General features: G+C 70.7%; 51 protein-coding genes and 1 pseudogene (2 of these 52 only partly in view). 17 read left to right on the plus strand and 35 right to left on the minus strand.

Annotated features, from left to right (window positions below; all coding sequences use genetic code 11):
* Together coaD and Van01_RS21215 are read right to left on the minus strand one after the other, a co-directional pair.
* Positions 1-481: the 5' portion of a pantetheine-phosphate adenylyltransferase gene (gene coaD, locus Van01_RS21210; protein ID WP_204010385.1), read on the minus strand. 5 nt of this gene lie to the left of the window's left edge; 481 of the gene's 486 nt are visible here — the first part of the coding sequence; its start codon is at positions 479-481; its stop codon lies off the left edge, out of view.
* Entirely contained in the window at positions 478-1,011 is a 534-nt protein-coding gene (locus Van01_RS21215) for a DUF6817 domain-containing protein (RefSeq protein ID WP_204010387.1), read from the minus strand. Before Van01_RS21215 ends, coaD begins: the two co-directional genes overlap by 4 nt.
* Before the next feature lie 163 nt (positions 1,012-1,174).
* Between Van01_RS21215 and Van01_RS21220 the strand changes: the two genes are divergently transcribed.
* On the plus strand, positions 1,175-1,729 hold the full coding sequence (locus tag Van01_RS21220) for a hypothetical protein (protein WP_204010389.1): 555 nt from the start codon (positions 1,175-1,177) through the stop codon (positions 1,727-1,729).
* Between the two features lie 42 nt (positions 1,730-1,771).
* Here Van01_RS21220 and Van01_RS21225 read toward each other — a convergent pair whose 3' ends face one another.
* The gene (locus Van01_RS21225) at positions 1,772-2,413 is read right to left on the minus strand and encodes a GNAT family N-acetyltransferase (protein ID WP_204010540.1); all 642 of its coding nucleotides are present in this window, start codon (positions 2,411-2,413) and stop codon (positions 1,772-1,774) included.
* A 121-nt stretch (positions 2,414-2,534) separates the two neighbouring features.
* Positions 2,535-4,142 (minus strand): MFS transporter, encoded by a 1,608-nt coding sequence (locus Van01_RS21230; protein ID WP_204010392.1) that lies wholly within the window; start codon positions 4,140-4,142, stop codon positions 2,535-2,537.
* Between the two features lie 95 nt (positions 4,143-4,237).
* Between Van01_RS21230 and Van01_RS21235 the strand changes: the two genes are divergently transcribed.
* Positions 4,238-4,819 (plus strand): helix-turn-helix domain-containing protein, encoded by a 582-nt coding sequence (locus Van01_RS21235; protein WP_204010395.1) that lies wholly within the window; start codon positions 4,238-4,240, stop codon positions 4,817-4,819.
* Between the two features lie 117 nt (positions 4,820-4,936).
* Positions 4,937-5,818 (plus strand): class I SAM-dependent methyltransferase, encoded by an 882-nt coding sequence (locus tag Van01_RS21240; RefSeq protein ID WP_204010398.1) that lies wholly within the window; start codon positions 4,937-4,939, stop codon positions 5,816-5,818.
* Here Van01_RS21240 and Van01_RS21245 read toward each other — a convergent pair.
* Positions 5,808-5,954 carry a hypothetical protein gene (locus Van01_RS21245; RefSeq protein ID WP_199172089.1) on the minus strand — a complete coding sequence of 49 codons (147 nt, stop codon included), beginning with the start codon at positions 5,952-5,954 and terminating at the stop codon, positions 5,808-5,810. The two genes, Van01_RS21240 and Van01_RS21245, sit on opposite strands and share 11 nt — an antisense overlap.
* 225 nt (positions 5,955-6,179) lie before the next feature.
* Between Van01_RS21245 and Van01_RS21250 the strand changes: the two genes are divergently transcribed.
* Together Van01_RS21250 and Van01_RS33170 are read left to right on the plus strand one after the other, a co-directional pair.
* Positions 6,180-7,403, plus strand: coding sequence for a serine hydrolase domain-containing protein (locus Van01_RS21250; RefSeq protein ID WP_239099210.1), 1,224 nt, complete (start codon positions 6,180-6,182; stop codon positions 7,401-7,403).
* 165 nt (positions 7,404-7,568) lie between these two features.
* Positions 7,569-7,774: pseudogene (locus Van01_RS33170) on the plus strand (acyl-CoA thioesterase); the annotation flags it as partial.
* Positions 7,775-7,803: 29 nt separating this feature from the next.
* Here the strand turns inward: Van01_RS33170 and Van01_RS21255 are convergent.
* From Van01_RS21255 to Van01_RS21315, 12 genes are all read right to left on the minus strand, one after another.
* Positions 7,804-8,811 (minus strand): 1-aminocyclopropane-1-carboxylate deaminase, encoded by a 1,008-nt coding sequence (locus Van01_RS21255; protein WP_204010404.1) that lies wholly within the window; start codon positions 8,809-8,811, stop codon positions 7,804-7,806.
* 135 nt (positions 8,812-8,946) lie between these two features.
* The gene (locus Van01_RS21260; protein WP_239099206.1) at positions 8,947-9,591 is read right to left on the minus strand and encodes a GntR family transcriptional regulator; all 645 of its coding nucleotides are present in this window, start codon (positions 9,589-9,591) and stop codon (positions 8,947-8,949) included.
* Between the two features lie 104 nt (positions 9,592-9,695).
* Complete coding sequence (locus tag Van01_RS21265; RefSeq protein ID WP_204010409.1) at positions 9,696-10,403, minus strand: alpha/beta fold hydrolase; 708 nt, start codon at positions 10,401-10,403, stop codon at positions 9,696-9,698.
* A gap of 188 nt (positions 10,404-10,591) precedes the next feature.
* Positions 10,592-11,170 carry a GNAT family N-acetyltransferase gene (locus Van01_RS21270; RefSeq protein WP_204010412.1) on the minus strand — a complete coding sequence of 193 codons (579 nt, stop codon included), beginning with the start codon at positions 11,168-11,170 and terminating at the stop codon, positions 10,592-10,594.
* A complete protein-coding gene (locus Van01_RS21275) occupies positions 11,167-13,557 on the minus strand; it encodes an ABC transporter ATP-binding protein/permease (protein ID WP_239099207.1) in 2,391 nt (796 codons plus the stop codon). Before Van01_RS21275 ends, Van01_RS21270 begins: the two co-directional genes overlap by 4 nt.
* Entirely contained in the window at positions 13,554-14,498 is a 945-nt protein-coding gene (locus Van01_RS21285; RefSeq protein ID WP_204010415.1) for an ABC transporter permease, read from the minus strand. Before Van01_RS21285 ends, Van01_RS21275 begins: the two co-directional genes overlap by 4 nt.
* Entirely contained in the window at positions 14,495-16,060 is a 1,566-nt protein-coding gene (locus tag Van01_RS21290) for an ABC transporter substrate-binding protein (RefSeq protein ID WP_204010418.1), read from the minus strand. Before Van01_RS21290 ends, Van01_RS21285 begins: the two co-directional genes overlap by 4 nt.
* Before the next feature lie 50 nt (positions 16,061-16,110).
* Positions 16,111-17,358, minus strand: a complete 1,248-nt coding sequence (locus tag Van01_RS21295; protein ID WP_204010421.1) for an MFS transporter — start codon at positions 17,356-17,358, stop codon at positions 16,111-16,113.
* Positions 17,355-18,374 carry an enolase C-terminal domain-like protein gene (locus Van01_RS21300; RefSeq protein WP_204010423.1) on the minus strand — a complete coding sequence of 340 codons (1,020 nt, stop codon included), beginning with the start codon at positions 18,372-18,374 and terminating at the stop codon, positions 17,355-17,357. The genes Van01_RS21295 and Van01_RS21300 overlap by 4 nt, the downstream gene beginning before the upstream one ends.
* Positions 18,371-19,447, minus strand: a complete 1,077-nt coding sequence (locus Van01_RS21305; protein WP_204010425.1) for a PLP-dependent cysteine synthase family protein — start codon at positions 19,445-19,447, stop codon at positions 18,371-18,373. The genes Van01_RS21300 and Van01_RS21305 overlap by 4 nt, the downstream gene beginning before the upstream one ends.
* Positions 19,441-20,283: a Rossmann-like domain-containing protein gene (locus tag Van01_RS21310; RefSeq protein ID WP_239099208.1), complete on the minus strand. Its 843-nt coding sequence runs from the start codon at positions 20,281-20,283 to the stop codon at positions 19,441-19,443. The genes Van01_RS21305 and Van01_RS21310 overlap by 7 nt, the downstream gene beginning before the upstream one ends.
* Positions 20,280-21,554: an ATP-grasp domain-containing protein gene (locus tag Van01_RS21315; RefSeq protein ID WP_204010427.1), complete on the minus strand. Its 1,275-nt coding sequence runs from the start codon at positions 21,552-21,554 to the stop codon at positions 20,280-20,282. The genes Van01_RS21310 and Van01_RS21315 overlap by 4 nt, the downstream gene beginning before the upstream one ends.
* 189 nt (positions 21,555-21,743) lie before the next feature.
* Here Van01_RS21315 and Van01_RS21320 point away from each other — a divergent pair, with 189 nt between their 5' ends.
* Positions 21,744-22,808 (plus strand): extracellular catalytic domain type 1 short-chain-length polyhydroxyalkanoate depolymerase, encoded by a 1,065-nt coding sequence (locus Van01_RS21320; protein WP_204010429.1) that lies wholly within the window; start codon positions 21,744-21,746, stop codon positions 22,806-22,808.
* A 28-nt stretch (positions 22,809-22,836) separates the two neighbouring features.
* On the opposite strand, the gene Van01_RS21325 is transcribed toward Van01_RS21320, so the two are convergent.
* The 3 genes from Van01_RS21325 to Van01_RS21335 all read right to left on the minus strand — a co-directional run bounded on the left by Van01_RS21325 (position 22,837) and on the right by Van01_RS21335 (position 24,242).
* Positions 22,837-23,466: a DinB family protein gene (locus Van01_RS21325; RefSeq protein ID WP_308442416.1), complete on the minus strand. Its 630-nt coding sequence runs from the start codon at positions 23,464-23,466 to the stop codon at positions 22,837-22,839.
* Positions 23,467-23,557: 91 nt separating this feature from the next.
* The gene (locus tag Van01_RS21330; protein ID WP_204010431.1) at positions 23,558-23,914 is read right to left on the minus strand and encodes a hypothetical protein; all 357 of its coding nucleotides are present in this window, start codon (positions 23,912-23,914) and stop codon (positions 23,558-23,560) included.
* Positions 23,915-23,981: 67 nt separating this feature from the next.
* Positions 23,982-24,242: a hypothetical protein gene (locus tag Van01_RS21335; protein WP_204010433.1), complete on the minus strand. Its 261-nt coding sequence runs from the start codon at positions 24,240-24,242 to the stop codon at positions 23,982-23,984.
* A 43-nt stretch (positions 24,243-24,285) separates the two neighbouring features.
* Here Van01_RS21335 and Van01_RS21340 point away from each other — a divergent pair, with 43 nt between their 5' ends.
* From Van01_RS21340 to Van01_RS21350, 3 genes are read left to right on the plus strand one after another with little or no spacing between them, the layout of a single operon-like run.
* Entirely contained in the window at positions 24,286-25,533 is a 1,248-nt protein-coding gene (locus Van01_RS21340) for an FAD-dependent oxidoreductase (RefSeq protein ID WP_204010435.1), read from the plus strand.
* Between the two features lie 8 nt (positions 25,534-25,541).
* Entirely contained in the window at positions 25,542-26,006 is a 465-nt protein-coding gene (locus Van01_RS21345) for a MarR family winged helix-turn-helix transcriptional regulator (protein ID WP_239099209.1), read from the plus strand.
* A 53-nt stretch (positions 26,007-26,059) separates the two neighbouring features.
* On the plus strand, positions 26,060-27,250 hold the full coding sequence (locus Van01_RS21350; protein WP_204010441.1) for a WD40 repeat domain-containing protein: 1,191 nt from the start codon (positions 26,060-26,062) through the stop codon (positions 27,248-27,250).
* 417 nt (positions 27,251-27,667) lie between these two features.
* Here Van01_RS21350 and Van01_RS21355 read toward each other — a convergent pair whose 3' ends face one another.
* From Van01_RS21355 to Van01_RS21365, 3 genes are read right to left on the minus strand one after another with little or no spacing between them, the layout of a single operon-like run.
* Positions 27,668-29,026: an MFS transporter gene (locus tag Van01_RS21355; protein ID WP_204010444.1), complete on the minus strand. Its 1,359-nt coding sequence runs from the start codon at positions 29,024-29,026 to the stop codon at positions 27,668-27,670.
* Positions 29,027-29,035: 9 nt separating this feature from the next.
* Positions 29,036-30,154 (minus strand): Gfo/Idh/MocA family protein, encoded by a 1,119-nt coding sequence (locus tag Van01_RS21360; RefSeq protein WP_204010447.1) that lies wholly within the window; start codon positions 30,152-30,154, stop codon positions 29,036-29,038.
* Complete coding sequence (locus Van01_RS21365) at positions 30,124-30,834, minus strand: ThuA domain-containing protein (protein WP_204010450.1); 711 nt, start codon at positions 30,832-30,834, stop codon at positions 30,124-30,126. Before Van01_RS21365 ends, Van01_RS21360 begins: the two co-directional genes overlap by 31 nt.
* A gap of 206 nt (positions 30,835-31,040) precedes the next feature.
* Between Van01_RS21365 and Van01_RS21370 the strand changes: the two genes are divergently transcribed.
* Positions 31,041-31,994, plus strand: a complete 954-nt coding sequence (locus tag Van01_RS21370) for a LysR family transcriptional regulator (protein WP_204010452.1) — start codon at positions 31,041-31,043, stop codon at positions 31,992-31,994.
* Here the strand turns inward: Van01_RS21370 and Van01_RS21375 are convergent.
* Positions 31,929-32,441 carry a hypothetical protein gene (locus tag Van01_RS21375; protein ID WP_204010454.1) on the minus strand — a complete coding sequence of 171 codons (513 nt, stop codon included), beginning with the start codon at positions 32,439-32,441 and terminating at the stop codon, positions 31,929-31,931. The two genes, Van01_RS21370 and Van01_RS21375, sit on opposite strands and share 66 nt — an antisense overlap.
* Positions 32,442-32,449: 8 nt before the next feature.
* Positions 32,450-33,541, minus strand: a complete 1,092-nt coding sequence (locus tag Van01_RS21380; protein ID WP_204010456.1) for a saccharopine dehydrogenase family protein — start codon at positions 33,539-33,541, stop codon at positions 32,450-32,452.
* Between the two features lie 484 nt (positions 33,542-34,025).
* Here Van01_RS21380 and Van01_RS21385 point away from each other — a divergent pair, with 484 nt between their 5' ends.
* The gene (locus Van01_RS21385) at positions 34,026-35,030 is read left to right on the plus strand and encodes a hypothetical protein (RefSeq protein WP_204010458.1); all 1,005 of its coding nucleotides are present in this window, start codon (positions 34,026-34,028) and stop codon (positions 35,028-35,030) included.
* Here the strand turns inward: Van01_RS21385 and Van01_RS21390 are convergent.
* Positions 34,930-35,775: an SDR family NAD(P)-dependent oxidoreductase gene (locus tag Van01_RS21390; protein WP_204010460.1), complete on the minus strand. Its 846-nt coding sequence runs from the start codon at positions 35,773-35,775 to the stop codon at positions 34,930-34,932. The genes Van01_RS21385 and Van01_RS21390 overlap by 101 nt on opposite strands.
* A gap of 150 nt (positions 35,776-35,925) precedes the next feature.
* On the opposite strand from Van01_RS21390, the gene Van01_RS21395 reads away from it, so the two are divergent.
* Complete coding sequence (locus Van01_RS21395; RefSeq protein WP_204010463.1) at positions 35,926-36,696, plus strand: alpha/beta fold hydrolase; 771 nt, start codon at positions 35,926-35,928, stop codon at positions 36,694-36,696.
* A gap of 64 nt (positions 36,697-36,760) precedes the next feature.
* On the opposite strand, the gene Van01_RS21400 is transcribed toward Van01_RS21395, so the two are convergent.
* Positions 36,761-38,197, minus strand: coding sequence for an MFS transporter (locus tag Van01_RS21400; protein ID WP_204010465.1), 1,437 nt, complete (start codon positions 38,195-38,197; stop codon positions 36,761-36,763).
* Between the two features lie 126 nt (positions 38,198-38,323).
* On the opposite strand from Van01_RS21400, the gene Van01_RS21405 reads away from it, so the two are divergent.
* From Van01_RS21405 to Van01_RS21425, 5 genes are all read left to right on the plus strand, one after another.
* Positions 38,324-38,947 (plus strand): TetR/AcrR family transcriptional regulator C-terminal domain-containing protein, encoded by a 624-nt coding sequence (locus Van01_RS21405; protein WP_204010467.1) that lies wholly within the window; start codon positions 38,324-38,326, stop codon positions 38,945-38,947.
* Between the two features lie 239 nt (positions 38,948-39,186).
* The gene (locus Van01_RS21410; protein WP_204010469.1) at positions 39,187-40,266 is read left to right on the plus strand and encodes a radical SAM protein; all 1,080 of its coding nucleotides are present in this window, start codon (positions 39,187-39,189) and stop codon (positions 40,264-40,266) included.
* A 67-nt stretch (positions 40,267-40,333) separates the two neighbouring features.
* Entirely contained in the window at positions 40,334-41,332 is a 999-nt protein-coding gene (locus Van01_RS21415; protein WP_239099211.1) for a ketoacyl-ACP synthase III family protein, read from the plus strand.
* Positions 41,329-41,577, plus strand: a complete 249-nt coding sequence (locus Van01_RS21420) for an acyl carrier protein (protein WP_204010473.1) — start codon at positions 41,329-41,331, stop codon at positions 41,575-41,577. Before Van01_RS21415 ends, Van01_RS21420 begins: the two co-directional genes overlap by 4 nt.
* The gene (locus Van01_RS21425; protein WP_204010475.1) at positions 41,574-43,154 is read left to right on the plus strand and encodes an AMP-binding protein; all 1,581 of its coding nucleotides are present in this window, start codon (positions 41,574-41,576) and stop codon (positions 43,152-43,154) included. The genes Van01_RS21420 and Van01_RS21425 overlap by 4 nt, the downstream gene beginning before the upstream one ends.
* A gap of 159 nt (positions 43,155-43,313) precedes the next feature.
* On the opposite strand, the gene Van01_RS21430 is transcribed toward Van01_RS21425, so the two are convergent.
* The 8 genes from Van01_RS21430 to Van01_RS21465 all read right to left on the minus strand — a co-directional run.
* A complete protein-coding gene (locus Van01_RS21430; protein WP_204010485.1) occupies positions 43,314-44,429 on the minus strand; it encodes an SDR family oxidoreductase in 1,116 nt (371 codons plus the stop codon).
* Complete coding sequence (pks2, locus tag Van01_RS21435; protein ID WP_275410380.1) at positions 44,426-50,665, minus strand: sulfolipid-1 biosynthesis phthioceranic/hydroxyphthioceranic acid synthase; 6,240 nt, start codon at positions 50,663-50,665, stop codon at positions 44,426-44,428. Before pks2 ends, Van01_RS21430 begins: the two co-directional genes overlap by 4 nt.
* A 31-nt stretch (positions 50,666-50,696) precedes the next feature.
* A complete protein-coding gene (locus Van01_RS21440; protein WP_204010487.1) occupies positions 50,697-51,563 on the minus strand; it encodes an alpha/beta fold hydrolase in 867 nt (288 codons plus the stop codon).
* A gap of 943 nt (positions 51,564-52,506) precedes the next feature.
* Positions 52,507-53,718 (minus strand): class I SAM-dependent methyltransferase, encoded by a 1,212-nt coding sequence (locus tag Van01_RS21445; protein ID WP_204010489.1) that lies wholly within the window; start codon positions 53,716-53,718, stop codon positions 52,507-52,509.
* Between the two features lie 37 nt (positions 53,719-53,755).
* Positions 53,756-54,778: an NAD-dependent epimerase/dehydratase family protein gene (locus Van01_RS21450; RefSeq protein ID WP_204010550.1), complete on the minus strand. Its 1,023-nt coding sequence runs from the start codon at positions 54,776-54,778 to the stop codon at positions 53,756-53,758.
* Complete coding sequence (locus Van01_RS21455; RefSeq protein ID WP_204010490.1) at positions 54,775-55,389, minus strand: dTDP-4-dehydrorhamnose 3,5-epimerase family protein; 615 nt, start codon at positions 55,387-55,389, stop codon at positions 54,775-54,777. The genes Van01_RS21450 and Van01_RS21455 overlap by 4 nt, the downstream gene beginning before the upstream one ends.
* A complete protein-coding gene (locus Van01_RS21460; protein ID WP_204010492.1) occupies positions 55,386-56,498 on the minus strand; it encodes a DegT/DnrJ/EryC1/StrS family aminotransferase in 1,113 nt (370 codons plus the stop codon). Before Van01_RS21460 ends, Van01_RS21455 begins: the two co-directional genes overlap by 4 nt.
* Positions 56,495-57,671 carry the 3' portion of an NDP-hexose 2,3-dehydratase family protein gene (locus tag Van01_RS21465; protein ID WP_204010494.1) on the minus strand. Its footprint extends 143 nt past the window's final position, so the window shows 1,177 of its 1,320 coding nt (coding positions 144-1,320); its start codon lies beyond the right edge, outside the window; the stop codon is at positions 56,495-56,497. Before Van01_RS21465 ends, Van01_RS21460 begins: the two co-directional genes overlap by 4 nt.

Genomic DNA, 57,671 nt, shown 5'->3' on the forward strand with positions numbered 1-57,671 from the left:
GCCGGGTGGACGAGAGCGACGTCCCCACCGTACGCACCGCAGTGGACGACAGCCTGCTCAGTTCCGGCTGCGCGGGCAGGAACACGGTGGGTACACCCAGCGACTGGTTCATCGCGGCGAGCCGGTACTCGGCCTGAAGGTCGCTCGAGTCACGCACGCCGCGCACGATCACTCCTATCCGGTGGCGACGGCAGTAGGTGGCGGTCAGTCCGCGCCAGGCCACGACGGTGACGGAGGTCCATTCGACAGGCAGCGCAGCCCGGACGAGGGCTGCTCGTTCCTGTTCGTCGACGTCCGGGTGTTTGCCGCTGTTGACCGCGACGAGCACGACAACGTCGTCGAAGAGGGCGCGGGCCCTGCCCACCACGTTCAGGTGCCCGGCGGTGAAGGGATCGAAGCTGCCCGGGTAGACGGCTCGTACGGGTACCCGAACGGGGGTTTGCGCCGACGCGGGTGGCCCGGCGGATGGTTCGGCTGTCACGGCCCGAGGACCCGCTGCGCGTCGCGGATGACCTGCTCAGAGGCGAGTGGCGCCCAGGAGGCGAACACTCCTCGAAAGTAGCTGCCGTAGCGGGCCGCCACCGTCGGATCGTGCTCGATGACGTCCAGTTCATTGACGATGCTCAGGTCCATGAGGGACCGGAGCTGAGCCGGCTTCGGCGTTCTCGCCCGCCCTGCGAAACGGTCGAACACCTGGCCGGTCTGCGCCAGCTCCGGCCAGCTGCGTCCGCGGTCGCAGGCACCGTACAGGTAGACGAGCTCCTCGGCGTCAGCCCCGACAAGGTCGCGCAGTACGGCGCGATCGGCCCGATCAAGCAGGGCGAGGTCGAACCCGTCGGTGCCGTAGACGGCATGGGTGAGACCTGCGGCCTGCGTCTCACCACCGCAGCCGAGCACCGCCAGTCGGTCGCTGACCCGACACAGGTGGGCGTACAGGTTGCCCCCGGGGTGCGCGATCTGCTCCGCCCCAAGCCGGCGGAGCCAGCCCCGCACGCCTTCGTCGGTGCCCATGGCCCGACTGTAGGTATCGGCTGTCGAATCCGCTGGCCCCTCGGGTGGGCAATATGTCACAGCGCCATGAGCGCCGGAACCCGGGAAGAGCTTGACGCCCCGAGTCTCATCGAGCATGGTCGATTGGCATCGACTTTCGGATGCTCCGACACGGGGAGGACTGATGAAAGCTTCCGTCACCACCGCCCTGGCTGCGGCCCTGCTGGTGCTGACCACGGCAAGCGCACCCTACGGCCCGCCGGCCGCCGACCAGCCCTGCGCCGGGCAGATCCACCCGAACCCGGGGTTCGAGCGTGGCACCACCGGCTGGGAAGCCGGACCTCGCATCGTGGTGCTCGGCGACGCGGCCCGGCCGGCACACCACGGCCGCGCGTACGCCACCTTCGCCGGGCTGGACGTGACCCGTACCGACCTGCTGCGCAGCACCGTCACGGTGCCGGCCAACTGCGACCTGACGGTGCGCTTCTGGGTCCGGACCACCACCACCGAGACCATGCGTGGCGACTACCTGAACGTCGGGCTGGCGGTCACCGGGATACCGCCGAAGACGAGGTTCTCGCTGGCCTTCGACGGTGGGTCGCAGTGGCGGCAGTACAGCATGTCGTCCGGGACCGCGACGACCGAGCGCACCGCGACGGCCAGCTTCCTCTCCAGCGAGACGGCCGGCAACGGGGTCACCACCTTCGATGTCGACGACGTGACCTTCACGTTGAGCTGACCACCGGTAGGCACCCAGCCGGCCGCCCGCCACCTGTGACGCCTACGGGTGGAGCAGGAGGGCTTCGGCTGCCACCGGTCGGAAGCCGGCCGCCTGGAAGGCACGTATGCTGCCGGCGTTGCCGGCGGCCTGCTGCGCCCAGACAGGCTGGCCGTCGGGCACCAGATGCCGGGCGGCCGTCGCCAGTGCCCGCCCGAGGCCCCGGTGGCGATGCCCCTCGTCGACCTCGACAGCCGTTTCCCAGCGGCCTGCCACACCGCGGCCGAGGATGACCAGCCCACCCTCGGCCGCCCAGACCCGGAGGTCATCACGACGCTTCCGTGCCCTGACCTGACGTGGATGATCCGCGCCCGCAGTTTCTTCCAGCTTCAGTTGGGGCTCACCGGCGAGCGGGCTCGCCACCGTCAAGAGGTCGATCGTGTCCATCGAGCGCCGGGTGCGGTGGAGCAGCGCACTCAGGAAGGCCGGATTCATCGCGGCCGCCAGGGCGTCGCAGTCGAGAGCAGCCAGGGTGCGGCGCACCCACAGCGGGTCCTCGTCGGTGAAGATCACGGAATGGGCGGTGAATGCGACGACTCCGGCGTCGCGGCTGCTTGGCTGTGGCACCACGGTGATACCGCCGTCCGGTGCCGGGAAATGCCCCTGGGCTGCCGCATCGAGGATGTCGGCCAATTCGCTGCCCATGATGATCCTTTCCGACTCCGGCGGTCCCCACGGTCGGTCCCGACAGCTTCCCGAGCATGCCAGCTTCGCGGTGACCATGATGCCCCGTGAACTCACCGCGAGCGCCCGTGCTTCCAGGTGGTCAGCCCGCGATGGTCTCGGTGGCTTCGGTTTCCCCGACCGGCACGGCGGGGCTGCGCTCGGGTCCACGGGCCAGGACGACGAGGAACATGGCGGCCATGACGGCGACGCCCACCAGCATGGCCTGCCGCCACCCGTCGACGAATGCGTGCTGCGCGGCGTGGACCACCTGCGAGCTGTGGGAGCTGGCGTCCCTGGCCGCGTCCAGGGCGTTGGCGATTCCGGCCCGGGCGGTGCCGGCGGTGTCCACGGGGACGCCGTGCAGCTTGTCGTCGATGGAGTTGCGGTAGCCGGCGGACAGCAGCGCGCCGAGCATGGCGACGCCGAGGGCGGTGCCGAACTCGCGGGTGATGTCGTTGAGTGCGGAGGCCACGCCCTGCTTGGCAGCGGGTAGGGCGCTGGTGATCGCCTCGGTGGAGGGTGTCATCGCGAAGCCCATGCCGACGCCCATCGCGAGCATGCCGGGCAGGACGGAGCGGTAGCCGCCGTCCACGGAGACGACCACGGCCATGAGCGTCAGACCGATCCCACCCAGCGCGATGCCGAGAGCCATCGTCGCTCGCGGGCCGATGCGGACGGCCAACCGAGGGGCCAGCGCGGACGTCATCATCATCGCCACCGCCATCGGCATCATCGCGAGTGTGGACAGCAGTCCCGACCAGCCGAGCACGGCCTGGAAGAACGGGAAGAGAACCACGGCGATGCCGGCCTGGACGCCGAAGACCACCAGGAGCGTGAGCGAACCGCCGGCCAGCCCTCGCTCACGGAACAGGCGGACGTCCAGGAGTGCGGCGTCCCGGCGCCGCAGTTCCCAGATCACGAACGTGACAAGTGCCGCGAAACCGACGAGGAGGCTGGCCACCGTGACGGGGTCGCTCCAGCCGCGTTCCGGTCCCTCGTGCAGCACGTAGATGAGCCCGACCACGGCCACGCTGGAGGTCAGCGCGCCGATCAGGTCGAAGGGGTGGCCCGAGTGCTCGCGGGAGTCGGGCACCGACCTCATCGCCATGGCCAGAGCCACGATGACAAGTGACACGGGCAGGACGAACAGCCAGCGCCAGGAGGCCACATCGACGAGCAGGGCGGAGAGGAACATGCCGAGGACGCCACCGCCCCCGGCGATGCCGGTCCACACGCCGATCGCCTTGCCCCGTTCCTCTACCGGAAACGTGGAGGTGATCACGGCGAGGGTGATCGGCATGATCATCGCTGCGCTGACGCCGCTGAGCATGCTTGCCGCGAGCATGGTCTCGGCGTTCGGAGCCAGGCCCGCCGCGACGCTCGCGACACCGAACACGACAAGTCCGGCAATCAGCATGGGCCGGCGGCCCAACCGGTCGCCCAGAGCGCCGAGCGGGAGCAGCAGCGCGGCCAGGGTGAGGGTGTAGCTGTTGATGATCCACAGGACGGTGGTCTGTGCGGCGTCGAAGTCGACAGCGAGGTGGGTCTGGGCCACGTTCAGGCCCGAGACGGAGGCGATGACGGCCATCAGGGCGACGGAGACCGCGATCAGGATCATCCGCAGCTGACGTGCGTAGGGTGCGCCTGCGCCGACCGCGGCGTCGCCCCGCGCCGTGGTGGTCAGCGGTGCCGGCTGGTGAGTACTCATGGATTCCTCTCCGCAAGGGCAGCGGCCCGGCCTGGTTCGGCTGGGTCCGGCACGACGCTAACCACGAGATGCCCGAGGGGCATACGATGTTGCCCATGACGCAAGACGATGATGATCTGGACAGCCTCGTACGCAAACGGATCCGTGCGCTACGGGTCGCCCAGGGGTGGTCCCTGGAAGAACTGGCCACCCGGGCCCGACTCAGTCAGTCCTCGCTGAGCCGCATCGAGAACGGCCAGCGCCGGCTCGCCCTGGACCAGCTCGTCACGCTCGCGCGCGCCCTGGACACCACCCTGGACCAGCTTGTGGAGACCGCCTCCGACGACATCGTCACCAGCCCGATGATCGACAGCGCCCACGGACTGATGCGCTGGCCCATCAAGGCCGACCCGGGCATGACTGTCGTCCGGCAGCGGATGACCCAGCCACCACCGGACAATCCGGCGCGCATGCGCGCCCACCCCGGACGTGAATGGCTCGTGGTCCTGTCCGGCACGGCGGTCCTGATGCTGGGCCATCGCCGCTTCCGCCTGGAGACCAACCAGGCCGCCGAATTCCCGACCATGCTGCCCCACGCCATCGGCGCGGACGGCGGTCCGTGCGAGATCCTGGGCATCTTCGACCGCGACGCCCGCCGTGGACACCAGCAGCGCGAGAGCGAGAACCCGCAACGGTGACGGCCTGGCGCGCCGCCCGACGGCGGTTCTTGCGTGTCAGGCTGCTCTTTCACCAATCGTCTTGCGTAATCGGAAAGCGATCATGCCGCAGCCGCATGATCGTCCTAATGTCGCGGTATGACCCACGCTTTCCACCACGAGTGCCACGACGACGCCGGACAGGCACAGATCCTCGACCTGGACGCGGAAGTCCTCGCGGCGCACCTCACCGAGATCACGGCCTGGCTGCCCCTGCACACCCCCCCGCGCCAGATCGTGGATCTGGGCAGCGGCACCGGAGCGGGAACCTTCGCCCTTCTCGACCGCTTCCCCGAGGCGCACGTGACAGCCGTCGACTCGTCAACCGGACATCTCCAACGCCTGCGGGAAAAGGCGTACGCCCGGGGTGAGACGGAGCGGATCCGGACCGTCCAGGCCAACCTCGACGAGGCCGACTGGCCCGACCTGGGCACCCCGGACCTGGTGTGGGCCTCCGCTTCGATGCACCACCTGGCCCAACCAGAACAGGTCCTGCGCGCGGTCCACGAACTGTTGCCCGAGGGCGGCATGTTCGCCGTCGTGGAACTGGCCGGCTTCCCGCGATTCCTTCCCGAGAACGCTCCGGACGACCGACCCGGCCTGGAAGAGCGCTGCCACGCCGCCGGGGACCGCGTCCACGCCGAGCACCTCCCCCACCGCGGCGCCGACTGGGGGCCGATGCTCACCGCCGCCGGATTCACCGTCGAGGGCGAGCGACAGGTGGACATCAACATCGACGGGGCGGGCGACCAGGCCGTCGGCGCCTACGCCCACGCCAGCCTGCAGCGCATCCGACACAAGGTCGCCGACGCCCTCGCCGCGGAGGACCTCGCCGCCCTCGACCGGCTGATCGACACCGGCAGCCCACACAGCATCCTGCACCGTAGCGATCTCACAGTCCGAACCAGACGCACCGTCTGGGCCGCCCGCCGATCGACCCGTCGAGTCGACGCGCCCCGACCTCATCCGCCTACTCGGTGATCACCGGCCAGGCGTAGGCAAGCAGCGCGCACGCCGCTCCGAGCAGAGCGAGTGAGACACCACGGGTGGGCAACGGCAACGCGGCGAGCACGAGCAGGATGACCGCTACGACATAGAGAAACGCCTGCACCGACATGACAGTCTCCTTAGGTTAGCTGAAGGCGGATCGATCTCTACCCCCACCGTCCCGGTGGCGAAACCCGAGCAGGACCTGGATTCTCTTCGCATCGCGGCCGCTGACGACGGATGACCCGCACTCGTACCGCAGCGGGAGTCGGGTCTCCGGCCTGAGCATGATGCGGCCGGTGCGAGAGCCGGCGAGCATGCAGATATGTCGAGTACTTTCCGGACACTGAAGATCGTGGCCACAAGCGTCGCGCTGGTGAGCACGATCGCTGTCGTACCCGCATCCGCCACAGCGCAGCCGGGTCCTGCCGCCGGTGGGCTGGACCGCGCCGAGTTACGCGCCGCCCTCGCCGCGGTGCCCGAAGCCGGCGTGCCAGGCGTCCTGGTCGCGGTACGCGACGGCCGGCGCGACTGGCGCGACGCCGCCGGCCAGGCGTTCCTGAGCCCTCCCCGGCCCATGCAGCCGCACCTGCGGCACCGGATCGGCAGCATCACCAAGACGTTCGTCGCCACCACCGTGCTCCAACTCGTCGACGAGGGCCGGCTCGGCCTCGACGACCCGATCGGGCAGTGGCTGCCCGACACCGTGCCAGGTGAGCTGGGCACCCAGGTCAGCGTCCGGATGCTGCTGAACCACACGAGCGGCATCGGCAACTACACCAACGCGATGATCAGTTCCTACGCCGCGATCAACCAGATGCAGGTCACCACGTACGCTCCGGCGGACCTGGTCGCCACCGGCCTGGCCATGCCGCCGACGAACGCGCCCGGCGAGGCTTTCAGCTACTCGAACACCAACTACATCCTGGCCGGACTGCTCATCGAGAAGATCACCGGCAACGATGCGGCCGCCGAGGTGCAACGACGCATCCTGCGACCGCTGAGGCTCAGCGCAACATCGTTCCCCGGCGACGATCCGAGGATCCGTGGCCCGCACAGCGGCGCCTACTTCGCCCCGTTCGGCGTGCGCGACCTCAGCGAGTTCAACATGAGCTGGGGGTGGACGGCCGGCGAGATGATCGCCACCACCGCGGATCTGAACACCTTCTTCCGGGCACTGCTCAGCGGCGATCTGCTCAGTCCGGCCACCCTCGACGAGATGCTCACCGGGGTACCCTTCGTGCCGGAGCTGCCCGAAGCCGGCGGCTACGGTCTCGGCATCTACTCGGTGCCCACCCCGTGCGGCGAGTTCTGGGGCCACGACGGCGCGACTTTCGGCCACCTGACGTTCTCGCTGCACAGCCGCGACGGGGCCCGCCAGGTGTCGACCGGGATCAACATCAGCCACTACCAGGTCGGCCTGCCCGACCCGCACCCGATCGACACCGCCTGGAACACGCTGCTGGGCACCGCGATATGCCCGGGCGGCGAGGTGAGCAGCCGCTCGGCGGAGGCCGTGGCGTCGTTGCCCCGCGTGACCCGGATGCCGGGCAACAACGCGGCTGTGCCGGTGCTCTGAGTCCCGTCCGGACGTCGGCCCGTTCCCCCGCCGTGCGCGGGCTGCGGCGGGCCGGCGTCCGGCGGGTCTCCCAGTTCGACGACCATGCCGGTGCCGACGGCCAGAACCGCACGTACCTCGGCCAGCCTGGACAACGACAGCGATCACACCCCTACCCGGCTCACACGGTGGGACCGCGCCGTGGCGCCGGCCGACGTGGCCACCGCCCACCTGGTCATGGTCACCGTCGACGACGAGGGCGTACCCGGCCGGTGCCGCCGCTGCCGCCCCAGACCGACGGCGATCGACGCCGCTACCGCGAGGCACAGATCCGTCGCGAACACCGACTGGCCCTGCGGCCGGCTCTGCTCGACGGGACCGGGGAGCGCTGAAGTGTGCTGCGGTGCCAGGTCGACAGGCACTACTCGAACGCGCTGCTGTAGGCGTTGATGGCGGGCTGGCCGCCGAGGTGGGCGTACAGGACGTTCGAGTCGCGGGGGATGTCCCGCTCGCGGACCAGGTCGATCAGCCCGGCCATCGACTTGCCTTCGTACACCGGGTCGATGATCATGCCTTCGAGCCGGCCGGTGAGCCGGATCGCGTCCAGAGTGGACTGGACGGGGACGCCGTAGCGGTCGCCGGCCCAGCCCGCGAGCACGGTGATCTCGTCGTCGCGCAGCTCACGGCCGAGGCCGATCAGCTCGGCGGTGTTGCGGGCGATCTTCGCCACCTGGGCCCGGGTTTCGTCGATCGTGGCAGAGGCGTCGATGCCGAGCACGCGCCGCGGCCGGTCCTGACCGGCGAAACCGGCGATCATGCCGGCGTGGGTGCTGCCGGTCACGCTGCACACGATGACCGTGTCGAAGAAGACACCGAGTTCCTGCTCCTGGCGCTGCACCTCGTAGGCCCAGTTCGCGAAGCCGAGGCCGCCGAGCGGGTGGTCGGACGCGCCAGCCGGTATCGCATACGGCGTGCCGCCGGCGGCGCGGACGTCCTCGATCGCCAGGTGCCAGCTCTGTTTGAAGCCGATACCGAAGCCCTCCCGCGCCATGCGTACGTCGGCGCCCATGATCCGTGACAGCAGGATGTTGCCGACCTTGTCGTTGGCCGGGTCCGGCCAGTCCACCCAGTTCTCCTGCACCAGGACCGCCTTGAGGCCGGCCCGTGCGGCGACCGCTGCCACCTGGCGGGTGTGGTTCGACTGGACGCCACCGATGCTGACAAGCGTGTCGGCGCCCTGCCTCAGCGCGTCGGGCAGCAGGTACTCCAGCTTGCGGGTCTTGTTGCCGCCGAAGGCCAGGCCGCTGTTGCAGTCCTCCCGCTTCACCCAGACACGGGCGCCACCGAGGTGGTCGCTGAGCCGGTCCAACGGGTGGATCGGGCTGGGGCCGAACAACAGCGGGTATCGCTCGAACGCGTCGAGAGTCACTGCAACTCCTTCGTCGGAGTGGTCAAGGTGGTGGTCGGAGGCAGCGCTGGCGTGCCGGCGCGCCGGACGACAGCGTCAGCCAGCGGAACAGCGAGTCCTCGAGGGCCGTCCGCCGGCCAGGGGGCCCACAGGCGCCTACCGGTCGGGCGCCTCGACATCGAACAGGGGATCCAGGCTCAGCCAGTTCTCCCGGGCGGCGAGCGCGGCCCGCTCCACATCGCGGGCCTCACACAGATCGATGATGCGTTCGTGCAGGGCCACGGAGTCGCGCCCACTGAGCGAGGAGAATCTGAGGCGTTCGAGGCGTCGCAGCATCGGCGTGAACTGCTCCAGCACCGAGCGGATCGCCGAATTGGCGGCGGCGGTCACCGCGACTCCGTGGAATTCGTCGTCCGAGGCAATTGCGGCATCGACATCGCCCGCCTGAAGGGCCGCCGCGAACCGCCGGTTGGCGTCCCGCATGGCCTCGATCTCCGCCGCGGAAAAGTTGGGCACCGCCTCGCGTACGGCCAGCTCGTGCATTGCCGCGGTGACCGACTGCGCCGCCCTCGCGGCCTGGACATCCAGCGGAGTGACCATCGTGTAACGGCCGGGCTTGGTCTGCACGAGGCCGGCCTCCTCCAGCCGCGCCAACGCCTCCCGCACCGGCGTGCGGCTGACACCCAGCCACTGCGCCAGTTCACCGTCGTTGAGTCGTTCCCCCGGCGCCAGTGTGCCGTCGACGATTGCGTCCCGGATCGACCGGTACGCGTTCTCCCGCAGCAGGGCTCGCGGAATCATTCCCACACGCTCGGGGATCGGCATGCAACATACTCCACACTGCATGTGGCCTGGTGTCAACGAGTCACGGGCCACTGCGGAAGTGCTGGTGGCGGTGGGCGGAGTCAGCGAGTGCCGGCGGCGTTCTGCGCGGCGCTGACGATCACGTCGGAGACGACGTCGGGCTGGGTGGCGAACAGGGCGTGGCTGGCCGAGACGTTTGTGATCTTCGCGTTGATGCGCTTGGCCATGTGCTGCAACATCGCCTGGTCGAAGGCCCTGTCCTCGGTGGCGATGACCGCCCAGCTCGGCTTGTCGCGCCAGGCGGCGCGCCGCACCGGCGTCGCGAACGCCGCCATGTTGACGGGCACCTGCGAGTCACGGAGGAAGGCGGCGTCGGCGTCGCTGGCATCCGCGGCGAACCCGGCCTTGAACGTGTCGGCGTTGAGGAAGCCGTAGCCGTCCTCGGCGACGTCGATGACGAAGTCGGGTGTCGCGGCGAACCCGTCGTACTGCTGGGCGGTGGTCTCGCCCGCGTCAGGCGCCAGCGCCGACACGTAGACCAGCCCCGCGACGTTCGGGTGAACCCCCGCCTCGGTGATGACCGTGCCGCCCCAGGAGTGGCCGACGAGAATCGTCGGACCGTCCTGCCGATCCAGCACCCGCACGGTAGCCGCGACGTCGTCGTCGAGCGAGGTGAGCGGGTTCTGCACGATGGTGACCCGGTAGCCCCGGGCCGTCAGGTTGTCGTACACGCCGCGCCAGCCCGAACCATCAGCGAACGCGCCGTGCACGAGCACGACGTTCTGGATCTCTCGATCAGTAGTGCTCATGGACGTCTTCCCTCCGTCGCCGCGCCTGCTTCCGTCGGGCGGGTTCTCGGTGAGCCGGCGATCGCCGCCTCCGATGTGCAATATATTGCATGACGGTGATTCTGAGCAAGGGTTGCGGCACACCTCGGTTCGTCGTGCGGGAAGCCGCCGTCCAGTCCCCGTCCTCGGCGCACAGGCCGGCAGGGCGGCTACCGAGGTCGGCCGGGTAGGGCGATCTCGAAGTGGACGGTCTGATAGCTGTCGTGGTCGCCGTCGCGCGGGTCGTGGACCGGCGTGGCCATGCTCCGCCAGAACGGTTCGGCACCGTCGATGCGCGCGTCGGTGTGCAGGTAGAGCGCCTGGTACCGGGGTTGCCGGGTGACGAACTCGATCGCGAGGCCGACGAGTGCCCGGGCGAGGCCGCAGCGACGGTGTTCGGGCCGGACGTAGACCCGGAACAGCTGCGCGGTGGTGTCGTCCGGGTAGCGCTCGGTGAGGAAGCGCGGGTGGGGTGGGCTCTTGGGCCCCGCGGCGCGCACGGCTGTGGTGCCGACGACGTCGTCGCCCTTGGTCGCGACGAAGAGGGCGTGGTGTTCGGGGGTGAGGTAGGTGCCGTCGAGATCGATGACGTCCCAGTGCCAGTCGGGCCGGTAGCCGTAGCCGAAGTCGCGGTAAAAGGTGTCGAGCATGACGCTGCGCGCTCCGTCGACGTGTCGCTTGTCGGCCGCCTGGACGTCGTACGGGCCGACGCTGTGTCGGTACTGCGGCATGGTTCTTCCTCCGGTCATGGGTTCGACGGTGCGGCGGCGGTCGCCGGATCGGTGTGGAGAAGCGCACTGGTGAGCGGGTGGTGTGCGTGGGTGAGCAGGAGCTCGGCCGGTCCGCGGTCGACCACGGCACCGTTGTCGAGTACGACGATCTGGTCGGCGAGTTGAGCCACCACGTCGCGGTCGTGGCTGATCACGATCAGGGTCAGTGCGAGGCTGCGTCGCAGGTCGTCGAGGAGTGTGAGAATGCCGTGTTGCGTGACGCTGTCGAGCCCGGCCGTCGTCTCGTCGCAGATGAGGACTCTGGGTTCGCTGGCGAGCGCGCGGGCGAGTGCCGCGCGGTGCAGCTCGCCACCGGAGAGCCGGTCGGGACGTTGGGTCACCGTGTGTTCGGCGAGACCTACCCGTTCGAGCAGATGCAGGGCGGTGCGGCGGGCCTGCTCCGGCGTGGCGTTCCGCAGCCGCCGCGCGGGGCCGGCGGTCTGGTCGAGCACCGTCCGGTAGGGGTTGAAGCTGGCGCGGGCGTCCTGGAAGACGTACTGGACTGCGCCGAGTTCGTGCGGCTGACGGCTGTCGAGGTGCGCGGCGAGGTGGTGCCCGTCGAGGGCCACCTGGCCGGTACGGGCGGGGTGCAGGCCGGCGACGCAACGGGCCAGGGTGGTCTTGCCGCTTCCGGACCGGCCGACCACGGCGAGGCACCGTCCGGCGGCGACGGCCAGGTCGATCTCGCGGATCACCTCGCGCCGCCGACCGCCGTCGCGGTGCACGGCGCTCAGACCGGTGACGCGCAGCAGCGGCCTGTCCTCACCGACCGCGGCCACCGGTCGGGCCGGTGGCGGGGCGAGCAGCTCACGGGTGTGCCGCTGTCGTGGTGCGGCGAGGACCTCGGCGGCCCGGCCGTGTTCGACGGCGGCGCCCCGGTGCAGCACGAGAATCTGGTCGGCGACGGCCCGTACGAGGTGCAGGTCGTGGCTGAGCAGGACGACGGCGATGCCCTCGCGGGCCAGTTTCGTCAGTTCCCGGGCGACGTCGTTGCGGGTGAGCGCGTCCTGTCCGGTGGTGGGTTCGTCGGCGATGAGCAGGACGGCGTGGGCCAGCAGGGCGTGCGCGATGACGAGCCGTTGCTGCTGCCCCCCGGAGAGCTGATGGGGGAAGCGGCGCAGGAACCGGCGGTCGGCAGGCAGGCTGACGCGGTCGAGGACGGCCGTCACCGCGCGCCGGTGGGCGATGCGGCTGTCGCCGGGTGCGTGGTGTCGGGCGATCTCGTGGAGCACCGCGCCGATGCGGCGTACCGGATGGAGCGCGGCGGCGGGCTGCTGGGGCACGTAGCCGGCGGTGCCGGGCACGGGCGGGGTCGCGGTCGTCACGGGCCGGCCGGCCAGGGTGACGGTGCCGGTGAGGGTGACCCCGGGGGTGACCTCACCGAGCAGGGCCCGGGCGGTGGTGGTCTTGCCGCTGCCGGATGCGCCGATGACGGCGAGGATCTCGCCGGCCTGCAGGCTGACGGAGACTCCGTCGACAAGGGTCCGGTCGACGGTGGTGGCCGTCAGGTCCTGCACGTGCAGGAGCGGCCCGCTGACGGGTTCCCGGTCTTCGGTGGTGGCCGGCGCGGGTGGTGTTGACGGGCTGGGGACGGCACCGGAGATCAGCATCCGGTCGGTGACCAGGTTGAGACCGACGGCCAGACAGATGATCAGCGCGGCCGGCACGGCGACGGCCCAGGGCTGCAGGAACAGCCCGGTACGGTTGCGGTCCACCATGACTGCCCAGTCCGCGGCATCGGGTGCCACCCCGATGCCCAGGAAGCTGGCGGTGGCCACCAGGTAGACGGCCCCGATGAACCGGACTCCGGCGTCGGCGAGCAGGACCCGGCGGATGCCGGTGCCGACGTAGCCGGGACCGCGCCGCCACCAGGTCTCGCGGTACAGACGCATCGCCTCCATGGCCGGCCCGTGGGCCAGCGGCAACGCGGCGGCCCGGGTGATCCGGGCGATCTCCGGCAGCCCGATGAGCGCGACGATGCCGACCAGGGTGAGGGGCCCGGGTGGCGCGGTGGCGGCCAGCAGGATCAGCAGCAGCAGCGACGGTACGGCAAGCGTCAGGTCGAGGGGACGCATGAGCAGTTCGTCGACCCACCGGCGGCGGGAGGACGCGGCCAGCAGGCCGGCCGGCACGCCGATGAGGTACGCCAGCAGCGTCGCGCCGACGGCAACCAGGACGACCGACCGGCCGCCGAGGAGGACCTGCTGGCCGACGTCGCGGCCGACGAAGTCGGTGCCCAGCACCCCGTCCCCGGAGAACGGGAAGACGCGGTCACCCGGCTCGCTGGCCAGCATCGGGCCGAACACGGCAAGCGCGAGCGGCACCGTGAGCACCGCTGCCCCGGTCAGGGTACGCAGTCGCCTCACCGTACGACCCCGATCCGGGGTGCGAGGCGGAACGCCACCAGGTCGGCGGCCAGGTTCACCAGCACGGTGGTGACGGCCACCAGGACGCACAGCGCCTGCACGGTGGGGATGTCGCGGGTGGCGACGGCGTCGACAAGGGCGGTGCCGAGCCCGGGGATGACGAACACCGCCTCGACGACGATGACGCCGCCGAGCAGCCAGTCGGTGGTGCGGGCGAGTTGCTGCACGACAGGTGCCAGCGCGCCGGGTAGCGCGTGGCGGAGCCAGAGCCGGCTGCCGGTGATGCCGAGCCGTCGGGCGTGGCGTACGTGCTCGCCACGCAGGGCGTCGATCATGCCGGCGCGGGTGAGGCGGCTGATCGTGCAGATCGGCCGGGCGAGCAGCACGAGCAGCGGCAGTACGAGCACGGACGGCTGGGCGAGCAGGTCGGCGCCGAACGCGGTGGGCGGTAGCCAGCCGAGTCGGACGCCGAAGACGGCGATGAGCAGGATCGCCAGGGCGAACTCGGGCACCGCGTACAGCGCGACGGACACCGCGGAGACCGTCCGGTCCAGTCGCCCGCCTTCCCGACGGGCTGCCAACATGCCCAGCGCGACGGCGAGCGGTACCAGCACGAGGAGGGTCACCGCCGCCAACAGCAGGGTCGCCCCGGCACTGTCGGCGAGGCGGTCGACGATCGGCCGCTGCGAGATCAACGAGACGCCGAGGTCGCCGCGGAGCAGGTCGGTCAGCCAGTCGAGGTAACGCTGCCAGGCCGGCCGGTCGAGGTCCAGGTCCGCCCGGATCGCGGCGATGCGGGCCGGGTCGGGCTGGTCGCCGGCGATCACCACGGCGGCATCACCGGGCAGCGCCTCGGTGAGCACGAACACGATGGCGGTGATCCCGGCGACCTGCCCGAGGCCGAGCAGCGACCGCCCGGCGGCGTAGCGGGGCAGACTCACCCCAGCCAGACCTTGTCGAAGCGGGCCCAGTCGAGGGTGTTGGCGGGAGCGTCGGCGGACACCCCACCGACGCCTGGCGCGGTGGCGACGAGGAAGTCCGCGAAGCCCCAGATCAGGAATCCGCCTTCGGCGTGCAGGGTGCGCTGCATGTCGCCGTACGCCTGTCGGCGGGTCGTCTCGTCGGTGCTGGAGATGGCCTTGGCGTAGAGGGCGTCGAACTCGGGGCGGGCCCACCGGGTGGCGTTGGTGGTGGAGTTGGTCAGCAGCCGCTGGGAGATGTGCGTCTCGATGGGCATCGCACCGGAGCGGTACGAGGCCAGCACGCCCGAGTCGAGGATGTCCTTCCAGTAGGTGTCCTTGTTGCCCATCGCGGTCTCGATGACGAGGCCGGCCTGCGCGGCCTGTTCGGTGAAGACGCTGGCGGCCTCGACGAATCCGCTGGCCACCGAGGCGGTGTCCAGGGTGATGCGGAGCCCCTTGGCACCGGCCTTGTCGATGAGGAACCGGGCGCGGTCGAGGTCGCGGGTGCGCTGGGCGATGTCGTCGGCGTAGTACTGGTAGCCCTTGCCGAACAGGTCGTTGCCCACCTGTCCGGAACCGGCGAGGACGGTGTCGACGAGCTGTTGGCGGTCGGTGAGCAGGAACATGGCCTCGCGCAGGTCGCGGTTGTCGAACGGCGGCCGGTCGACCTTCATGGCGAACGACTGCATGGTGCTGTTCGGCATCCGGGTGACGGAGATCCGGCCGCTGTCGGCGTGGGTCCGCGCGGTGGTGGGGGTGATGTCGTGCGCGTAGTCCACCTGGCCGGCGAGCAGGGCGTTGACCCGGGCGGGCTCCTCGTTGCTGATCAGATACTCCAGCTCGTCGAGGTGCGCGGCGCCCTCCCAGTAGCCGTCGTACCGCTTGAGCAGCAGCGACCGGCCGGGCTGCCAGGAGTCGAAGCTGAACGGCCCGGACCCGACGGGCCGCTCGAAGCTGTCGGCACCCTCGGGGACGATGTACGCGCCGAACGCGGCAAGGGCGTTGGGAAACTCGGCGAAGGGTCGCTTGAGCGCCAGCTCCAGCGTGCGGTCGTCGACGGTGCGGCTGTTGGGCAGGTCGAGCAGGTCGAGGCTGGCCCTGGCGCGGAACGCCCGCTTCGGGTCGGTGATCCTGGCGTAGCTGTGGAGCACGTCGGCGGCGCGGACCGGCCTGCCGTCGTGGAACGTGGCCTGGCGCAGGGTAATCCGCCAGCGGGTCAGGTCGCTGCTGGGCTCCCAACTTTCGGCGAGGCGAGGCTGGATGGAGACGTCCGGACCGTAGTCGGCCAGCTTGTCGAACATCGCCTTGGCGCGTGACGCCTCGTTGAACAGGTTCGCCAGGTGCGGGTCCAGCGTCTCGTTGACACCACCGCCGGCGAACGCCGCCCGTAGCCGGCCACCGCGCCGGGGCTGGCCGACGGCGCTGCCGGCCGTGTCGTCGCTCGGGCCGCAGCCGGTCAGCAGGGCGGCGGAGACGGCGGCGACACCGCCGAGCAGGCCGCGGCGAGACACTCTCGGCACGGTGACGGACGGGTGAATCATGATGGGTCCTTTCGATACAAGGTGAGGTTCGTACAGCTCCGGGTGGTCGGTCAGGAGGTTCTCCCCGCTGATGACACGCCCGCCGACGCCGGTGCCGGGTTGAGCAGCCCGCCACGGTGCAGCCGCCACACCGCACCGGCCGACGCCAACCCGACGCCGGCGGTGAGCAGCCACGCTGACGTGGGTACGCCTGCGGAGGTGCCCACCGCCGCGCCGACCGCGGCGGTACAGCCGGCGGCGAGCATCCCGGAGACCAGGTAGAACAGGCCGAAGTAGGTGCCGGTCAACCGGTGCCCGGCGAAGGTGGGGATCAGCTCCAGGACGAACGGCTGGGTGATCATCACGCCGAGGGTGAGCAGGACGGCAGCGGCCAGCACCGGCAGCAGCCGCAGCACCGGTGTCACCGCTTCCACCCGCAGCAGCGGCAGCAGGAAACCGGCTCCCATGACGGCCATCCCGACGGTGATGCTCGTGCCGCGACTGACGCGACGCTGAAGCCAGCCGGTCAGGGGCAGTTGCAGGGTGAGCGTCACGATTGTGGAGACGACGAACAGCACGGCGACCGCCACCGGCTGCCCGGTGACGTGTTCCGCCTGCACCGGCAGGATCAGGTACAGCTGGGTCTGCAACGCGAACATGCCCGCCAGCGCCACGCTGAACGCCAGGAACCGACGGTCGGCGATACCGGTCCGCCAGTCCTGCCAGACGGTTGCCTCGCTGGCGGTGACCGGTTGGGCGGGCAGCCAGATCGCCTGCGCCCCGGTCAGCGCGGCGAACACCGCCGCGGCGGCCAGCGCGGCGACCCGGAAGTCGACGAGCAGCAGGGCGGCGCCGAGCAGTGGGCCGAGCAGCGCGCCGGCGCTGGCGAACACGTTGAACAACGCGAACGCCTCGGCGCGCCGGTCGGCGGCGGCCTGCGCCACGTAGGTGCGCACGGCCGGGTTGAACAGCGCCCCGGCCAGCCCGGACAGGATCGACGCGGCCAGCAGCAGCGGCACCGAGGCGCTGAGGGCGAACAGTCCGAAGCCGACGGCCCGCAGGGCGCAGCCGGTGATGATGACGCCGCGGGCGCCGAGCCGATCGGCGGCCGAGCCGCCGAGCAGGAACAGGCCCTGCTGGCTGAGGTTCCGCACGCCGAGCACGATGCCGATCACGGCGGCGGACATTCCGACGTCGTCGGCCAGGTAGCCGGCGAGGTACGGCAGCAGCAGGTAGAAGCCGACGTTGACGCCGAGCTGGTTGACCACCAGCAGTCGGATCGGCAACGGGAAGCCGCGCAGACTGGCCCAGGTGCTCATCGGGCCGCCCGCACGCCGAGACCGGGTGAGTTTGTCAGCCGCAGGACACCGTCGTGGCCGCCGATGCCGGTCCACGGGTCGTCGGCGAGCAGCAGGTGTCCGTCCAGGTCGATCCAGCGGGCGACGTCGGTGAGGTGCACCGCCGGTGCGATGCCCAGCGAGCTGGCCACCAGGCAACCCAGCATGAGATCCATGCCGTACGCGTGGGCGGTGGCGGCGAGCTGCTGTGCGGCGTGGATGCCGCCGCATTTCGCGAGCTTGATGTTGATGCCGGCGACAGTGCCGGCGAGGGCGTCGAGGTCGGCCACCGTGGCGGCGTCCTCGTCGGCGATGACCGGCACGTCGGTACGCGCGCTGATCCAGGCGAGCGACTGCGGTGTTCCCGGCGCGATGGGTTGTTCGACGGCGTCGATGCGGTGCGGGCGCACGGTGTCGAGCAGCCGCACGGTCTGCTCGGGTGTCCAGGCGCCGTTGGGGTCGAGGAGCAGGCGGGCGTGCGGGATCGCGGCGCGTACGGCGGCGATGCGGGCCACGTCGGCGGCGTCACCGCACTTGATCTTGATGAGCTGGAAGCCACGCCGGGCGAGCCCCCGGGCGGTGGTGGCGGCCTGGTCGGGCGCGACCAGGCCGATGGTGTGGGCCGTGGGTACCGGCGCGAAATCCCGGCCGAGCCACGTGTGCACAGGCATTCCGGCGCGACGTCCCAGCAGATCGTGCACGGCGGCGTCGAGGGCCGCCAGCACACCGGCGGGCAGCTCGGCAGCGAGGGCGGGCAGCTCCGCGAGCAGCGCCTCGGGTTCGTGGTGACCGCTCACCCGGTGCCGGAGCCCGGCCAGCAGCCCGCGGATGGTGGCCAGGTCGAGGCCGTGGTAGACGCTGGTGACGACTTCGCCGTGGCCGGCGACGCCGTCGTGGGACAGGCCGATCTGGACGGCGTCGCGGCCCGGCATCGTCGAGCGGGAGATGCGCAGCGGCTCGCGCAGCCGCAGCGGGTAGCTGCGCCAGCCGAGCCTCATGCCGGCACCGCCACGCGACACAGCGGGTCGAGGACGGTCCGGCAGCGACTCCATCGGGTCACCTCGACGGCGTTCGGGTACGGAATCTCGATCGGGTGGCCCGGCGCCGGAGCGAACAGCCCGTGGGTGGCGCAGAACGCGTCGTCGAAGATCGAGTCGAGGTAGCGGTGCGGGCCGTCGGGAAAGATCGTGACCACTCGCGCGCCAGGCTGCATGCGGCTGGTCCACGCTGCGACCCGGGCGACGGCGCCGGTGCTCCAGCCGCCGGTGACGAACGCCGAGCGCGCCAACCGGCGACAGGTGTCCACAGCTTCCACCGGGCCGACCCAGTGCACCTCGTCGAAGGCGGCGTAGTCGACGTTGCGGGGGAAGATGCTGCTGCCCAGGCCACGCATGAGCCGGGGCCGCGCGGGCTGACCGAAAATCGTCGAGCCGACGGTGTCGACACCCACGAGCCGCATGTCCGGCCAGTGCCGCCGCAGTGCCCGGGCCAGGCCGGCGCTGTGCCCACCGGTGCCGACGCTGCACACCAGCACATCGACGGCCTCGACCTGGCCGGTCAGCTCGGCGGCGAGGGTCCGGTAGCCGGTGGCGTTGTCCGGGTTGTGGTACTGGTCGGGCCAGTAGGCGTCCGGGACGCGGGCCAGCACCTCGGCCAGCCGGTCCAGCCGGGCCTGCTGCCAGCCGCCGACCGGATGTGGCTGCTCGACCTCCACGACCGTCGCGCCGTAGGCGGTCAGCAGCGCCCGCATCGGTCGTTCGATCTCGCGGTCCACCACGAGGATGACCGGGTGGCCCAGGGCCTGTCCGGCAAACGCCAACCCGATCCCGAGGGTGCCGCTTGTGGACTCCACCACAGTGGCTCCCGGCCGAAGGTCACCACGCTGCCGGGCAGCCTGGAGCATGGCCACAGCGGCGCGGGCTTTCATGCCACCGGGGTTCAGATACTCGACCTTGGCGTGAAAACCGCCATGCGGGTGCGGCAGCGGGGTGTCGACGAACGCCACCGGGGAGCGTCCCAGCAGATCCAGCAGGTGCGGCGCGCCGGTGGCCGGTGGGTGCCCGGTCAGCATGGCGACCCGGCGGTGACCCGGTACCGGTAGACAGTCGTCGGTCCGCCGTCGAGCCAGAAGAACGGGTACGGTTCGGCGGACACGGCGCTGAGCCCGGCGCCGAGGAAGCACGGCAGAACGGCGCTGCCCGTCTGCGCGAAGGCCACCATCGGTTTGCCGGTGGCGCGGGCGTGCCGTAACAACGGCTCGAATGTGCCGTTGCCGAGGGTCATGCCGGACACCAGCAGCGCGTCACAACGTTCCAGCAGGGCACCGGCGTCCGGCAGGCACGGCTCGTCCCACTCCGTGCTGCCGCCGGCCAGGTCGCACGGCAGGTAGCTGACGCCCCGGTGACGCAGCTGCCCGAGCAGGGAGTTCACCACCCCGACGACCAGGACGCTCTGACCCGGTGCCACAGGTATCAGGTCCACCACCGCGGCGGCTCTGGCTGTCGACTTGGCCAGTGAGGTGCCGGCGGGGATGGTGACCGTGTCGTGAGCGGTGTGCTCGTGCGGCCGGGCGGCGGAGAGGTAGGCGTCGAGGGCCGCGACGCGAACCGCCGGTACCGGGTGGGTGAGCAGGTCCGCGACGCTGCGGCCCACGCAGTCGTAGGTGACATCGTCGGTCAGTTCGTCCGGCTCCGCCGCGCACGATCCGACGGTGGCACCCACCCGGAGGCTCAGCACGTGGTTGCGGTAGCTGCGGCCGCGCCCGGTGTGCCTGGCGCCCTGCCGGGTGGTGAACGCGACACTCACCTGCTCGGTGGCCGGGTCAGGGCCGAGCCGCGCAGCGCTGACGGCGGCGATCAGGTCCGTCACCGACAGGAACGGCTCACCGGTCGGGACAGGTGTCCTCACGCGAGGGCCCCGGCCAGATCATCGGCGTAGCGAACGCCCAGCCCGGCGATGAGAGCGTCGGCCCGGGCGCGCGCCCCGGGACCGCTGGTGTCCACGGTCATCACGTGGCCCAGGTAGGCGTTGTTGCTCACCGCGTCGCCGGTGAGGTGCCCGGCCGGCTTCACCGCCCAGTCGACGACGTCCTCAGCGGTGGCCAGCGTGGCCGTACCGTCGATCCTGGCGACGGTTCCGGCGCGGGGAGGCAGCAGGAACGAGATGGCCGCGCTGCGTACGCCCGTGTCGGTCACCGCGATGTCCGGCTGTTCGCCCAGGGCGAGCTGGGCGTACACCATGGGCAGGTCCACCCCCGTCGCCCGGCGCACCAACTCGGTGATCTGGTTGCCGGCCGGGCGGGGGTTGACCTCCACCACGCGCGGCCCGGCTGCCGTCAGCCGCAGCTCGGTGTGCGCCACTCCCCTGTCGAATCCGACCGCGGCGAGGGCTGCCACCGCCATGTCACTCACCGCGGTGACCGTCGCGGCGTCGAGCGCGGCGGGGAACATGTGCCCCGTCTCGACGAACCACGGCTCGCCGGCGAGACTCTTGTCCGTCACGCCGAGCACCGTCGTCCGGTCGTTGACGGTGACGGTCTCGACGCTGACCTCCGGCCCGACCAGAACTTCCTCCAGCAGCACCTGCGGCGACCGCTGCTGACCTCGGGCGTTGACCGGGAACGCGTCGATGGCCTCGAACGCCTCGCGCAGCTCAGTGCTGTCGGCCACCAGCCTGACGAACATTCCGGCGCACAGGTCGACCGGCTTGAGGACCAGCGGGTAACCCAGCGTGCGCGCGGCAGCTTCGGTACCCGGCCAGTCCCCGGCGGTCGCGAACCTCGGACTCGGCAGGCCGGCCGCCTGCATCCGCCGCCGTGCCAGGTCCTTGCGGCAGGCGTACTCGACGGCTTGCGGCCGTGATCCGGGCAGGCCCAGGTGTGCGGCCAGTCGGGCCACGGTGCCCAGGTAGTAGTCGCACGAGGTGACGACGCCGTCGAACCGCAGCACCTCGTGCAGCCGCTGGACCTGGGGCAGCAGCAGGTCGAGGTCGTTGGTCTCGGCGGTGATCACGTTGTCCGCGGTGAGGATCGGGTGCACCTGGTCACCGCCGCCCTGGCGCAGGTAGTGGTGCAGGTTCCTGGTCAGGAAGGTGAACCGATGCCCCGCTTCCCGGATCGCCCGGGGTAGCAGGCTGCTCATCGCACCGACCCAGCTTTCGACCACAAGCACATGCCCCACCGCGCACTCCCACCGTTCAGGGATCCCCGGACGACCAGACGATAACGGTTGTCATTAGCGATTGCTAGTCACGCGGCGCGTCGGGACCAGCATCCGGTGGCCAGCGATCACGACAAGTGACACCACGTCACACGCGGTCATGACACCGCGCCACTGACATGTCGGCGGCGGACGCGCTTTCCTGGGTACATGTCCACCACCCCTGCCCACGCCGCGATGAATGCCGACGTCGAGCCCCGCCGTCCCCGGCGGTGGCTGCGGATCGTCTCCGGCACCTTCGTCACAGTGGTGGCCGTCGCCAGCCTCGGCGTCGCCGCCCTCCAGCTCGGCCTGCCCTGGCAGATGGGCGAGGGCGACCGCAACCACGTCTACGAGGGGCCGGCCGGTTCACAGCGCTACCAGGTCCATCTCCCGCCCCAGCACGACGGGAGCGCCCGGCTGCCGGTGGTCATGGCGATCCACGGCTGCGCGATGACCGGCTACGGGTGGAACTCGATGAAGGCGACGACCCAGTTCAACAACCTGGCCGACCGGGAAGGCTTCATCGTCGTCTATCCCACACAGTTGATCTCACGTAACGTGATCGCCTGCTGGAACTCGGCTGATCCCCGGGAGCAGCAGCGGCACACAGGTGAACCCGCGCTGCTGGCCGGCGTCGCCCGCCAGGTGGTCGAGGAGTACGACGCGGATCCGGCGCAGGTGCACGTGGCCGGCGCGTCGTCAGGAGCGGGAACCGCAGTCATCCTCGCCGCCACCTATCCCGACGTCTTCGCCACGGTGACCTCGGTCGCCGGGGGTGAGTACGGGCTCAACCAGGTGGACCCGGACGACCCGGACTCGACGTCGCCACTGGACACGGCACGGCAGGCCTGGGCACAGATGGGCGAGCGCGCCCGCCAGGTGCCGCTGCTTGTCATTCAGGGCGAGCGGGACGAGGTCGTGCCACCCTTGGTCGCCACCCGACTCGTCGCCCACTGGACCGCGGTGGGCGATCTCGTCGACGACGGGCTGCCCAACGACAGCCTCGCCCTGACCGAGGAGACCGTGTCGGTACCGGCGGACGCGGGGCGACACGCGTACACGCATTCGACGATCACCACGTCGGACGGCTCGTCGCTCGTCGAGGCGTACCACGTCCAGGGCATGGGCCACGCCTGGCCCGGCCCGAACGGCGAGGGCCGCTACACCGACCGCGCGGGCCCCGACGCCAGCGAGATCGTGTGGGACTTCGCCGTGCGCCACCCGATGCGATGACGACTGCCGGCTGAGGCCGCCGGCGACGTCACCACGTTTCTCGGCGAACCGGGCGAGAGCCTCCTGGTTGGTAGGCGAACTCACGCGCGGTGGATTCCAGCCGCTCGCGGTAGGCGGCCCACCACGCCTCGTCGCCTTCGACGACGTTGTCGCCGGGTCGCCGCCAGCCCACCTGGCCGTCGATCAGTTCGCGCACGATGTCGGCGTGTCCGGCATGCCGGTTCAGCTCCGCGAGCATGTGCACGAGGATGTGCTGCAACGTCACCGGGGTGTGGCCCCACCACCGCACCGAGCCGGGGGCGTCGATCGGCAGAGTCTCGATCGTGGCGTCGGCGTGTGCCCAGACGCGGCGCCACAGACCGATGATGTCGTCGCGGGACTCGTCGGCCGCGGCCCACATGTCCGTATTCGGCTCGTCGTCTTCGTTCAGGCCCGCGACGGGTTCGGGAAAGGGGCGGTCGAACACCTCGCCGAAATACCCGGCGGTCACCGAAGCTACGTGTTTGACCAGCCCGAGCAGGTTCGTCCCGGTCGGCACGAGCGGGCGCCGGACCTCGTACTCCGACAGCCCGTCGAGCTTGCCGAGCAGCGCCTCGCGCGCCTCCCGCAGGTACCGATGGAGATTTGCCTTGACGTCGAGGTCTGTCACGCGGCTCATGATCTCACCGCCGCGTTGGTCGCCGTGCCCGTCCGCCTGTGGTTTGATCCACACTCGACCTGTGACAGAGGCGTGCCCGGACCTCGGTGGGTCAGGTCTGGTCAGCCGGTACGCCTCGGCTGAACCAGGTGGCCAGGGCCCGCAGTCGGTCCAGGCTCGCGGTGTGGTAGCTCTCGGGTTGAGGTCGCGGGAAGCTGGGATGCGCCGTATGCCCGTCAACCCAGGTCGACACGAAGTGAAACCCTTCCGCCAGCCACTGGTCGGACGCCTCGCGGCGGTCGTAACCCGCACAGACGACGCGCATCGCCGCCTCCATGCGGGCGAACGCCGCCCGATCCCACTCCAGTTCGATGCGCAGCCGTAGCAGGAAGGATCCGTCGTCGCACCCGAACTCGCTCCGCAGCACGGCGAGTGCCTCTTCGACAGTTGGGCCACGTTCTTCACTCACGAGCGGCAGCCTAGTGCGGTGTCCATCTGTCGCTGCGGCGGTTTGACCCTGACGCAGGGTCAACCTTTCAGCATGGTGACATGATCACGGAAACAGGAACTCGACCGCGCACGTCTCCCGGCGGCCACGGCGACAGTGCCGCGCGGGCGGAGAAAGGCGACCGGGCGGTGCGGCATTTCTCGATCCGCCACGACGGCGTCACGAACGAGGCGAGAAGTACGTCGATGACGCGGGCATCGAGCCACCGCTTGTCGACCTGATGGACACGCTGGCGTTCGACACCGGCCGCACGTCGGCGGGAGATCTGAGCCGCCAGAGCCGAGCCCACCGGCAGACCTTGCCCAAATTATCTTAGTCATTAAGATAATCGCATGAGCGTATCGACTGACTTCTCGGTGGCGATCGCCGGCGCCGGCCTCTCCGGACTCTGCCTCGCCCAGTACCTGATGCGCGCCGGCATCGACGTGCACGTCTACGAGCGGGACCCGGGCCCCTTCGTCAGGCGGCAGGGCTACCGGATCATTCTCAACCGGTACGGGCTGGAGGCGCTGCGCGAGAGCCTGCCCCGCCCCCTGTACCGCCTGGCGCTGACCACCGGCGACGAGCCTGGCGGGCACCTGCGCTTCACCGACAGCCGGCTGCGGGACGCGTTCACCATCAACCTCAAGGAGGAGCCGCAGGCGACCCGTCAGGTGGACCGGCTGACCCTGCGGTCGATCCTGCAGTCCGGACTGGACGGGCACATCCACTACGGCAAGGCCGCCGTCGCGGTGGACGACGGTGGCCCGACCGGGCTGCGGCTGCGGTTCTCCGACGGCGGAGCCGCGCCGGCAACAGTCGTCGTGGGCGCCGACGGCGTCGGCTCGGCGCTGCGCACGCAGCTCATGCCGGACGCGGAGCCGACGAGCACCCCGATGGTGGGCATCTACGGCCGGTCGCCCCTGCGGCGCGACGGCGAGAGCGTCATCCCGGACGCCCTGCGTACCAGCGGAGTCCTGGCCATCGCCGACCGACCCGGCCGCGCCTTCTTCTTCACCTCGATGCGGTTCGGCGAGAGCCCGCGGGAGGCGTTCGCCCGCCTGGCCCCGGGCAGCTACGCGCCCACCGGCGACGACTACGTGATGTGGGCGATGCTGCTCCGCCAGGAGGAGCTGCCCATCGAGGTGCGTGGGAGCCTGCTGGCGCTGTGGAAACGAGCCGCAGTGATGAGTACGGACTTCCACCCGCTCATCCGGCGGCTGGTCGACACGGCCGAACTGGACGCTACGGTGCTCAACCTCTTCGCCACCGGCCAGCGCCCGCACCGGTGGCCGGTGCCCCGCGCGACGATGATGGGCGACGCCGTGCACGTCATGCCACCGTTCGGCGCTCACGGTGGCAACACAGCCCTCCGGGACGCCGCCCTGCTCGGCCGCAGGCTGGTCGAGGCCCGGGCGAACGGCACGCCCGTGGAGGAGGCGATCGCCAGCTACCAGGCCGAGATGGTGCCCTACGCCTTCCACGCCGTCGACACCGCCGCCAAGCTGATGCGCCGCCTCACCGGCGGCGCGGCCGCACCGCACTGGGTGCTGACCCGCGTGTTACCTCGGCTGCACCGGGTGACCGTGCCGGAGGCATGATTGCGGGCATGTCCGACGAACCGGCCCGTGACTCCGCGATCACCGACCTCATGCGCGCCGGGCGGGAGACGGCGCGGCTGTCCATGGTGTTCCGGTACGCCATCGCGGAGCGGCTGGGCCTCACCGTGAGCGACCTGGAGTGCCTGGACCACCTGGCGGACGTCGGGTCCGCGACCGCGGGCCAGGTCGCCGAACGGACAAACCTCACCACCGGGGCGGTGACAAGCATGCTCCGTCGGCTCCAGCAGGCCGGATACGTGACGGCCGAACGTGATCCGGCGGACCGACGGCGGGTGATCGTCACCCTGCGACCGGAAAGGGTCGCCGAGCTGGAACGACCGTACGAGCGGTTCGCCGAACATGCCGAACGGCTCATCGAGGGCTACACCGCTGAGGAGATCTCGCTGCTGATCCGGCACAACGACCGCATGCAGGCGATGTACCTCACCGAGTTGGACCGCCTCCGCAGCTGACGTGACAGCAGCCATGCCTGCCCGTGGGCGCATGTCATCGGTACGGTGTGCCTGTGGAAACCTTGGCACAGATACGCTCCGGAGCCTCGGTCGAGCGGTTGCTCTGTCATCCCAGGCTGCCGTTGATCGCCGGTTGGGACTCCGACCGCCCGGCGATCCGGATCTGGGAGTACGCGGTCGGACAGTTGCGCGAGGTTGGCGGTGTCGGTGCGGATTCGGCCGCCTACGACGATGCCGGCGGAGACCGGTTCGAGCGGACACCCTCTGCCACCTGGCATCCGAGTGAGCCGCAACTGGTCACAGCGGACCGCACCAGCCTGACCCGCTGGACCACCTCAGGCGTCGCCGCCATCGATGGCGTTCCACCTACCGAGTACCAGCGGGATGTGGCGTTCAGTCCGGACGGTCAGACACTCTGGCTGTCGCCCGGCGGCAGCGAGGACGACTGGGAGTCCTCGCTCACGCTCGACCTTGCCTCCGGCGCAACCGCAACGGGCCCGCGCTGGGACACCGGAGTCGCGGCGTACCCCGGCGGTGGCCTCGTGGCCACCCTGCAAAGCGATCAGGGTGCCACGCTTGTGCTCTTCTGTCGGGACACCGAGCCCGTGCTGCGACCGATGCGACGGGCGTTGATCCTCGACTGCGACGGCTACGAGACCCCCCTCTTCAGCCCGGACGGGCGGCATTTCGCGGTACGGGGCAACGCCTACGACAACTCGCTTGAGGTGTTCGAGTTTCCGTCGCTGCGCCGCGTACTGGGCCTGACGCTCGGGGAACCCAGCCCGGGGTACCCGTACCCGCAGGAGTGGTTGGACAGCATGCACGCCTGGTCGCGGCACAATGTCGCGTTCGGGCCCTCGCCGGGGGTCCTTTTGATCGGGACACCGGAGGGCACCGTCATCGAGATCGAGGTTGACGGACGACAGCTGGCCGAGCACCAGGTGCTGCCCGGTTCGAGGGTGACCGCCCTGACGGTCGCCGTCGGCGGCGAACTGATCGTTGCCGGCGACGGCACACTTCTGGTGCTGTCGACGGGACGGACCAGCCCACCCGAGCCGGCGACCGCCGCGGTGACCGAGTTTCTCGCCGGCACCTCTGAGGCTCCGGTCGTCGACATGGACCACCTTGACCTGACCGACGGAAGCCGGACATGGCAGCCAGGCGATCTGGAAACGGTCACCGACGCGTCGGACAGCGACCCGTCCTGGTTGAAGATCCGGGCCGGCATGAACAGCCTCACCTGACCTCGACGATGACCATCCGGCAGCACGGTACGGAAGGATGGGTGCGGTGACAGTCGTTCGTGGCCGTACCTTTGACGTGTCCCGGGTGCTCGGTGCCATCGCGGCGCTCCTGACCGGACCGATACCGTCCGCCGACAGCCCCACCTCGATCGAATCCGACAGGCACTCCGGCGAATGGCTGGCCACCCGGGCGGCCGGCTTCGTCCTCGCGCCGCTCTGGGAAGGTCCGGACCTCACCGGCCTGCGGGACCCGGAGTGGACCGAGCAGCTGGAAACCGGCGACCAGCACCTGGCCACCCTGGCCCGGACGTTCGACGAGCAGTGGGGCCCGCACCGGGTCCTCACCGTCGACTACCTCATCCGGAACCCCCAGGCGGACCGCCCGCCGGTCTACGACGCACTGCTCCGTCAGGATCTCTACGGCGACCTGCACGTCTGGACGCCCGACCAGATACCGGACCGGCGCCTCGCCCTCGTCCTCGGGCACAGCGACGGCGACCAACCCCTCACCCTCGCCGCGCTTGTCACCGCCGGTCCGGTCCCTGAACTGCCCGGCTGAGCAGCATCGGCTGGCCGGCGCTCGACCGACCGGCCGGGGCTGGCGACAAGTGGCTCGGCCAGCAGCACGAGGAGCGCCGCGACGGCCAGCAGGCCGCCGGCCAGCGCCGTGCTGCGCACTCCGAACCCGGGCAGGAGGACGGCCCCGAGCAGCGATCCACCGGCGATGCCGACGTTGAAGGCGGCGGAGTTGCCCGCCGCCGCCAGGTCGGAGCGTCCCGGAGCCACTTCGAGTACCCGGTTCTGCAACGCCGGTGTGAGCGCACCCAGCGCGAACCCGGTCAGGGCCAGCAGCGCCCCGGTCGCCAGCGGCGAATCGGCCAGGACGAACATCGCGAGCAGGGCGATCGCGAGCAGCAGCACCGGTGCCACCATCGCGACGCGCTGGTTGCGGTCGCTCGCGATTCCGCCCACGGCGATACCTGCGAAGTCCGCGAGCCCCCGGATGAGCAGGAGCAGCCCGACCGCCGCCGGGGCGAACCCGGTGACGTCGGTCAGGAACACAGCCGTGTAGGTGAACGCCGTGAACAGCCCGCCCACCGACAACGCGGTGGCGACCACGACCGTGGCGTAGCGGCGGGCGTCCGGGCTGGTGCCGGTGAACGCGTGGGCGGCCATCATCGGCGTCGACGGCATCAACGTCACGATCGCCACGAAGGCGGCCAGCGCCACACCGGCCAGGGCCAGGAACGCCGCACGCCAACCAAGCTGCTGCCCGAGCCAGGTACCGGCCGGCACCCCCAGCATCGGGCCGAGGGACGCCCCGGCGAACACGACAGCTGTGACCTTCCCGCGTACCCGCAGCGGGAACATGCCCGCGGCGGCGGGTGCCACCACGGCCCAGAACAGTGCCTGGGTGAGTGCGACGACAACGCGCGCCCAGAGCAGCACCTGGTAGTCGCGGGCGGCGGCCGAACCCACAGTGGCGACGACAAGCACGCCCAACAGGACGATCAGCAGGCGACGGCGCGGCACCCGCTGGGTGAGGTAGGTCAGCGGAACCGAGACGACCGCGACGGTGACGGCGTATCCGGTGACGAGCAGGCCGGTGTGTGACAGCGACACGTTCAGATCGGTCGCGATGAGCGACAGGATGCCGATGGGCAACGTCTCCACGGCGACGTAGCAGAACGCCGAGATGGACAGCGCGACAAGCGCCCCGATCGCCCGCGCCGACGCGGACGTCACCGGCTCCGGTAATTCGTCACGACCACCCATCCGGCGGCCTCAACCTCCGGGGGTGAGCGTGGACAGCCAGTCCTCGGCGGGGGTGAGCGGAACGGGTGCGGGACGTTCGACAGCAGTGGTCAGCTCGACCCGTCGGCCTTCGGCGGCCGACCGGAGCAGGGCGGTCATGATGTCGAGTACGTGCAGCGCCACCGCACCACTGGCCCGGGGCGGGCGCGTCTGATCGGCCTGGACCAGGTCGATCAGGCCGACCCCTCGGGAGGCGGCGACGTAGCCGGCCCGAGGCTCGACGGTGCGCCACCCGGGGCCGTCGAGCGCGAGATGGCGGACCTCGCCGTCGAAGTGGTTCGGATCGGGTACGGCGAGAGTGCCGTGCTCCCCGTGCACCTCGATCGGCGCGGCAGTCGTCGCGACACCGTCGAAGCTGGTCGTGAGGGTGGTCAGCGCACCACAGGCATGTTCCAGCACACCGCTCACATGGGTCGGCACCTGGACCGGGATCCGCTGCCCGAGGCGCGGGCCCGAGCCGATGACCCGGGTGTCACGTAGCTGGCTCGCCGCCCCGATCACCGCCCGGACCGGCCCGAGCAGGTGGACCAGGGCGGAGATGTAGTACGGCCCCATGTCCATCAGCGGGCCGCCGCCCGGGGCGTAGTAGAAGTCGGGGTTCGGGTGCCAGCGCTCGTGTCCCGGGGTGACCATGACCGCCGACGCGGCGAGGGGGCGGCCGATCAGTCCACCGTCGAGCGCCGCTCGGGCGGTCTGCGTGCCGGTGCCCAGAACGGTGTCCGGCGCGCAGCCGACGCGGACGCCGGCCGACGTCGCCCGGTCGAGGAGCGCCCGGCCCTCCGGGAACGTGACGGTCAGCGGCTTCTCGACGTAGACGTTGCGGCCGGCGTCGATCGCGGCACCCGAGATCTCGGCGTGCGCCGCCGGGATGGTGAGGTTGAGCACCGTCGACACGTCGGGGTGCTCCAGCAGTCGCTTGACGGTCACCGCCTCGGCGCCGGGAATCGTGGCGGCTGCCGCTTCGGCCCGGGCCGCGTCCAGGTCGGCCACCGCGACGACACGCACCGTGGGATGGCCGGCGAGCGTCTCCAGGTACGCGCGGGAGATGAACCCGAGACCTACGATGCCGATGCCGTGCGGGTCGCCCACACCATTCCCCTTTCGATGACGGTACGCACGCTCGGGTGCTCCAGCACGTCGAGGCTGTGCCCCGGAGTCGTCACGACGATCCGCCCGGCACCCCAGTGTCGGGTCCAGATCGCCGGCGAGGTGACCGGCCGGTGCCACGGGTGCCACGCCCGGGTCGGGTGGGTGGTGGTGGCCAGCACGTCGATCAGGTCGTCGTGCAGCACCCAGTACTGCTCGGTGACCAGGTCGAAGTCGTCGATCCCGGCGGTGATCGGATGCTCCCGCCCGAGGTCGGTCATCGAGATCGTGTGGGGCAGGAAGTTGTCCGCCTCGCCGCCGACACGGTCGCACGGCTCGACGCCCGGATGGGTGGCGAACTGGCCACCCACCAGGTGCAGGTAGTCCGAGGAGGCGCGGAACGAGTCGGCGATGCCGCCGTGCCAGCCGGTGAAACCCGTCCCGGCGACGACCGCCGCGGCCAGACCGGCCATCTGCTCCGCGGTGATCTGCGACATCGTCATGCACTGCACGATGAGGTCGGTGTCGGCCAGTTCGGCGGCGTCGGCGTAGATCTCCGTCGACTCCTCCACCCGTACCGCGTATCCGTTGCGTTCGAGGAACGGGATGAACAGCGCCGTCGCCTCGACCGGCCGGTGTCCCTCCCATCCGCCTCGGACCACAAGGGCTTTCCGCCGCGTCACACCCGCTCCTCCCCCGGTCCGCCGCCCCTGGCACCGCTGCCGCCGGGGCGACGCCCGCACCGTCCAACCGCCGCTAACCGTACCCGGAGTGCCGCCCTGAATCTGCCCACGCCCGAGGCACCGCACGCCGACACCGGGATGCTCCGGCAGCAGTGCCCGACATCAGTCGGGATCGCCGTGCCGGTACACAGCTATAAGCTGCGTGCATGATTGACTCATGGACGTTGCGGGTCCTCGTGGAGGTCGCCGTCCGGGGTTCGTTCTCCGCCGCGGCGGAGGCACTGTCCATGACCCAACCAGCCGTCTCGCGGCAGATCAGCGGATTGGAACGGCGGGTGGGCGTGCCGTTGTTCCGGCGGCTTCCGCGCGGTGTCCGGCTCACCCAGGCCGGGCAGACCGCCGTCGAACTCGCTCGCGACATCCTGACGCGGACCGACGCGCTGGAGGCCCGGCTGCGCGCCTTCACCAGCCTGACCGGCGGGCACCTCAACGTGTCGGCCTTCCCGAGCGCCAACGCCCGCCTCACTCCGGAAGCCATCCGTCGCTTCGCCGGGTCCCACCCGGGCGTCGCGGTGAACCTGGTGCGGCCGGACGAGTCGGGGCCGCTGGCGGCCATCCGGGACGGCCGGATCGACGTGGCCCTGGTGACCTCGTGGGAGTTGTTCGTCGACCCGCTCACCGCCAAGCACGACCTGTCCGCGTCCCGACTCACCGACGAGGCACTTGACGGTCTTGACCTGGTGCCGCTCTGCGACGAACGGCTGCACGTCGCACTTCCGGCCGACCACCCGTTGGCGCAGCGCCAACGGGTGCCGCTGCGGAAACTGAAGGACGAGCGGTGGATCGAGGGCGCCTATCCGGACTGCCTCGGTCCGATCCCGCCGCTCGCCGAGGCGTTGGGCGGTCCCCCGCAGATCGCGTTCTTCTGCGACGACTGGAACGGCAAGCAGGCACTCGTCGCCGCGCGGGCCGGTGTGATGCTCGTACCGACGCTGACCCAGGCCGCGCTACGGCCGGACATTGTCCTGCGGCCCACCGTTCCAGCCCTGCCGACCCGCCGGTTGTACGCGGTGGCGGCCGCACCGCCGTTCCGGTCACCCGCGGCCACCGCGATGATCGGGATCCTCACGGCGATCTGCCGGCAGCCGGTCGACGGATGACGACCGGCTGCTGGACCAGGCGGGCGCCACCGCCAGTACCACCGCGGCGACCAGGGTCAGCACACCGGTGCCCTGGAACAGCAGGTCGTCCGAGATGCGGGCATCGCCGTTCACGGGATAGAGGTCGTTGACCAGGTCCTGAGCGTCAAGCAGCCGCAGCACGGCGAACAGGGCATGGTTGAACCCGCCTTCGAAGAGGCCTACCGCCGCCACCCAGAAGGCGTAGACCAGGAACCAGAAGGTCGCGCGAGCCCACCGCGTCGCCGAACCGAGCCGGTAGGTCAGGTACGTGACGGCGAGGACGGCGCTGAACACGACAGCCAGCACGATCCGTTCCGGGCTGTCGAACCGCAGACCCCCGTACACGTGGTGGACGAAGGTCACGAGGAAGAGCACCGCGGTCCAGGTGATGGCGGTGCGGGGCCGGCCAGCTGACATTCGTTCCATGACTGCTGTCACCCTTCTTGAGTGGTAGGCATCCGGTCTGCCGGCAGCTCGGCCGGGCTCGGCTGCGGATGTTCGTGCACGGTCAGGTCGTGCCGTTGAACAGTCGTCAGGAACACGCCCGCGTCGACGATCTGGTCGATGTGATGCACTCCGGGCCGGTAGCGGCGGTCCAGCAGGCCGGTGGCGATCTCCGCGGCCACCACACCTGTCGCGTGGCACTCCCGACGGCCCGTCACCGCCGACCACACGTGCCCACCGCCGTCATCGGTGGCCGAAACGTGCACCGCGAACCGGTCTCCGCCGAGCCGCAGTCGGCTCGACGCGCCGGCCAGCATCCGGGCCCAGCCCAGCCGACCCGCCAGCCGGAAGGCGCCGACGGCCCGCAGCCGGAACAACGCCGCCGTCACCGCAGCGGAGTCGAAGCAGAGGCGGGTGGTCACCGGAACGCCGAGGTTGCGGGTCAACGTGTACTGGTCCGAGAAGGGAAACTGGTGCGCGGCACGCGGACCGAACCCCGGCAGCTCCACCCGAGCCCGTCCCGGCCGGCGAGCGCCGTCGGGCGGCGCCATCAGCCCTGCCACGGTCCACCGGACCGAGTCGGGCCCGTGGTCACCGACGGTACCCAGCAGAATTGTCACGTCGACGGAGATCGCGGACGGAAGGCGGTCGACGCAGCGGCGGGCCAGCACATTTGTCAGCCCGGGGGCCAGCCCGACGCTGAGCACGGCGGCGGCGCCGGTCCGCTTGGCGGTGGCGTCGAGCCGTTCGATGCCGGCAAGCACGTCGGCGGAGGCGCTGACGTCGACAAAGGAGACGCCGCTGTCCAGGCACGCGCGCGCCACCACCTCGTTGCGCTGCTCCACACACATCACCACCACCGTGGCGTCGGCCAGCAGCCCGTCCAGACCCCCCGGGTCGGCGAGGTCCAACCCGCGCGGGATGAGCCCGCCCGGACCGGTCCGGGCCAGGGCCTCAGCGCGCGCCAGATCGCGGCCTGCGACGACTACCTCGTGCGCCGATCCCCGGGCCAGCGTGGTGGCCACCACCCGACCCACGGCGCCGTAGCCGCCGATCACGACGGCGACGCCCCGGCCGGTCACAGCCGCCTCGCCGCGACCAGCCAGCGCCCACCGCTGAGCCGGGCACCGGTTCCGCGGTCGTCACGCTCCCCGTCGGCAGGCGGACGCTCGCGCACCCCCGCCGACGGCATCTCACAGCTTCGAACACTGTCCACAGACGCCAGTGTGGGCGGACGCAGCTATGAGCACCACTGCCGTCTCGTACGGGAAGCCATAAGCACCACGCATGGCAGCGACGCCGCTCCACGCCTCGGGGCCGGCGTACCCGGTCGAGCCGCGACGTGCCGTCGTCAGGTGACCCGGATCCGCAGGGGGGCCCTCCGGGCGGTGTTGCTGTCGGGATTGCGGGAATCGCCTTGCCCGGACCGCGCCCGACGGGACACGCTGCCGCCATGCTGGAACAGCAGCGCGGCAGACTGTGGCTGGTGGTGGCCGCCGCCGGCTACGGCAAGACCACGGCGCTGCGCCGGCTGTTCCCCGGCCCGGCCGTGCGATGGCAGCGGGAGTGCGACGCAACACGCTCCTCAGCGGTGAGCTTGCCGAGTTGGCCGCCGGCACGACTCAACTCGTCCTCGATGGGCTGCCCGCCATGCCGGAACGGACCGAGCAGGCGTTGCTGCACGCGATCACCGGCCTGCCCGACGGCGTACGCCTGGCGCTGTCGTCGCGGTGGCCGGTGGGTTGTGCGGCGTCGTCGTGGTTGACCCGGATGGCGCCCGCGCAGCTCCGCCCGGCCGAGCTGAGCCTCACCACCGACCAGGTCGACGAACTACTCAAAGCCGAGTACGGGCTGACCGCACCCGCCCTGGCGCAGCGGGTGCACGAGGTCACGGCGGGGTGGCCCGCACTGGTCCGGCTGGTAGCCGAGACCCTGGTCGCCGAGGGCGTACCCACCGGGCCGCTCCTGCCCGCGGTGACCGAACCCGGGGGTCTGGTGACCGGTTACGTGGCCGACCTCGCGCCGGTGACGGCGGGCGTCTGCGCGGTCGCCGGCCATCCGGCGGCCGGGCCACAGCTCGGCAGACTGGTGCGCACCGGGCTACTGACCAGAATCGGCACCGATCCCGACACCGGGCCCCGGGTGGTGCCGGTGATCGCCGCGGTCGCCGGCCACGACCGGCCGCCGGTGACGAGCCGGACGCTGCTGCGGGCGGCGACCTGGTACCGCGAACACGGCCCGGCCCGCGCCGCCGCGTACACCTTCCGGCTGGGCGGCGACGACGCGGCGTTGGCGGCGGTGCTCGACGAGCACGGCGACCGGATGCTCGCGGCCGGACGGCCCGGCGCGATAGCCGAGTTGATCGCCGGCCTCCCGGCGCCGCTGCGCACCCGCAGGCTGCGGCTGCTCGGCGGCGACGCGCTGCGCACCGCCGGCGACGCCGCGCCGCATGATCAGGTAGACGGCCGGTTCATCCCACCGGCACACCGAGCAACTCGGCCGTCCGATCCCACAGACGGGTCGCCAGTTGGTCGTTCCTGGCCTGCCGGTGCACCGGGCCGTTCGGCCTGAGCCGGTGGTAGTAGCCGCCGTTGGCAGTCTCCGGATCAGCCATCGTGGCCAGGTGGACAAGTGGCTCGGCGCCCTCCCGGAGGGTGGACAGGCCGCCCAGCAGGCGGTACCGGACCAGCGCGGCGACAAGTGGGGCTGCCCGGTTGATGTCGGTGCTGGCTATCACCCCCGGGTGGAACGCCGTCGCGGTCAGTCCACTGCCCCGCGTACGGCGGGCCAACTCGCGGGTGAACAGGATGTTCTGCCGTTTCGTCATCCCGTACCGCAGCAGCTCGGATCGTTTGCCGGCGCCTTCGAGGTCGTCGAGATCGACGCTGCCGAACCGGTGGCCTTTGCTGGAGGTGGTGATGACCCGGGTCGGCCCGCCGCTGGTCAGGCGGTCCAGCAGGAGGTTGGTGAGCAGGAACGGAGCCAGGTAGTTGACCTGGAACATCAGGTCGTGGCCGTCCTCGGTACGGCTGCGCCGGGTCAGCACGACGCCTGCGTTGTTGGCCAGCACGTCGATCCGGGGGTAACGGCTCAGGAGGGTGTCGGCGAGCCGGCGTACGTCCGACAGCCGGGCGAAGTCGGCCACCAGCGGCTCGGCGCCGACCTGGCGCGCGACGGCGGCGGTCTTCTCGGGCGACCGGCCGACCACCGCCACCCTCGCGCCCAGGCGCGCCAACCGGCGGGCAGCCTCAGCGCCGATGCCCCCGCTGGCCCCGGTGATCACGACGGTCCTATCTGCCAAGATCCGATCACCCATGACATCCATCTCCGCGAATGGGACGATGGCCCATCGTAGGAAATCAGCGGTACGGGCCGCCACACCGGCTGCGCCGTCCGGTGGTGTTGTGTCATCGCCGACAGTGACGTGGCGTCACTGGTCGCGACACCGACCGGTGCGGACAGTTGGATGGTGACCTCGACAACGCTGCCGACCGTCCCGCTCGCCCATGACGTCGGCGGGACCGGTCCCCTGCTCCTCGCCGTCCACGGGATGACCGAGGACCGTCATTTCTGGGATCGGGTGCCGCTGGCCACCCACTTCCGGACCGTCCGGGTCGACCTCCGGGGCCACGGGGATTCCCCGCGCGTAGCGCCGTACGACCCGCTGACCTTGGCCGGTGACGTGCACAAACTCGTCCGCGACCTGGGTCTGGACGAGCGCCCGCTGGTCGTGGGGCATTCCTACGGCGCGGTGGTGGCCACCGCCTACGCCGCTCGCTTCCCGGTGCGGGGGGTGGTGAACGTCGACCAGACGCTCGACGTGTCACCCCTGCCGGCGTCGACGGCCCGGGCCGTACGCGGTCCGGGCTTCGAGGAATTCCTGGCCTCGGCCTTCGCCCGGATGTACGGGCAGCTGGATCCCGCCGTCGCCGCCGACCTCGGCGCGCGGCGGAAGGTGCGCCAGGACGTGCTGCTCGGCGCGTGGGCTCCCCTGCTGGACCTCGATCCGGGCGAGCTGACGGCGTTCATGGAGCGCGTGATGGCGATCCGGCAGCCCACTCCCTACCTGTCCGTGCACGGCCTACCCGTCGCGGACGACTACCCGGCCTGGCTGCGCGGCCGGATGGCCGGCGCGGTCGTCGAATCAGCGCCGATCGCCACCCACTACCCACACCTGGCCGACCCCGCCTGGTTCGTCGGACGGCTGATCGCCTTCGACGATGCCCACTCTCGGTAGGTGGCCCGTCGGCTGCCGCAGGGGACGTGCCCACGTCGGACTCGCGGCCGGCTGGCACCCGGTGTCAGGACTGTCGCCCGGACCTCGGCAGAGCCAGTGCCACGAGGGTGGCCGCCAGCATCACGGCGGCATTGGCCAGGAAGGCGGTGTGGAATCCGTCCACGATGGCCTTGACTGGCGTCGTGTCAGGCAGGGCCCGCTCGGTCGTCGTGGTGGCGATGGTGACCAGGACGGCCAGGCCGACCGCCCCGCCGATCTGACGCGAGGTGTTGAGCAGGCCGGACGCGGCGCCGTCATCACCGGGTGCCACACCGGTGGTGCTGGTTACCGTCGCCGCGGGCAGCAGCAGGCTCATGCCGAGGCCGGTCACCAGGGTAGGACCCAGGACGTGGGTCAGGTAGGCCGGCTCCGCCGGCATCCTGGTCATCCAGAGCAGGCCCACGGTCGTGACGAGACCGCCGGCGAGCAGGAGCGGTCGGGTGCCGACCCTGGGCAGGAGCTGGCGGGCGCCGAGACCGCCGGCGATCACGATGGCGGACATCGGGAGCAGCGAAAGGCCCGTGGTGAACGGGTCGTAGTCGAGCGCCTCCTGGAAGTACAGGGAGAGCAGGACCATGCCGGCCGTCATCGTGACACCCATGCAGAAGATCAGGAAGTTTCCGATGCTGACGGTGCGGAGGCGGAAGATGGTCAGCGGGATCAGCGGATGACGGCTCTTCGCCTCCACGGCCACGAAGCCGATCAGGAGCACGGCGGCGGCGATCAGGGCGACCAGCACGTTCGTCTCGGTCCAGCCGTCGGTGGCAACCTCGGAGAAGCCGTAGGTCAGGGCACCGATGCCGAGGGTGGCCGTGAGCGCACCCGGGAGGTCCAGGCGGCGGCGCTCGCCGGTGTCGCGGTCAGGCAGCAGCCAGAGCAGGCCGGCGACGAGCAGGATGAGGCCGGGCGGGACGTTCACGAACATGACCCAGTGCCAGCTCAGGCCGGCGGTCAGGACGCCGCCGAGGATGAGCCCGGCGACGCTGGAGAGGGCGCCCATCAGGCTCCACAGCGTGACGGCTCGCTCGCGACGGTCCTCGTCGCTGTGGCTGGCGGTGATCAGGTTGAGGCTGGTGGGTGACAGAGCCGCAGCGCCGAGGCCCTGGAAGACGCGGGCCACCAGGAGCATCCAGGGGCTGGTGGCGAGTCCACCGGCGAGGCTGGCCAGGGTGAAGATCACCGCGCCGGCCAGGAAGACCCGCCGGTAACCGAACAGGTCACCGGCCCGGGCCGCCAGCAGCAGGAAACCGCCGAAGGCGATGAGGTATCCACTTACCACCCACTGCTGCTGGCTGGCCGACATGTCGAGGCTGGCACGCATGTCGGGCAGCGCGAGCGTGACGATTGTGGCGTCGAGCACGACTGTGAACTGGGCCAGGCAGGAGATCGCCACGACGACGCCGAGCGGCAGGTGGGGCCGCACGACGCCGCGGGGTGCCAGGCCGGTTCGGGAGTCGAGCATGTGATCTCCTCACTGGTCCAGAATCACGCACGGGAACTGGATGAGACCGACGTTAACACCGTTCACGGTGAACGGTGTTGATGCTAGGAATGACCGCAAGTCGTTGTCAAACCAGAGGAGCGACGGGTGCTGCGCAAGGCTGACGTGGTCGACGGCGCGTTGAAGCTGCTGGACGCCGAGGGGCTCGACGGGCTGACGATGCGCCGGCTCGGCGCCGCGCTCAATGTCCAGGGCAGCGCCCTCTACCGGCATTTCCCGAACAAGGAGGCGCTACTCGATGCCCTGGCGGACCGGATCGTCGATGGGCTCGGCGATCCGCTGCCGGAGGCCGACTGGCGCCGGCAGCTGCACGTCCTCGGCGACCGGATGCGGTCGGCGATGCTGGCGCACCGGGACGGCGCCCGGGTGGTGGGCGGCACCTTCGCTCCCGGCCTGAACACGATGCGTGGCGCCGACCGCGCGATCACCGCACTCTGCACCGCCGGCCTGGCGCCGGCCCAGGCCGGGTGGCTCGCCTTCGCCCTCTTCTACTACGTGCTTGGACACGTGATCGAGGAGCAGGCGCTGGCCGAACTGCCGGCGGGTGACAACTGGCGTCAACGCATCGAGAAGCTCGACGCCGACATGTCGACGCACTACTCGGCCGCGCTGGCCGCGCTCACCGGCGCCGATCCCGGGGAACGGTTCCGGTACGGCCTGCAGGTCTTCATCGACGGCATCGCCCAACAGATCGACCGGGGCGGAAGCTGAGATCCGCCCTCACCACGGATGCGAAATTCACATCCATTCATGAAGAACGTCGGTTGCGGCCCGGATCGCGGTTGGTAACCTCGGAAGCGTTCCGGCGATCCGGAAACGTTCGGCGGGATATTCGTGACCGACCGCGAAGGCAGTACTTGATCCCGTGATCTCGCAGGCGGATACCAGTCCTTGATGCGGCATGCCAAGCGCTTTTCCGTTGGCATCATTAGGGTAAGGGATGACCGACCATGGCTGGACTTCTCCGAGTAATCACCGAAACACAGAAGCCTCGGGTCCACAAGTACACGCAGGAGCTGCTGGAGCGCGCGAAAAAGCAGCACGGGGAGGATTCCGGCGCCTATCGCGGGATCTACAACCAGTATTTTCGGATGCCGTCTACCGGCCCGAGTTTCGGCAACAACACGCGGCACTTCGACGCGCTCATGTCGAGCGACTTTCCCAAGGGCCTGGAGCGCCTCTACCGGCGGGTCGTCGTCATCGACATGCTCTCCGCCTGTGCCAGCGAGTGCGTGTTCTGCGTCCGCGGTCTCTACGACCCGCACACCTTGGGCACTGACCAGATCGGCGCCATCGCGGACTTCCTGAAGCGTGACGAGGACCTGCGCGAGATCCTGATCACCGGCGGCGACCCCCTGATCTCGCCGCGCAAGCTCAACGAGCTGCTGTCCGCGGTGGCCACCAGCGCGGAGAACATCATCACCGTCCGGATGGGCACCCGGCTGCCGGTGCAGAACCCGGGCGCGTTCACCGCGGACACCTACCGGGTGTTCGAGGAGTTCGCCGACCGTTTCCAGTTCGAGATCGGTGTACAGGTCAACCATCCGTTCGAGTTGCAGCCGGAGGCGGTCGAGGTGTTCGGCGCCCTGCAGCAGCGGGGCGTGCGTCTCTACAGCCAGAACGTCCTGCTCAAGGGCGTCAACGACGCGGCCGAGACGCTCATCGAACTCTACGACCGGCAGCGGACCCTGCGGTTCATCCCGCACTACCTCTTCCACGCAGTTCCGATGGTGGGCACGGACGAGTTCCGTACGACCGTGGCGAAAGGGCTGCGGCTCGCCTCGGAAATCTCTGGCAGCGGGTATCTCAGCGGCCTGGCGAAACCGATGTTCACCGTGATGACCGACATCGGAAAGGTCACCCCCTACGAGGGCAGCATCGTCGCGAAGAACGGCCGGAAGCTGACGCTCCGGACGTCGTACCGGCTCGAGGATCGGCTGCGTTGGAGCCCTTCCTACCGGCTGCCGGCCACGGCCACTGTCAACTCCGCCGGAACGCTCGACGTGCTCTACAACGACGGCGAGGACTGACCTCGAATTTCGACACAAGGGGAGGCGCACAGTGCTTTGGAATGACCTTTACATCGGGTCCGTGGCAATGACTCTGGGCCGCGAGGAGACCACCGAGAGCGCCGTGGCCGACGGGCGTTACCCGGCGAAGGAGAATGAGGCGAGCGGCTTCCTCGCCACCCGGGTGGACGACGAGGGACCCACTATCGACCTGGCGGTGCGAGCGGCGGAAGCGGCGGTGGCCCGTGCCGGTGACCGGGCCTCGCAGGTCGACCTGGTGATCCACTCCTACATCGCGCACCAGGGCCTGGACGACTTCGCACCGGCCGCGTACGTCCAGGGCCGCACCGTCCGCGGCGACGGCTTCGCCATGGAAGTGCGCCAGGCGTCGAACGGCGGCATGGCCGCCCTGGAGCTGGCGGCGGGTTACCTGACTGCCCGACCGGACACCTCCGCGGCGCTGCTCACCACCGCCGACCGGTTCGTGGAGCCCGGCTACAACCGCTACGCCACCGCCTCCGGGATGCTCTTCGGCGACGGCGGCACCGCGCTGCTGCTCTGCCGGTCCTCAGGAGTCGCCCGGCTGGTGAGCAGCGCGACCACCGGCGACACCACCTACGGCGACATCCAGATCGGCGCGGAGCCGTGGAGCGACGTGAGCGGCGGGAACGGCTGGCCGGTGAACATCAACGCCCGGGTGCACGCCTATCTGGCCGAGAAGGGCCCCGAGATCTACGTCCCCATGGTGCAGGCGCTGCAGCAGAAGGAGATGCTTGTCATCGAGCAGGCGCTGACCGAGGCCGGGTTGGAGCCCGCGGACGTCGCCTGGTGGATCTTCCCGAACCAGGGGCTGGCCCTTACCGACTGGGACGCGCGCAAGGCGTTCGGTGTGGACATCTCCCGTACCACCTGGGACTGGGGCCGCCGCTGTGGGCACCTGGGCGCGGGCGACCAGTTCGCCGGGCTGACCCACCTGCTGGAGACCCGGAAGGCCAAGCCCGGCGACCGGGTCGTGCTCGCCGGCTCGGGCACCGGCTTCATGTTCAGCGCCGCGGTTCTCGAGATCACCGCGGAGCTCTCGGAGTGATCGGGCAGGCCGAGTTCATCCGCATCGTCCGCGACGAACTGCGGCTGCCACTGGCCGATCCGGATCTGGAGCACAGCTTCGATCAGGAGGTGAACTGGCGGTCGCTGCACCGGGTGCGGCTGTTCGTGGCGATGGAGCAGCACGCCGGCCGCCGTCCGGAGGTAGGCACGCTCTTCGAGGAGCGCACGGTACGCGGCATCTACACGGTGTTCGCCGAGCAGGCCGACGGTAGGCGTGACCCGTGAGCACGATTCCGACGATGTACGAGTGGTTCGGCGCCACCGTCCGCGCCCACCCCACCCGCACCGCCCTGAGCGTGGCCGGTGCCGACTTCACGTACGCCTCGCTCGATGCGGCCGCGGGTCGGGCCGCCGCCGCCATCGCCGGGACGGCAGGAGACCGGACCGGGCGTCCCCCGCGCCGGATCGGTGTCCTCGCCTCCCGGACGGTGGCGGCCACCTACGTCGCCTACCTGGCCAGCCTGCGGCTGGGTGACACGGTGATCTGTCTCAACACCGAGTTCCCGGCGGTCCGCAACGCGGAGATCGCGCGGCTGGCCGGGCTGGACGTGCTGGTGCACGCCGACGCCGAGCGGGAACTCGCCGCGCAGGTGCGGGCCGCCACCGGCGTCCGGCTGCTGTCGATGCCGGACGACGCCGCCACCTTCACCGGTGGCGGCCCGTCCGCCGAGGCCGGCACCCCGGACGTCGATGACCTGGCGTACATCATCTTCACGTCCGGGTCGACAGGCAGCCCGAAGGGCGTGCCGATCCGGCACCGCAACTTCGCCGCCTGGGTCGGGCACTTCGCGCCGATGTTCGCCGACCGCGCCAGTGCCCGGGTCGCCCAGACCGCCGACCTGTCCTGGGACATGTCGATGATCCCGCTGTGGACCGCGTGGGCGTCCGGTGGGGCGGTGGTGGTGCCGACGAAGACGGACCTGCTCGCCCCGTCGAGGTTCATCGCCGGTCAGGGCATCACGCACTGGGTCTCGACGCCGGCGTCGGTCACCATGGCCAGGTGGCTGGGCGACCTGACCACCGGCGGGCTGCCGGACCTGCGGTGGAGCATCTTCGGCGGTGAGGCGCTGACGCCCGAGCACGTGCGGGCCTGGCGGGAGGCCGCACCGAACAGCGCGGTGGCCAACGTGTACGGACCCAGCGAGGCGACGGTGACCTGCCTGACCCACCTGCTGCCCCACGATCCGGCCGACCCGCCGGCCACCCCGAACGGCACCTTCCCGATCGGACGGGTCTACCCCACAGTCGAGCACGTGGTGCTCGACGATGACGGCACCGCCGCCGACGAGGGTGAGCTGCTGGTCCGTGGCCCGCAGCGGTTCGACGGCTATCTGGATCCCGCGCACAACCGTGGCCGGTTCGTGCTGTGGGACGGTGAGCTCCTCGGCACCCACGACGGTCCCGGACGACCGGACGAGCGGCACTGGTACCGCACCGGTGACCGGGTCCGGTTCGACGACGCGGTGGCCGTCTACCTGGGACGTGTCGACAACCAGGTGAAGGTGCACGGCTACCGGATCGAGCCGGGTGACATCGAGGCGGCCCTGCGGGCGCACCCTGGCCTGGAGGAGGCCGCCGTGGTGCCGTGCCCGGCCGACGACGGCATCGTGGAGCTGGCCGGGTTCTTCACCGGGGAGGCCGTCTCCGATCCGGAGTTGCGGGACTTCCTGGCGGGGCGGCTGCCCACGTACATGACCCCGCGTTTCCTGGTGCACGTGGCGAAGCTCCCGCTGAGCCTCAACGGCAAGATCGACCGGAAGGCGCTCGTGGCGCAGGCCGCCTCGCTGACCACCACGAGCTGATCCTCTGCATCACCACCTCAGGCGCTCCACAACAGTGGGGCGCCTGAGGCTGTCGCGGCGTTCGACGACAGAACCTGGGCACAGTGGTCCCCGCCGGTACGGATCCCGGAAGCGGAACCAGGCCCCGCGAGACGCACGGGGCCTGGTTCCCAGGGGTTCTCAGCGGGCCAGGATCGGCCGCTCCCGGACCGACTGGCTGAAGCCGTGCGCGATGAGACGGTCGAAGAACGCGTCGTCCAGCGGCACCGACGGCGGCGCCGGCGCCGCAGCGCGCAGGGCCGCCCAGGTGTGCTCCGCGCTGATCTCCGGCATCGGATACGCCGGCTCCAGGCCCAGCATCCGCCGCCCGATCTTCCCCATCTGAATCAGCGGTGCCACGTCCGGATGGGTGGCCCGTTCGGTCGCCCGTTCCCACCAGACCGGGCCGGGCAGGGAGTCCAGCGGATACCCCGCCCGGCGCAGCGCGTCGAATCCGTGGGTGAGCGCCACCGGCTGCGGCTTCACCAGGTGATACGCCCGCCCGGCGGCCGACGGCCCGGCGGACAGCCGGGCCAGGTTGCCGGCGACCTGATCGACAGCGTCCATCGGCACCGCCTCGACCCGCTCGGGTACCGCCCCGACCGCGACGGCCGCCCTCAGCAGCGGCATGAGCAGGTCGGACGTGGAGGTGCCACCGGTGCCGGAATGCCCGGTCACCAGACCCGGCCGGTAGATCGTGGCCGTCACGCCACGCTCGGCGGCCCGGGCGACGACCCGTTCGGCGGCCACCTTCGATCGCGGGTAGCCGAGGTGCCCTGACGTCGCCATCGACGGTGGGGTCGTCTCGTCCACCCGGGACAGTCCGGCCCGGGCCGCATCGGCGAACACCGCGATCGTGGAGACGAAGTGGAAGCCGACCGGCCGGCCAGCCGCCGTGGCCAGTTCCACGAGCGCCCTGGTGCCGCCGACATTCGACGGCGCCAGATCGTGGTACGGCGCCGTCATGTGCACGGACGCGGCGCTGTGATAGATCCGCGAGACCCGTTCGGCCAGGTCGTTCCAGACCTTCGGCGGCAGGCCGAGACCGGGACGATCCAGGTCGGCCGGCACCGCGATCAGACGCTGCGGATCGTCCACGCCGACCTCGGCCATCCGCTCCCGCAGCCGGCGATCGGCCGCCGCCGGTCCGGTCGCACGGACCAGGCAGTAGATCACCGGGTGTGGCTGGGCGAGCAGGGCCGCGGCGAGATGGCCGCCGAGGGACCCCGTCACCCCCGTCAACAGGATCGCCGTCACCGCGCCTCCTGCTCGCCGAGCAGCTCGGCCAGGTGCTGGGCCAGCGCCCGGGCCGAGTTGTTGGTGGCGATCGCCTTGGGGGCGACCCGGATACCCAGGCTGGTCTCGACCCGGGTCCGCAGCTCCAGATTGCCGAGCGAGTCCAGACCGTAGTCGTTGAACGGCCGGCCGGGGTCGACAGTCCCGCGGACGATCGCGCCGGCCTCCCGGGCCAGGAACCTGCTCAGCCAGCCGACCCGCTCACCGGCCGGCAGTGCCCGCACTTCGCTGAGCAGCGCCGACGCCTGCGACTGCGCTGGCTGGCTGTCCTGGAACGCCGCCGCGAACGGGCTGCGACGGGCGAGTGAGGTCAACCACGGCGCCCGGGACTGCGGGACGTACCCGGTGAAGGTCCTGGTGTGCCGCAGCAGGGTGTCGAAGGCGCGGACCCCCTCGTCAGGCGTGATCATCGTGGTGTCACCGGATTCGCCGAGCACCGCGCCGCGGCCGATCTCGGCCCAGGCACCCCAGGCGATCGCGGTCACCGGCAACCCCTGCGCACGCCGCCAGTGCGCGAACCCGTCCAGCCAGCTGTTCGCGGCGGCGTAGGCGCCCTGACCCGGGGACCCGAGCAGCGCGGCGGCCGACGAGAAGCAGCAGAACCAGTCCAGGTCGTCATCGATCGTGGCGTGGTGCAGATGCCAGGCCCCGTACGTCTTGGGCACCCAGTCCCGGTGCACCAACTCGGCGGTGATGCTCGGCACTGTGGCGTCCTCGACCACCGCCGCGGCGTGCAGCACCCCACGCAGGGGCAGTCCGGTGGCCCGGGCGGCGGCGGCCAGCCGTACCGCGGTGCCCGGATCCGCGATGTCGCCGAGTTCCACCTGCACGTCGGCCCCCGCCTCACGTAGCGCGGCGATCGCGGCGGTCCCCTCGGCGTTCGGCGCGGAGCGCGAGTTCAGCACGATCCGGCCGCAGCCCGCCTCGGCGAGGTGCCGGGCCAGCCGCAGGCCGAGGCCCCCCAGTCCGCCGGTGACGAGGTACGCGCCGTCGGCGCGGAACGCCGAGAACCGGGCCGGCGGCACCACCACAGGCGTACCGGGCTCGACAGCTGTGGTGAGCACGAACTTGCCGGTGTGCTGGGCCGCGGCCATCGTCCGGATCGCGGTCGCCGCCTCACTCAGCGGAAACGCGGTGACCATCGGCGCCGGCAGCTCGCCACGGCTCATCAGCTCCGCCACCTCGCGGAGCAGCCGACCGAGCAGTCCCGGATCAACACCTGCCATCAGCTCCAGATCCACGCTGTAGAAGGCCAGGTTGCGCCGGAACGGGGCAAGGTCCAGCCGGGAGTCGCCGTAGATGTCCCGTTTGCCGATCTCGACGAACCGGCCGCCGAAGGTCAGCAGGTCCAGGCTCGCCCGCTGCGCCGCACCGGTGAGCGAGTTCAGCACCACATCGACACCCGCACCGCCGGTGTCCTCGCGGATCCGGTCGGCGAACTCCAGGCTGCGGGAGTCGTAGACGTGCGTGACACCTGTCGAGCGCAGCCATTCCCGGCGGTCCGCACTGCCGGCGGTCGCGAAGATCTCCGCGCCGATCCGGCGGGCGATGGCAACCGCGGCCTGCCCGGTGCCGCCGGTGGCCGAGTGGATCAGGACGCGCTCGCCGGGCCGCATCCGGGCCAGCTCGTGCAGGGCGTACCAGGCGGTGGCGTAGACCGCCGGGGTCGCCGCCCCCTCCTCGACGCTCAGCCCGGCCGGCAGCGGGGCGGCGAGCCGGGCGTCGACAGTGACGTGGCTCCCCCACGCGCCGTCGGTGACACCGACGGCGGTCATCACCCGATCGCCGATCGCGAACCCGGTGACCTCGTCGCCGACCCGGACCACGGTCCCCGCACAGTCCACGCCCAAGCCGGGAATCTCCCCCTCGTAGCTGAAGCCGTTGCCGTGCGCCACCAGCACATCGACGAAGTTGATGCCGCCGGCGCCGATCGCGATCTCGATCTCGCCCGGGCCGGGGCTACGGCGCGGGACGACGGCCAGCTCCAACGAGTCCAAGTCGCCCGGGTGGCGGATCTCCAGCCGGAAACCGTCGGCGTCGGGGTCGGTGACCGTCCGGTGCCGTTCCCCGGCGGCGAGCGGGGCCCGCTCGAGCCGGGCGGTGTAGTGGTGCCCGGCGCGCCAGGCGGTCTCGTCCTCGGGGCTGTCGGCGGCGAGTTCGGCGGCGAGTGCCTCGACCACCGCCTCGTCGACGTCGATCTGGGTGGCCCGGACGTCGGGGAACTCGGCGCCGATCACGCGCAGCAGGCCGCGCACCCCGGCGTGTTCGAGGTTGACCACGTCGCCGGTCATGACCTGCTGTGCGGACTGGGTGACCGCGTAGAGCCGGGGCGGTGTGCCACCGAACGCGGCGAGTTCCTGCGCGACCCCGACAACCGCCTGCACCAGGTCGCGGCCGCGGGCGATGCCGTCCTCATCGGCAGGTCCAGCCGGTCGTGGGCAGAGCAGCACGACGCCACGCCAGGTGCCCTCCGGCACGAGGGGCGCAGTGCCGGCGGACGCCCACGGACGGACTTCGGCCTTGCCGCCCTGCCCGCGCAGGGCCGTGGCGAGCTCGCCCGGCTCGCAGACCGCCGCGTCCGGCGCGAGGATCAGCCACGAGTCGTCGGACCGGCTCTCGGCGGGTCGCGGCGGCTCGCTGCGGTGCCAGCCCACGGTGAGCAGCCGCTCGGCCAGGATCTGCCCGGCACTCTCCTCGTCGCTGCCGCTGGTGCCCATGACCAGGCCCTCCACGGTCAACAGGACAGCGCCGTAGCGATCGGTCAGCTGGATGTCAGCGACCACCCGGGTGCTGTCGTGGGACACCAGTCGCAGATGGCAGTACCGTGCGGCGGCGGACGGTGCCCACTGGCGGATCCGTCCCACCTCCAGCGGGACCATCAGGCCGCCGTCCGCCACCTCCTGCGCCACCGCGGGCATCGCGATCACGCACTGGAAGCAGGCGTCCAGCAGCGCCGGGTGGATACCGAAACCGTCGTTTCCGCTGCGCAGCGCGGACGGCAGCTCGACCTCACCGAGCACGGTCCGGCCGTCCGTGCCCGGCAGGCGGTGGACCGTGGTGACACCGGCGAACGCCGGTCCGGGTTGGATGCCCCGCTCACCGACGATCCGCCGCAGCTCGTCCCCCGGCAGCGGATCGGAATGCTCGTCGAGGAGCAGGTCGATGTCGATCGGCTCGGGTTCGGCGACGTCCGCCGACGGGTGCAGCGTGGCGGAGGCCAGCCGGACCCGTTCGCCGTTGTCCGACGTGGTCGCCTCCCACCGGGCCTGGCCCGGCGCGGTCACCGTGGCGGACGCGGTGACCTCGTCATGGTCGCTGAGCAGCAGCATGCGTTCGAAGCGCAACCCGTGCACCTCGCCGCCGCCACCGAAGACCTCTCCGGCCGCGCTGAGCGCCGCCTCGCAGTGCGCCGAGCCGGGGTAGGCGGCAACGTCACCAACCCGGTGGTCGACGAGCCACGGCAGCACCGCCGTGCCGACGTCGGACTGCCAGGCGTGCCGCTCCGGGCTCTCATCGAGCCGGACATGCGCGCCGAGCAGCGGATGCACCCGTACCGTGTGTGCTGGCGGAGACTGGTCGGACCGGACCAGCAAGTGCTGGCGTGCCCAGGTCGGCAGTGGCGCCTCGACGAGGTCACCGTCCGGATGCAGCAGCGAGAAGTCGACCCCGCCACCGGCCGCATGCACCTCGATCAGGCTGGTGAGCAGGCCGTAAGGGGTCTCCTGGCCGCGCCGCATACTCGGCAGGGCGGCTGCGGGCAGCCCGGACGACCGGGCGCACTGTTCCACCGCTCGGGTGAGCAGCGGGTGCGGGGAGAGCTCCAGGAAGACGCGGTGACCGTCCTCGAGCGCGGCCAGCACCGCGGCGCCGAACCTTACCGGCTGGCGCAGGTTGTCGACCCAGTAGGCGGCGTCGGGGACCGGCTGCGTGTGCGGGTCGTCAAGCGCGGTGCCGTAGACGGGCACCGTCCCGGCGGCCGGCGTGAGGTCGGCGAGGACTTCGGCCAGCTCGGCCAGGATCGGGTCGACCTGCGGCGAATGCGAGGCGACGTCGACGGCGACCTCGCGTGCCATCACGCCCCGGCTCTCCCACCCCGCGATCAGTTCACGGACCCGGTCGGTGGCGCCACCGATCACCGTGGACTCCGGTGAGGCGACGACCGACACCACGACGTCGTCGTAGGCGGCCAGTTCCTGCTCGACGCGCTCGGCGGGAAGTTCGACGGAGGCCATCGCGCCGGCACCGGCCAGTCGGGCGCACAGCCGGGACCGACGGCAGATCACCTTGACGCCGTCGTCGAGGGAGAGCGCACCGGACACCACGGAGGCCGCCACCTCGCCCAGCGAGTGCCCGATGACGGCGGCTGGTCGCACGCCCGCCGCACGCCAGGCTGCGGCGAGCCCTACCTGCATGGCGAAGAGCGTCGGCTGCACCCGGTCGATGCCGGTCACCGTCTCCGGGTCGGTCATCGCGGCCGTCACCGAGAAGCCCGACTCGCGCTGGACGAGCGGCTCCACCCGGGCGACCATGGCGGCGAACTCGGGCTCGGTCGCCAGGAGCGCGGCACCCATGCCGGCCCACTGCGAACCCTGGCCGGAGAAGACCCAGACCGGGCCGCGCGAGTCGTCACCGACCACCGGTGCCGGGGGCCGCTCGGCCACCTGGTCGGCCACGCCGCGCAGCGCGGCGATCAGTTCCGGCCGGTCCGAGGCGATCACGGCGGTACGGACCGCACGGTGCTCGCGCCGCCGCGCCAGGGTGTATCCGAGATCGGCGAGGGTGACGTCCTCGTGGACGGCCAGCCAGTCCGCCATCCGCTCGGCGGTCGGGCCCAGTTCCTCCGGCGCGCTGGCCGACAGCGGAACCAGCTGCGCGGCGGATCGCCGCGACCGGTTGTCCGCGACCGGCCGGGTCCGGGGCGCTTCCTCGACCACGGCGTGGACGTTGGTGCCGGACATGCCGAACGAGGAGACGCCCGCTCGCCGGGGCCCGGGGGCGTCCGGCCACGGCGTGGACTTGCCGGGCACGAAGAGCCGGGTCTTCAACGCGCTGATCTCGGGGTTGAGTTCTTCGAGGTGCAGCGTCCCGGGTACGACACCATGCTGCAACGCCAGCACTGTGGCGATCAGCCCGGCGGTGCCGGCGGCCGACTCGGTGTGACCGAGGTTCGACTTGACGGAGGTCACCGCACAGGGGCCGGTGCCCTGGCCGTAGACCTCGGCCAGGGCGCGGAACTCGATCGGGTCACCGACCGGCGTGCCCGTGCCGTGCGCCTGCACCATCCCGACCTGCTCGGGGGTGATCCCGGCGTCGGCCAGCGCGGCCCGGTGCACCGCGGCCTGCGCGGCCTGTGACGGCATGGTGATGGTGTCGGTGCGACCGTCCTGGTTCGTCGCGATGCCCTTGATCACCGCCAGGATGTGGTCGCCGTCGGCCAGCGCGTCGGTCGCCCGCTTCAGGAACACCATGCCGCAGCCCTCCGCCCGGACGAAGCCGTCGGCGGACCTGTCGAAGGGCCGGCACCTGCCGCTGCGGGACAGCATGCCGAGCCCGGACGCGCCGGCCGCGGGCTCCGGGATCAGCATCAGCATGACGCCACCGGCCAGGGCCATGTCGCTCTCGCCGGAGCGGATGCTCATGCACGCCTGGCGCACCGAGGTCAGGCCCGAGGAGCAGGCGGTGTCGACGCTCAGCGACGGACCGGCCAGGTCCAGCGCGAACGAGATCCGCCCGGAGGCCATGCTGAAGGCGGTGCCGGTGAACCAGTACGGGTGGATCTTCCGTACCCCGTGGGTGACGACCGAGTAGTCGCCGTGGGCGATGCCGACGAAGACGCCGGTGCGGGTGCCGGCGAGCGCGGACGGCGGTGTTCCGGATCGTTCGACCGCCTCCCAGGCGGTCTCCAGCAGGACCCGGTGCTGCGGGTCGGTGGCGAGCGCCTCCCGCTCGGCGATCTTGAAGAACTTCGCGTCGAAGCCTCCGGCGTCGGTCAGGAAGCCGCCCCAGCGCGACACCGAACGGCCCGGCACTCCCTGCTCGGCGTCGTAGTGCTCATCCGCGTCCCATCGGTCCGCGGGAATCTCGGTGATCGCGTCGCCGCCGTTTGCGATCAGGTTCCACAGACTTTCCGGGGAATCGATACCACCGGGGAACCGGCAGGCCATGCCGATCACCGCGATGTCTCCAGGATCCGCCACGGTTCCTCCTCATCAATGTGTGGTTGTCGCCTCAGGCGCGCGCTTGCACCTCGTCGACGAACTTGCGGACGATCGCCTGGAATCCCGCGGCGTCGTCGAGGAAGGGCTGGTGACCGGCGCGCGGCATGATCTCGTAGCTGCCGTTGGGGAACTGCTCGGCCAGTTCCCGGGCACCGGTCGGGCTCAGCAGCAGATCGTCGTCGCCGACCACGATCAGCGTTGGTGCCTGGACGCCTGCCGCCTGCTCCGGCTTGTGGTCGTCGACGAGCGACCGGTTCAGCCCGTTGACCAGGTCTTCGAGGGTGGTGACCGCGGTGAAGGCCTCGCGCAGGCCGAGGAAGCCGGGGGTGCCGAGCGCCTCGTTCATCTCGGCGCTGAACAGCTCCGGGTAGAGGTGCTCGTAGAAGCCCACGATGCCGTGGCTCTCGATGGTCCGTAGCCAGGCCCGCTGCAACTGCCGCTGACGCCGCATGCCCTTGGGTCCGTAGACCGGACCGGCCAGCACCATGCCCTTGACCCGGTCCGGGTGCATCAGCGCCATGTCCCGGGCCAGCACGGTGGAGGCCGACGCCGCGATCAGGTACGTCGACTCGATCTCGAGGGCGTCGAGCAACGCGACCAGGTCGTCGACGTGCTCGGCCCAGGTCGGTTCCTCGGCCACGTGCGAGGAGGCACCGTGGTTGCACAGGTCGTAGCTGATCAGGCGATAGCTGCTGGCCAGATCCTCGGTGAACACCCGCCACAGCGGCGCGCTCATCAGGAAGTGGTTCAGCAGCGTGATCGGCGTACCCTCGCCGCGGACCTCGTAGTAGAGCTCCACGTCCGCCCGGGTACGGATGCGCCGGGCATCCTCCGGGTAGGAGAGGTCCAGCCGGGACAGACTCTCGAAACTCGACATCTCATCCTCTTCCTGTGACGACTCTGGACTCCGGCGGTACTGGCTCGCGCCGGCTGGGGCCGGCGCCGACGAGCCGCAGGTGTGGTGGGCGGGCGGCCGACCGCGTCTCGACTCGGCCCGATGGCCGGCGGCCCGTGGGCGCTCGGCCGGGGACAGAATGGCCGCGACGCAGCCGGTCCCGCCGAGGTCGGGCACCCGGCGGCAGTCGGCCCAAGCGCCTGTCGCTCTCGGCCGGCCCGCGGCTTGGCACGCAGCGTGCGGCAATTCCCGGCGCGGTCCGGCCGGAACAGCAGGCGGAGATGAACTCGATGGTCTCCGCCACTTCTTCCCACGGCATATCCGCAGTTGCAGATCGACGCGACACAGTCCGTCCCCAAAACAAACCGCGAGCCGAGCAGATCGGCGCGGACCATCGCCATAACTTGTCGGTTTTCAGCGGAACAGTTCTCGACGCTACCAGCAGCCACCAGCAAGGCAACAGGTTAGATCTGCATACACGTTCATGTAGATCACACGAAAAGGCATGAAGAGCACACCGCCCAGCTGGTCGTCACTGACACCGTAACGAGGCGATTCACCATGCCTAGTATCGCGATATCCCGCAGTCTCACCGATTGGCAGTGCGCCCACCTGCACTGCTACCAGGGGTTTCCGGCCTGCCGTGCGGGAGAGGAAGTTACCAAAAGCGTTTCGCAGAGGTAAATATCAGCAGCGATTCAGCGGACCGTATCGCGCGGCGGAGGGCAACAGTCAGCTGCACCGCGTCGGAGACCCCGGTCACACCCGGTTCATGGCCTCGATAAATCGCCGAGGCGGAGCACTTCTACCGCACCGCCAATAAGGGTAGCGTCGCAATTTCCCACCGGTACGTGGTTGTCGGGTATCCCCTGCCGCTGGCTACGGAGCCATGTCCCACCGCTCCGCAGCCTGAGCACGTATCCGCTCAGAGAAGACGCACCTCCGGTACGTAGAGCAGCCAACGCCCGCCGCCTCGGGCGAAATCCTTCTCCTTGGCGATGATCTCCTCGGCATGGTTCCACGCGAACAGCAGGAGCCGGTCCGCGCCGTACTCGGCGAACTCCTCGGCGGGGCGTACCGGGATGTGTGAACCGGGCATCAGGCGTCCCTGCTTGGCCGGCGTCGTGTCGAAGACACAGGGCACGAGATCGGGCCCGATCCCGGCGTAGTTCGTCACCGTCGCGCTCTTGGCGGTGGCGCCGTAGCCGGCCACCCGCAGCCCGCTGTCCCGCAGTTTCTCGAGCTGACCGACGAGGTCACGGCTGATCCGGTCGACCTCGGCCGCGAACGCGTGCAGAGTGGACAGCTCGGCCAGGCCACGGGCATCTTCGCTGGCGACGAGGGCGGCCACCGCTGCCGACGGGGTCCGCGCCCCCGCTCGGGCGAGCGTGTACCGCACCTCCCCGCCGTGCACGGGCAGCCGCCGCACGTCGACCAGCTCGAAGCCGAACCGCCGGGCCATCGCCTGCACCGACCGCGCCGAGAACACGTAGAAGTGCTCGTCGTAGATCTGATCGAAGGAGTTCTTCTCGATGACGTCACCCAGGTAGGGGTCCTCGAAGACGAAGACACCGTCCGGCGCCAGCAGGGCGTCGATCCCGCGGAAGATCGAATCCAGGTACGGGATGTGGCAGATCGTGTTCGCCGCGAAGACGACGTTGGCGGGACCGTCCTGCGCGGCTATCTCCGCACCGACCGCCTCCTCGAAGAAGGCCGAGCGCACCCGGACACCGGCGGCGCGTGCCACGTCGGCGACCCCGCCGCACGGCTCGACCCCCAGGTGTCGTACGCCGGCCGCGCGAACGGCGGCCAGCATGGTGCCGTCGTTGGAACCGATCTCGACGATGAACGGGTCGCTGCCTGTCGACTCGCATTCGAGGAGATCGTGGGCGGTGCGGGTGAAGTGCTCGCGCATCCGGACCGACCCCGAGGAGACGTACGGGTACGAGTCGTGGAACATCCGTTCCCGCGGTACCTCCGCCAACTGCTGCACCATCGAGCACGACTCGCAGACACCGACCCGCAGGTGGTAGTAGAACTCGTCGGCGGTCTCGTCCGGCTCCACGAAGGCGTCGGACAGCGGCTGCCGGCCGAGGTCCAGGAACTCGTTGACCACTCCGCCACAGATTCGGCACATGTCTTCTCCATAGATCGTGGGACGTGTCTGTCGCAGGTCATCGTTCGTCCGGGCGTCCACCGCCCCGGCCAGCGAGTTGCCCCTGGCAGTGGGCGATCGTGTGCCGCAGCGCGGCTGTCAGGCCGACCCGGGGGCGCCAGCCGGTGACCGTGCGGAAGGCCGTGGAATCGACTGTCACGCTGCGGAAGTCGCCGGGTTCGGCGTACTCCGGTGGCTCGACGGAGACCACCGGGACGCGCGTGCCTGTGAGTTCCGCCGCGATGTCGGCGATCGCGGCGAAGGCCTCGGCGAGTGGAGTACCGACACCCGTGCCGACGAGCCAGCCACGGCCGGACAGTTCGTCGATGTGGTCACCCGCGGCGGTAAGCGCACGGGCGGCGTCGTCGACGTAGAGGAAGTCCCGCCGGACCGATCCGTCGTGCCACATCGTCAGCGGCTGGCCCGCCAGGGCCCGCTGGACCGTGACGGCGACGACACCCTTGTCCGGCGCCGTCGAGTGGGGGCCGTAGCCGAAGACCGTCGGCAGCCGTAGCGAGGTGGCCGCCAGCACACCGCGTTCGGTCGCTGCCAACAACAGACGCTCCGCCGCGAGTTTCTGGCGGTCGTACTCGCCGGCCGGCCGGTCGGGCTCGCTGCCGTCGAGCACCTCGTGCCGGGTGAGACCGGCCTGGGTGGTCGTGCCGGTGAACACGACAGGCAGCGGGCCGCCGCCACGGGTGGCGGCAGTGTCGACAAGGTCCCGGGCGACACCGACGGTTACCCGCTCCGCCCCGGTGTCCCCGGCGTCGACGCGCCAGGTCGACACTCCGGCGATGTGCGCGACCGCGTGGACGACCAGATCGGTACCCTCTGTCGCCTCCCGCACCGCGCCGGGCGCGGTAAGGTCGAGGGTCCGCACCTCGACCTCGGCGGGCCCGGCCGGAGGCACCGGACCGGGTCGGCGTGACACGGCCCGGATCCGAATCGGTCGCGCTGCCAGTTCCCGCAGCACCGCCGACCCGATGAACCCGGTGGCGCCGAGGACCGTGACGTGCGGCGTCGGTGCGCCGGCCGCTGTCATTGCCACAGCGCCGCCTCCGCCTCAAGGCAGGACCGGTACTCCGGCAGCAGTCCCCCGGCGCGCGCCTCGGCCAGGGTGGGCGCGGCCGTGTCGCGCTCGGACCTGGCGATCGGAAGGCCCGGTGGTACGGACAGGCCCAGCTCGGGGTCCAGCGCCGAGACCGCGAGTTCCCGGAGCGGGTCGTACTCCTCCGACATCAGGTAGACGACAGTCGAACGGTCCTCCAGCGCCAGGAAGGCGTGGCCGACACCGATCGGGATGTACAACGCCCGCCCGTTGTCACCGCTGAGTTCCGTGCAGACCGAGCGACCGTACGTCGGAGAACCGACGCGCAGGTCGACGAGGTAGTCCCGAACCCGGCCGTGCGGGCAGTACACGTACTTCGCCCGGCCCGGCGGGCCGGCGGTGTAGTGGATGCCGCGGAGCACCCCCCGGCCGGAGACGTTGAAGCTGACGTCCCGTACGGCGAACAGCGGACGGTCCACGGCGGACCGGAAGTCGGAGCCGCGGAACACGTTCGTGAACTGGCCCCTGTCGTCGCGGTGGACCGGAGCGGTGAACTCGACGGCGCTGTCGATGTCGCAGGTGCGGAACGTGCGGGCCGGCGTCATAGGGTCGGGACCACCTCGTGCAGCGCCTCGATGACCCGGTCCTGGTCGGCCTCGGACAACGACGGGTACATCGGCAGGGAGAAGATCTCTCCGGCCAGCTTCTCGGTGACCGGCAGCATGCCCGGCTCCCAGCCGAAGTGCGCGAAGCCGCTCATCGTGTGGACCGGCCAGGGGTAGCTGATGTTCAGCGAGATGCCCTTGGCGCGCAGCGCGTCGAGGATCGCGTCGCGCGCCGGGTGACGCACCACGTAGACGTAGTAGACGTGGGTGTTACCCGGGTTGGTCCGCGGCAGGAGCAGGCCGTCGACATCGGCGAGGTACCGTTCGTAGCGGCGGGCGACCCGGTTGCGGTCCTCGATGTACGCGTCGAGTCGGCGAAGTTTCCGCCGCAGGATCTCGGCCTGCAGTTCGTCCAGGCGCGAGTTGTGTCCGGGCGACCGGACAACGTAGTAGACCTCCTCCATCCCGTAGTAGCGCAGCTGCCGGAGATCGCGGTTGGTGTCGGCGTCCGACGTGATCACCGCTCCGCCGTCGCCGTAGGCTCCGAGCACCTTCGTGGGGTAGAACGAGAACGCCGCGACGTCGGACATCGTGCCCGCGAGCTGCCCCTGCTGGCGGGCACCGTGCGACTGCGCGCAGTCCTCCAGGATCCGCAGACCCCGCTCAGCGGCCAACCGCCGCAGCGGTGCCATGTCCACGCACTGCCCGTAGAGGTGCACCGGCACGACGGCCTTGGTACGCGCCGTGACAGCGTCGGCCACCTGGTCGGTGTCCATGAGGAAGTCGCGCTCGCGCACGTCGACGAAGACCGGGGTCGCGCCGGTGCCGACGATGGCCACGACTGTCGGTGCCGCGGTGTTCGAAACGGTGATCACCTCGTCGCCGGGCCCGACCCCGATCGCCTCCAGGCCCAGCTTGATGGCGTTGGTGCCGTTGTCCACGCCGGTGGCGAAGGGCACCCCGTGGTAGGCCGCGAAATCGGCCTCGAAGTTCCGCACGCTCGCCCCGAGGATGAGCTGCCCCGATTCGAACACGGTCTCGACGGCGTCGAGGATGTCGTTCTTCTCCTTGGCGTACTCGGCGCCGTAGTCCCACACCCGCAATGTCATGGTGTCGCCTCCTGCGAGATGAGGTCGGTCATACAGCTGAGCAGGCAGCGCGCACCGACGTTCACGTGGTTGCCGTATCGGATGAAGCCGGCCAGTTGGTCGACGGTCAGCCAGCAGTAGCCGTACGGGGGTTCCGCCGGGAAGTCCTCGCCCACGTCGATGACGAGATACCGGTTCTCGGCGTGGTAGAACCGGCCGCCCTCCTCCGAGTGGAGGATGTCGACGAGCAGTTGCGACGGGGACGCACCCAGGACGACGTCGAGGTACCGGGGCCGTTCGGCGTCCACCGCGCCGGCGTAGTTGTCCGGGATGCACGCCACTGTCGGCCCCATCTCGACGACGTCGGCGGTGCCAGCCTCGGTCCGCGCGTGCACCAGGACGTGGAACGTGCCGTCGAAGTGCCGGCCGAGGAAGGCGATCACGCCACGGGCGGACGGCCGGAACATCGGTTGCGACCAGCTGCGTACCTCGCGGTCGCTGGCTCGCACGTCGACGCCGATGACCGAGAAGTGCCGCCCGTCGAGGCGGTGGATCGTCCCTCTGGAACGTTTCCAGTCCGGCAACTCGCGCAGCGGCACGATCGACCGCTTGAGCTGTTGCTGTGACTTGACCTCGGTGAACCAGCTCAGAATGTGGCCGAGCGGGTGGCGGGCCTCGCCGTCGCGCTGGTGCCGGTCGCCGGTGAGGAAGGAGACCCCCGACAACACCGTACGGGCGTCCATGTTCACCAGGTTCGGAATCCGCATCAGCTCCGCCAGTTGACCGGTGCTGAGCCAACAGAAGTTCTCCCCGACCGGTACCTCCTCCTCCACCTCGACGATCATGTTGCGGTTGCGCTTGCCGAGAAACCACGACCCCTGCTCCGACTGGAGCGAGTCGAACACCGGTCGACCCCGCCGCGGGGTGCGGAAGTACTCCAGGTACGGCACGGCGCTGCCCCCGTGGACCCGGGTGAAGTTGCTCCGGGTGGCCTGGACCGTGGGCGACAGCTGGAGCAGATTGATGTTTCCCGGCTCCATCTTCGCCTGCATCAGGCAGTACGTCGTGCCGTCCACCCGTTTGGCGAGGATGCCGAGAATCCCGATCTCCGGTTGCAGGATGATCGGCTGCGACCACGCCGCAGGGGTACGGCTGTCCGCGTCGACGTTGACGCCGATCACCGAGAAGAACCTG

The organism is Micromonospora andamanensis, assembly GCF_016863495.1.
Classification (GTDB): domain Bacteria; phylum Actinomycetota; class Actinomycetes; order Mycobacteriales; family Micromonosporaceae; genus Micromonospora; species Micromonospora andamanensis.

Coding starts and splice junctions, on each gene's coding strand:
- Van01_RS21295 (WP_204010421.1), bottom strand. CDS start 17,358: ATGAGCACCTGGGCCAGTCTGCGCGGCTTCCCGTTGCCGATCCGACTG.
- Van01_RS21390 (WP_204010460.1), bottom strand. CDS start 35,775: ATGGGTGATCGGATCTTGGCAGATAGGACCGTCGTGATCACCGGGGCC.
- Van01_RS21410 (WP_204010469.1), top strand. CDS start 39,187: ATGGCTGGACTTCTCCGAGTAATCACCGAAACACAGAAGCCTCGGGTC.
- Van01_RS21235 (WP_204010395.1), top strand. CDS start 4,238: ATGACGCAAGACGATGATGATCTGGACAGCCTCGTACGCAAACGGATC.
- Van01_RS21395 (WP_204010463.1), top strand. CDS start 35,926: ATGGTGACCTCGACAACGCTGCCGACCGTCCCGCTCGCCCATGACGTC.
- Van01_RS21440 (WP_204010487.1), bottom strand. CDS start 51,563: ATGTCGAGTTTCGAGAGTCTGTCCCGGCTGGACCTCTCCTACCCGGAG.
- Van01_RS21225 (WP_204010540.1), bottom strand. CDS start 2,413: ATGGGCAGCGAATTGGCCGACATCCTCGATGCGGCAGCCCAGGGGCAT.
- Van01_RS21230 (WP_204010392.1), bottom strand. CDS start 4,142: ATGAGTACTCACCAGCCGGCACCGCTGACCACCACGGCGCGGGGCGAC.
- Van01_RS21375 (WP_204010454.1), bottom strand. CDS start 32,441: ATGGAACGAATGTCAGCTGGCCGGCCCCGCACCGCCATCACCTGGACC.
- Van01_RS21300 (WP_204010423.1), bottom strand. CDS start 18,374: ATGAGGCTCGGCTGGCGCAGCTACCCGCTGCGGCTGCGCGAGCCGCTG.
- Van01_RS21445 (WP_204010489.1), bottom strand. CDS start 53,718: ATGTGCCGAATCTGTGGCGGAGTGGTCAACGAGTTCCTGGACCTCGGC.
- Van01_RS21260 (WP_239099206.1), bottom strand. CDS start 9,591: ATGATTCCGCGAGCCCTGCTGCGGGAGAACGCGTACCGGTCGATCCGG.
- Van01_RS21290 (WP_204010418.1), bottom strand. CDS start 16,060: ATGATTCACCCGTCCGTCACCGTGCCGAGAGTGTCTCGCCGCGGCCTG.
- Van01_RS21355 (WP_204010444.1), bottom strand. CDS start 29,026: ATGGGTGGTCGTGACGAATTACCGGAGCCGGTGACGTCCGCGTCGGCG.
- Van01_RS21400 (WP_204010465.1), bottom strand. CDS start 38,197: ATGCTCGACTCCCGAACCGGCCTGGCACCCCGCGGCGTCGTGCGGCCC.
- Van01_RS21320 (WP_204010429.1), top strand. CDS start 21,744: ATGTCCACCACCCCTGCCCACGCCGCGATGAATGCCGACGTCGAGCCC.
- Van01_RS21415 (WP_239099211.1), top strand. CDS start 40,334: ATGACTCTGGGCCGCGAGGAGACCACCGAGAGCGCCGTGGCCGACGGG.
- Van01_RS21305 (WP_204010425.1), bottom strand. CDS start 19,447: ATGCTGACCGGGCACCCACCGGCCACCGGCGCGCCGCACCTGCTGGAT.
- Van01_RS21460 (WP_204010492.1), bottom strand. CDS start 56,498: ATGACATTGCGGGTGTGGGACTACGGCGCCGAGTACGCCAAGGAGAAG.
- Van01_RS21340 (WP_204010435.1), top strand. CDS start 24,286: ATGAGCGTATCGACTGACTTCTCGGTGGCGATCGCCGGCGCCGGCCTC.
- Van01_RS21220 (WP_204010389.1), top strand. CDS start 1,175: ATGAAAGCTTCCGTCACCACCGCCCTGGCTGCGGCCCTGCTGGTGCTG.
- Van01_RS21245 (WP_199172089.1), bottom strand. CDS start 5,954: ATGTCGGTGCAGGCGTTTCTCTATGTCGTAGCGGTCATCCTGCTCGTG.
- Van01_RS21370 (WP_204010452.1), top strand. CDS start 31,041: ATGATTGACTCATGGACGTTGCGGGTCCTCGTGGAGGTCGCCGTCCGG.
- Van01_RS21450 (WP_204010550.1), bottom strand. CDS start 54,778: ATGACAGCGGCCGGCGCACCGACGCCGCACGTCACGGTCCTCGGCGCC.
- Van01_RS21345 (WP_239099209.1), top strand. CDS start 25,542: ATGTCCGACGAACCGGCCCGTGACTCCGCGATCACCGACCTCATGCGC.
- Van01_RS21455 (WP_204010490.1), bottom strand. CDS start 55,389: ATGACGCCGGCCCGCACGTTCCGCACCTGCGACATCGACAGCGCCGTC.
- Van01_RS21325 (WP_308442416.1), bottom strand. CDS start 23,466: ATGAGCCGCGTGACAGACCTCGACGTCAAGGCAAATCTCCATCGGTAC.
- Van01_RS21215 (WP_204010387.1), bottom strand. CDS start 1,011: ATGGGCACCGACGAAGGCGTGCGGGGCTGGCTCCGCCGGCTTGGGGCG.
- Van01_RS21240 (WP_204010398.1), top strand. CDS start 4,937: ATGACCCACGCTTTCCACCACGAGTGCCACGACGACGCCGGACAGGCA.
- Van01_RS21270 (WP_204010412.1), bottom strand. CDS start 11,170: ATGACCGGAGGAAGAACCATGCCGCAGTACCGACACAGCGTCGGCCCG.
- Van01_RS21265 (WP_204010409.1), bottom strand. CDS start 10,403: ATGAGCACTACTGATCGAGAGATCCAGAACGTCGTGCTCGTGCACGGC.